The 57671-nt window shown below is 42.0% G+C and carries 55 protein-coding genes, 3 tRNA genes and 1 pseudogene (1 of these 59 running past the window's edge); 27 read left to right on the top strand and 32 right to left on the bottom strand.

Annotation, left to right across the window (positions count from 1 at the left end):
- A protein-coding gene (uvrC, locus tag O3Q51_03030; GenBank protein MCZ4407765.1) for an excinuclease ABC subunit UvrC crosses the window boundary here: on the top strand, nt 1-30 show its final stretch. 1758 nt of this gene lie to the left of the window's left edge; 30 of the gene's 1788 nt are visible here — the last part of the coding sequence; the start codon falls outside the window, past its left edge; its stop codon occupies nt 28-30.
- Here the strand turns inward: uvrC and O3Q51_03025 are convergent.
- Nucleotides 27-1028 carry an NAD(P)H-dependent glycerol-3-phosphate dehydrogenase gene (locus tag O3Q51_03025; protein ID MCZ4407764.1) on the bottom strand — a complete coding sequence of 334 codons (1002 nt, stop codon included), beginning with the start codon at nt 1026-1028 and terminating at the stop codon, nt 27-29. The genes uvrC and O3Q51_03025 overlap by 4 nt on opposite strands.
- Before the next feature lie 64 nt (nt 1029-1092).
- Here O3Q51_03025 and O3Q51_03020 point away from each other — a divergent pair, with 64 nt between their 5' ends.
- Together O3Q51_03020 and O3Q51_03015 are read left to right on the top strand one after the other, a co-directional pair.
- Nucleotides 1093-2988: a peptidylprolyl isomerase gene (locus tag O3Q51_03020; protein ID MCZ4407763.1), complete on the top strand. Its 1896-nt coding sequence runs from the start codon at nt 1093-1095 to the stop codon at nt 2986-2988.
- A gap of 66 nt (nt 2989-3054) precedes the next feature.
- Nucleotides 3055-3294, top strand: a complete 240-nt coding sequence (locus O3Q51_03015) for a hypothetical protein (protein ID MCZ4407762.1) — start codon at nt 3055-3057, stop codon at nt 3292-3294.
- Here O3Q51_03015 and lysS read toward each other — a convergent pair.
- Complete coding sequence (gene lysS, locus O3Q51_03010) at nt 3291-5021, bottom strand: lysine--tRNA ligase (protein ID MCZ4407761.1); 1731 nt, start codon at nt 5019-5021, stop codon at nt 3291-3293. The two genes, O3Q51_03015 and lysS, sit on opposite strands and share 4 nt — an antisense overlap.
- A 96-nt stretch (nt 5022-5117) precedes the next feature.
- Between lysS and O3Q51_03005 the strand changes: the two genes are divergently transcribed.
- The 4 genes from O3Q51_03005 to O3Q51_02990 are packed head-to-tail and all read left to right on the top strand — an operon-like array spanning nt 5118 to nt 7804.
- Complete coding sequence (locus O3Q51_03005; protein MCZ4407760.1) at nt 5118-6128, top strand: bifunctional phosphoglucose/phosphomannose isomerase; 1011 nt, start codon at nt 5118-5120, stop codon at nt 6126-6128.
- Nucleotides 6125-6838, top strand: coding sequence for a lipoyl(octanoyl) transferase LipB (gene lipB, locus O3Q51_03000; GenBank protein ID MCZ4407759.1), 714 nt, complete (start codon nt 6125-6127; stop codon nt 6836-6838). The genes O3Q51_03005 and lipB overlap by 4 nt, the downstream gene beginning before the upstream one ends.
- A gap of 22 nt (nt 6839-6860) precedes the next feature.
- Nucleotides 6861-7268 (top strand): hypothetical protein, encoded by a 408-nt coding sequence (locus O3Q51_02995; GenBank protein MCZ4407758.1) that lies wholly within the window; start codon nt 6861-6863, stop codon nt 7266-7268.
- Complete coding sequence (locus O3Q51_02990) at nt 7265-7804, top strand: CvpA family protein (protein MCZ4407757.1); 540 nt, start codon at nt 7265-7267, stop codon at nt 7802-7804. The genes O3Q51_02995 and O3Q51_02990 overlap by 4 nt, the downstream gene beginning before the upstream one ends.
- Here the strand turns inward: O3Q51_02990 and O3Q51_02985 are convergent.
- The gene (locus O3Q51_02985) at nt 7801-8991 is read right to left on the bottom strand and encodes a phosphoglycerate kinase (GenBank protein ID MCZ4407756.1); all 1191 of its coding nucleotides are present in this window, start codon (nt 8989-8991) and stop codon (nt 7801-7803) included. The genes O3Q51_02990 and O3Q51_02985 overlap by 4 nt on opposite strands.
- A 97-nt stretch (nt 8992-9088) precedes the next feature.
- On the opposite strand from O3Q51_02985, the gene O3Q51_02980 reads away from it, so the two are divergent.
- The 7 genes and pseudogenes from O3Q51_02980 to O3Q51_02950 all read left to right on the top strand — a co-directional run bounded on the left by O3Q51_02980 (nt 9089) and on the right by O3Q51_02950 (nt 16113).
- Entirely contained in the window at nt 9089-10228 is a 1140-nt protein-coding gene (locus O3Q51_02980) for a hypothetical protein (protein ID MCZ4407755.1), read from the top strand.
- A 25-nt stretch (nt 10229-10253) separates the two neighbouring features.
- Nucleotides 10254-11549 carry a regulatory iron-sulfur-containing complex subunit RicT gene (ricT, locus tag O3Q51_02975; GenBank protein MCZ4407754.1) on the top strand — a complete coding sequence of 432 codons (1296 nt, stop codon included), beginning with the start codon at nt 10254-10256 and terminating at the stop codon, nt 11547-11549.
- Nucleotides 11549-12037, top strand: coding sequence for a gliding motility lipoprotein GldH (locus O3Q51_02970; GenBank protein MCZ4407753.1), 489 nt, complete (start codon nt 11549-11551; stop codon nt 12035-12037). The genes ricT and O3Q51_02970 overlap by 1 nt, the downstream gene beginning before the upstream one ends.
- A 54-nt stretch (nt 12038-12091) precedes the next feature.
- Nucleotides 12092-14512: a transglycosylase domain-containing protein gene (locus tag O3Q51_02965; protein MCZ4407752.1), complete on the top strand. Its 2421-nt coding sequence runs from the start codon at nt 12092-12094 to the stop codon at nt 14510-14512.
- Between the two features lie 16 nt (nt 14513-14528).
- Nucleotides 14529-15230, top strand: a complete 702-nt coding sequence (locus O3Q51_02960; protein MCZ4407751.1) for a CoA transferase subunit A — start codon at nt 14529-14531, stop codon at nt 15228-15230.
- A gap of 2 nt (nt 15231-15232) precedes the next feature.
- A complete protein-coding gene (locus tag O3Q51_02955) occupies nt 15233-15889 on the top strand; it encodes a CoA transferase subunit B (GenBank protein ID MCZ4407750.1) in 657 nt (218 codons plus the stop codon).
- 125 nt (nt 15890-16014) lie between these two features.
- Nucleotides 16015-16113, top strand: a pseudogene (locus O3Q51_02950) (glycosyltransferase family 2 protein).
- Here O3Q51_02950 and O3Q51_02945 read toward each other — a convergent pair.
- The 4 genes from O3Q51_02945 to O3Q51_02930 form a co-directional block, all read right to left on the bottom strand.
- Nucleotides 16110-16847: a methyltransferase gene (locus tag O3Q51_02945; protein MCZ4407749.1), complete on the bottom strand. Its 738-nt coding sequence runs from the start codon at nt 16845-16847 to the stop codon at nt 16110-16112. The pseudogene O3Q51_02950 and the gene O3Q51_02945 sit on opposite strands and share 4 nt — an antisense overlap.
- Before the next feature lie 69 nt (nt 16848-16916).
- Nucleotides 16917-18602, bottom strand: a complete 1686-nt coding sequence (locus O3Q51_02940) for an ABC transporter ATP-binding protein (protein MCZ4407748.1) — start codon at nt 18600-18602, stop codon at nt 16917-16919.
- The gene (locus O3Q51_02935) at nt 18589-19116 is read right to left on the bottom strand and encodes a hypothetical protein (GenBank protein MCZ4407747.1); all 528 of its coding nucleotides are present in this window, start codon (nt 19114-19116) and stop codon (nt 18589-18591) included. The genes O3Q51_02940 and O3Q51_02935 overlap by 14 nt, the downstream gene beginning before the upstream one ends.
- Complete coding sequence (locus tag O3Q51_02930) at nt 19094-19813, bottom strand: ribonuclease H-like domain-containing protein (GenBank protein MCZ4407746.1); 720 nt, start codon at nt 19811-19813, stop codon at nt 19094-19096. Before O3Q51_02930 ends, O3Q51_02935 begins: the two co-directional genes overlap by 23 nt.
- Before the next feature lie 54 nt (nt 19814-19867).
- Between O3Q51_02930 and O3Q51_02925 the strand changes: the two genes are divergently transcribed.
- Nucleotides 19868-20230, top strand: coding sequence for a hypothetical protein (locus tag O3Q51_02925; protein ID MCZ4407745.1), 363 nt, complete (start codon nt 19868-19870; stop codon nt 20228-20230).
- On the opposite strand, the gene O3Q51_02920 is transcribed toward O3Q51_02925, so the two are convergent.
- The gene (locus O3Q51_02920) at nt 20205-20594 is read right to left on the bottom strand and encodes a hypothetical protein (GenBank protein MCZ4407744.1); all 390 of its coding nucleotides are present in this window, start codon (nt 20592-20594) and stop codon (nt 20205-20207) included. The genes O3Q51_02925 and O3Q51_02920 overlap by 26 nt on opposite strands.
- A 160-nt stretch (nt 20595-20754) precedes the next feature.
- Between O3Q51_02920 and O3Q51_02915 the strand changes: the two genes are divergently transcribed.
- Nucleotides 20755-21369, top strand: coding sequence for a peptidylprolyl isomerase (locus O3Q51_02915; protein ID MCZ4407743.1), 615 nt, complete (start codon nt 20755-20757; stop codon nt 21367-21369).
- Nucleotides 21360-22379 carry a phenylalanine--tRNA ligase subunit alpha gene (locus O3Q51_02910; GenBank protein MCZ4407742.1) on the top strand — a complete coding sequence of 340 codons (1020 nt, stop codon included), beginning with the start codon at nt 21360-21362 and terminating at the stop codon, nt 22377-22379. Before O3Q51_02915 ends, O3Q51_02910 begins: the two co-directional genes overlap by 10 nt.
- On the opposite strand, the gene pyk is transcribed toward O3Q51_02910, so the two are convergent.
- From pyk to O3Q51_02880, 6 genes are all read right to left on the bottom strand, one after another.
- Nucleotides 22380-23798, bottom strand: coding sequence for a pyruvate kinase (gene pyk, locus O3Q51_02905; GenBank protein ID MCZ4407741.1), 1419 nt, complete (start codon nt 23796-23798; stop codon nt 22380-22382).
- Nucleotides 23795-24214 (bottom strand): IPExxxVDY family protein, encoded by a 420-nt coding sequence (locus O3Q51_02900; protein ID MCZ4407740.1) that lies wholly within the window; start codon nt 24212-24214, stop codon nt 23795-23797. Before O3Q51_02900 ends, pyk begins: the two co-directional genes overlap by 4 nt.
- Before the next feature lie 34 nt (nt 24215-24248).
- Nucleotides 24249-24977 (bottom strand): ribonuclease III, encoded by a 729-nt coding sequence (rnc, locus tag O3Q51_02895; GenBank protein ID MCZ4407739.1) that lies wholly within the window; start codon nt 24975-24977, stop codon nt 24249-24251.
- Nucleotides 24978-24988: 11 nt separating this feature from the next.
- Nucleotides 24989-26242 (bottom strand): beta-ketoacyl-ACP synthase II, encoded by a 1254-nt coding sequence (fabF, locus tag O3Q51_02890; GenBank protein ID MCZ4407738.1) that lies wholly within the window; start codon nt 26240-26242, stop codon nt 24989-24991.
- 15 nt (nt 26243-26257) lie between these two features.
- Complete coding sequence (locus tag O3Q51_02885) at nt 26258-26494, bottom strand: acyl carrier protein (GenBank protein MCZ4407737.1); 237 nt, start codon at nt 26492-26494, stop codon at nt 26258-26260.
- A gap of 68 nt (nt 26495-26562) precedes the next feature.
- The gene (locus O3Q51_02880) at nt 26563-27189 is read right to left on the bottom strand and encodes a nitroreductase family protein (protein MCZ4407736.1); all 627 of its coding nucleotides are present in this window, start codon (nt 27187-27189) and stop codon (nt 26563-26565) included.
- A 104-nt stretch (nt 27190-27293) separates the two neighbouring features.
- On the opposite strand from O3Q51_02880, the gene O3Q51_02875 reads away from it, so the two are divergent.
- Complete coding sequence (locus O3Q51_02875; protein ID MCZ4407735.1) at nt 27294-27872, top strand: phosphoribosylglycinamide formyltransferase; 579 nt, start codon at nt 27294-27296, stop codon at nt 27870-27872.
- Entirely contained in the window at nt 27869-28351 is a 483-nt protein-coding gene (gene rnhA / locus O3Q51_02870) for a ribonuclease HI (protein MCZ4407734.1), read from the top strand. The genes O3Q51_02875 and rnhA overlap by 4 nt, the downstream gene beginning before the upstream one ends.
- On the opposite strand, the gene O3Q51_02865 is transcribed toward rnhA, so the two are convergent.
- Nucleotides 28341-29270, bottom strand: coding sequence for a PfkB family carbohydrate kinase (locus tag O3Q51_02865; protein MCZ4407733.1), 930 nt, complete (start codon nt 29268-29270; stop codon nt 28341-28343). The two genes, rnhA and O3Q51_02865, sit on opposite strands and share 11 nt — an antisense overlap.
- A 130-nt stretch (nt 29271-29400) precedes the next feature.
- Between O3Q51_02865 and O3Q51_02860 the strand changes: the two genes are divergently transcribed.
- Nucleotides 29401-29474 (top strand) — tRNA-Asn (locus O3Q51_02860).
- A gap of 164 nt (nt 29475-29638) precedes the next feature.
- On the top strand, nt 29639-30478 hold the full coding sequence (locus tag O3Q51_02855; protein MCZ4407732.1) for a universal stress protein: 840 nt from the start codon (nt 29639-29641) through the stop codon (nt 30476-30478).
- 9 nt (nt 30479-30487) lie between these two features.
- Here the strand turns inward: O3Q51_02855 and O3Q51_02850 are convergent, their stop codons facing one another.
- The 4 genes from O3Q51_02850 to O3Q51_02835 form a co-directional block, all read right to left on the bottom strand.
- The gene (locus O3Q51_02850; GenBank protein MCZ4407731.1) at nt 30488-32290 is read right to left on the bottom strand and encodes a SpoIIE family protein phosphatase; all 1803 of its coding nucleotides are present in this window, start codon (nt 32288-32290) and stop codon (nt 30488-30490) included.
- 17 nt (nt 32291-32307) lie between these two features.
- Nucleotides 32308-33204: a hypothetical protein gene (locus O3Q51_02845; protein MCZ4407730.1), complete on the bottom strand. Its 897-nt coding sequence runs from the start codon at nt 33202-33204 to the stop codon at nt 32308-32310.
- 5 nt (nt 33205-33209) lie between these two features.
- Nucleotides 33210-33734, bottom strand: a complete 525-nt coding sequence (locus O3Q51_02840) for a YfiR family protein (GenBank protein MCZ4407729.1) — start codon at nt 33732-33734, stop codon at nt 33210-33212.
- A gap of 142 nt (nt 33735-33876) precedes the next feature.
- The gene (locus tag O3Q51_02835; GenBank protein MCZ4407728.1) at nt 33877-34374 is read right to left on the bottom strand and encodes a ferritin; all 498 of its coding nucleotides are present in this window, start codon (nt 34372-34374) and stop codon (nt 33877-33879) included.
- Nucleotides 34375-34477: 103 nt separating this feature from the next.
- Here O3Q51_02835 and rnr point away from each other — a divergent pair, with 103 nt between their 5' ends.
- Nucleotides 34478-36631, top strand: a complete 2154-nt coding sequence (gene rnr / locus O3Q51_02830) for a ribonuclease R (protein ID MCZ4407727.1) — start codon at nt 34478-34480, stop codon at nt 36629-36631.
- Here rnr and O3Q51_02825 read toward each other — a convergent pair.
- From O3Q51_02825 to O3Q51_02815, 3 genes are all read right to left on the bottom strand, one after another.
- Nucleotides 36628-37386 carry a response regulator gene (locus O3Q51_02825; protein MCZ4407726.1) on the bottom strand — a complete coding sequence of 253 codons (759 nt, stop codon included), beginning with the start codon at nt 37384-37386 and terminating at the stop codon, nt 36628-36630. The two genes, rnr and O3Q51_02825, sit on opposite strands and share 4 nt — an antisense overlap.
- 11 nt (nt 37387-37397) lie before the next feature.
- Nucleotides 37398-39854: a PAS domain S-box protein gene (locus tag O3Q51_02820; GenBank protein ID MCZ4407725.1), complete on the bottom strand. Its 2457-nt coding sequence runs from the start codon at nt 39852-39854 to the stop codon at nt 37398-37400.
- Between the two features lie 66 nt (nt 39855-39920).
- Nucleotides 39921-41513 carry a hypothetical protein gene (locus O3Q51_02815; GenBank protein ID MCZ4407724.1) on the bottom strand — a complete coding sequence of 531 codons (1593 nt, stop codon included), beginning with the start codon at nt 41511-41513 and terminating at the stop codon, nt 39921-39923.
- Nucleotides 41514-41934: 421 nt separating this feature from the next.
- Between O3Q51_02815 and rpiB the strand changes: the two genes are divergently transcribed.
- Nucleotides 41935-42366 carry a ribose 5-phosphate isomerase B gene (gene rpiB / locus O3Q51_02810; GenBank protein ID MCZ4407723.1) on the top strand — a complete coding sequence of 144 codons (432 nt, stop codon included), beginning with the start codon at nt 41935-41937 and terminating at the stop codon, nt 42364-42366.
- A 6-nt stretch (nt 42367-42372) separates the two neighbouring features.
- Here the strand turns inward: rpiB and O3Q51_02805 are convergent, their stop codons facing one another.
- The 8 genes from O3Q51_02805 to O3Q51_02770 all read right to left on the bottom strand — a co-directional run bounded on the left by O3Q51_02805 (nt 42373) and on the right by O3Q51_02770 (nt 53324).
- The gene (locus tag O3Q51_02805; GenBank protein ID MCZ4407722.1) at nt 42373-43608 is read right to left on the bottom strand and encodes a TlpA disulfide reductase family protein; all 1236 of its coding nucleotides are present in this window, start codon (nt 43606-43608) and stop codon (nt 42373-42375) included.
- Between the two features lie 65 nt (nt 43609-43673).
- The gene (locus O3Q51_02800) at nt 43674-45221 is read right to left on the bottom strand and encodes an aldehyde dehydrogenase family protein (protein ID MCZ4407721.1); all 1548 of its coding nucleotides are present in this window, start codon (nt 45219-45221) and stop codon (nt 43674-43676) included.
- Between the two features lie 157 nt (nt 45222-45378).
- Entirely contained in the window at nt 45379-46266 is an 888-nt protein-coding gene (locus O3Q51_02795; GenBank protein MCZ4407720.1) for a class I SAM-dependent methyltransferase, read from the bottom strand.
- A 32-nt stretch (nt 46267-46298) separates the two neighbouring features.
- The gene (gene mnmG, locus O3Q51_02790; protein MCZ4407719.1) at nt 46299-48188 is read right to left on the bottom strand and encodes a tRNA uridine-5-carboxymethylaminomethyl(34) synthesis enzyme MnmG; all 1890 of its coding nucleotides are present in this window, start codon (nt 48186-48188) and stop codon (nt 46299-46301) included.
- A gap of 21 nt (nt 48189-48209) precedes the next feature.
- Complete coding sequence (ybeY, locus tag O3Q51_02785; GenBank protein ID MCZ4407718.1) at nt 48210-48632, bottom strand: rRNA maturation RNase YbeY; 423 nt, start codon at nt 48630-48632, stop codon at nt 48210-48212.
- A complete protein-coding gene (locus tag O3Q51_02780) occupies nt 48632-49075 on the bottom strand; it encodes an ATP-binding protein (GenBank protein MCZ4407717.1) in 444 nt (147 codons plus the stop codon). The genes ybeY and O3Q51_02780 overlap by 1 nt, the downstream gene beginning before the upstream one ends.
- Nucleotides 49075-52434 (bottom strand): hypothetical protein, encoded by a 3360-nt coding sequence (locus O3Q51_02775; GenBank protein ID MCZ4407716.1) that lies wholly within the window; start codon nt 52432-52434, stop codon nt 49075-49077. Before O3Q51_02775 ends, O3Q51_02780 begins: the two co-directional genes overlap by 1 nt.
- A 59-nt stretch (nt 52435-52493) precedes the next feature.
- A complete protein-coding gene (locus tag O3Q51_02770) occupies nt 52494-53324 on the bottom strand; it encodes a class I SAM-dependent methyltransferase (GenBank protein ID MCZ4407715.1) in 831 nt (276 codons plus the stop codon).
- A gap of 74 nt (nt 53325-53398) precedes the next feature.
- Here O3Q51_02770 and gltX point away from each other — a divergent pair, with 74 nt between their 5' ends.
- From gltX to O3Q51_02755, 3 genes are all read left to right on the top strand, one after another.
- Nucleotides 53399-54925, top strand: a complete 1527-nt coding sequence (gltX, locus tag O3Q51_02765) for a glutamate--tRNA ligase (protein MCZ4407714.1) — start codon at nt 53399-53401, stop codon at nt 54923-54925.
- Nucleotides 54900-55262, top strand: coding sequence for a dihydroneopterin aldolase (gene folB / locus O3Q51_02760; protein ID MCZ4407713.1), 363 nt, complete (start codon nt 54900-54902; stop codon nt 55260-55262). Before gltX ends, folB begins: the two co-directional genes overlap by 26 nt.
- Nucleotides 55263-55329: 67 nt before the next feature.
- A tRNA-Cys gene (locus tag O3Q51_02755) sits at nt 55330-55400 on the top strand.
- 255 nt (nt 55401-55655) lie between these two features.
- Here the strand turns inward: O3Q51_02755 and O3Q51_02750 are convergent.
- Both O3Q51_02750 and O3Q51_02745 read right to left on the bottom strand, forming a co-directional pair.
- Complete coding sequence (locus O3Q51_02750) at nt 55656-55919, bottom strand: hypothetical protein (GenBank protein MCZ4407712.1); 264 nt, start codon at nt 55917-55919, stop codon at nt 55656-55658.
- Nucleotides 55920-56054: 135 nt separating this feature from the next.
- Nucleotides 56055-56128 (bottom strand) — tRNA-Arg (locus tag O3Q51_02745).
- Nucleotides 56129-56265: 137 nt separating this feature from the next.
- Between O3Q51_02745 and O3Q51_02740 the strand changes: the two genes are divergently transcribed.
- Nucleotides 56266-57671 (top strand): hypothetical protein (locus tag O3Q51_02740; protein MCZ4407711.1); only part of this gene is annotated, 1406 nt, incomplete at its 3' end.

Genomic DNA, 57671 nt, shown 5'->3' with positions numbered 1-57671 from the left:
AAAGCTATAAGAACGTGGTTTGACGCTTAAGGGGCGAGCCGGTCGGCGAGAATTCTTATCTCCACAACGGGAGAAATCTTCTGATAGATGATGTTGTAAACCGCTTCTGCAATGGGCATATCTACTTCCATCTTACGGTTGATCTCGTAGACGCTCTTCGTAGCAAAGTAACCTTCAGCAATCATATCCATCTCAAGTTGCGCAGTCTTTACAGAATATCCCTTTCCAAGCATATAACCGAAAGAACGGTTTCGTGAGAATTTTGAATACCCGGTCACCAAAAGGTCACCGAGGTAAGCCGGTTCTTTCACATCTCGGTGGAATGGATTGATCTTATCAAGAAACCGCTCCATTTCTATGGCTGCGGTAGACATTAAAATGGCTTGAAAATTATCTCCATAACCAAGGCCACCGCACACTCCTGAAGCGATGGCGTAAATATTTTTAAGGACCGCTGCTATCTCGGCACCAAAGAGGTCTTCGCTGATACTGGTTTTCATAACACGTGAAGACAACATTTCGGCCATCATTTTCGCATTTCCCTCATCCATGCACGCCAAGGTCAGATACGAAAGTCTTTCCATCGCCACCTCTTCAGCATGGCAAGGGCCGCAAATCACCCCGATATTGTCATATGGAACTCCGAATTGTTTGTTGAAGTATCTGGCTGGAATAGATTCGATCTCAGGAATAATTCCTTTGATAGCGGAAAAGATCACCTTTCCGTTAAAATCATCCTCATCCAAATCTTTGAGTGAATCGTGCACAAATGCTGAGGGCACAGCAACGATGATCACATCTGATTTGTGAACGATCTCCTTAACATCTGTCGAGAGGTGTAGCTTCTCCACATCAAATTGAACTGCCCTCAAGTAATTCGGATTGTGATTAAACTGCTTTATGTGATTCACAGCTTCCTGATTTCTCATCCACCAATTGAGGTGACTGTTTTTTTCGGATAGCACTTTAGCCAGCGCTGTAGCCCATGAGCCTCCTCCTATTACTCCAATACGTTTCTCGATTGCCATCATTTTTTCGCGATGGATAAAGATAGGAATGTTCTTAGATTCGAATTTTGAAATGAATGTGCTTATGAAAATCTCTAAACTTTTGGCTGCGGCCGCCCTGTCTTTATTCAGTTTTGCCTCTTGCAGCGACCAAATAGAAGATTCTGAAAGGCAGAGCGTTTTTGATGATGCAACTATGGTTAGCCTCTACGACTCGGCTTACAGAGGCGATACAGCAACTCTGTATCAATACGCTGAATCGGAAACAGCCGCTTACCGAATGGCCTACGCCAGACTTATGGGGTCTGTACTTCCCGAAGTAGCACCTGAAGAATTGGAAAATTTATTAATGGACCCTATTCCCTATGTGAGGCTCTATGCTGCTTTTGCAATTGGTCAAATTGGCAATCAAAAATCTCTTGCCGCTTTAGAGAAAGGATTCAAAAAGGCCACAATTCCCGAAATCAAAGCAGAATTCTTAGAAGCCATCGGTAAATGTGCTGATGCCAATGCTATGGAATTTTTAGTGACTCATAACCCGAATACCGCCATTGAAGAATCGGGAAAAGTTTGGGGAGTCTACCGAGGAATGATACACGGACAGCTACAAGAAGAGCATCTGGATATAATCGTAGCCCACCTCAAATCAAATGAGGATGAAACTCGTTTGGCTGCAGCCAATATTTTGTCAAGACAAAAAGAATTTGACCTTTCCGCTTTCGCTGAAGAAATTTATCAAAGGGCTTCAGCAGAAAAAAGTCCCGAAATAAAAGCCACACTGGGATATGCTTTAACTAGGACAGAATTCGCAGAAAAGTTTGCTGAAGAAGTCTTAAGCTCTGATGATAGCCCGCTTCTGCGATCTGTCGGTTTATCGGCCTTACCCAATTCACAAGCGCATATTCAACTCTTAGAAGATGCCCTGATTAGTGAATCGCCGTGGGTCGCAATGACTGCTGCTGGAAAAATTGCTGAAATTGACTCGTTTACCCCCTCAGCATCGACCATTGCAGCAGCTCGAACGAGTGAAATACCAGAGGTAGTGGCGATCGTATCAAAAGGCCTACTCAGTGAAGATTCTGAGCAAGGAAGAGAATTCTATGACCAAGCTTGGAACAGAATGGGGAATGATGTGAAACGCTCTGTGATGCTGAGTATCTGGGCGTATTTTCCACAAGGTTTGGATACTTTGAACAACTACCTTTTTGAAGATGGGCCATTGGGTACTTCAGCGACTATGGCCTACATGGCAGGTTTGAAAAACTATCCCGACTGGAACGAAAATTTTGTGGCATATGCTGATAGAGCTTTAAGCCAAGGCCTTCTCTCACAGAGTTACCTATTCGCGGAAGCCCTCAGAGATCCTGAACGAAAAGAATTGATTTCTTCCGAATTGCTTCTCGATGCGTTGAAAAAGTTTAGCACACCTGAGTTGGTGGAAGGCTATCAGGCCATTGCTGCCACATTGAAAGAAAACTACGGAATTGAAAAAGAGCCACTTTCCATTGAGCATCCTCCAATAGATTGGGATATGGTTAAATCATTGGGGCAAAAACCTGCGCTATCTCTTTACGTCAGCGGAGAGGAATACCTTATCAGTTTGGTTCCTGAAGATGCTCCCTCGAGCGTTTCTCAAATTGCCAATTTGGCCGCGGCGGGATTTTATGACGGCACTTATTTCCATCGCATCGTTCCGGGATTCGTAAGTCAAGGCGGTGGACCAAGAGGCGATGGCTATGGAAGCGATGATCATATTCTTCGCTCTGAGTTTTCGCCGCTAAAATACGGAACGGGCGTGGTCGGTTTAGCCTCCGCAGGAAAAGATACAGAGAGCTGTCAATTCTTCTTCACCCATCTCCCAACACCTCATCTGGATGGGCGCTACACGATTATTGGCGCCAGCCAAAGTGACATTTCAAACATAGAAACCGGAGCGCGGATCGATTCAGTGCGGATTAAGCAGGACAAGGTAGAAATGTAACCTCAACTTAGGGTTTTCCGTTGAACAAACTACCCCTTATCTATCTCATGAATTAAAGATAGATACATGAATATTTCTCAACTTACGAAGCTCTCCCCCTCTGAACTACGCATTGTAAGCAAGAAGAATCTTTACTTTTTTGCCATTATGACTACCATCGATCTGGTTGTATTTTACTACAGCTTATTCATGGACAAATGGCTTACTATGTTCTTATCACTAGGCTTTTTTATTGCCTGCTTAGCACTCTACGACAATTATCAGCTTACTCGCAATTTGTCACTAGGCGCCGAGCCAGCCGATTAAGACTCCACCCAAGCTTTTACCTCTTCCAACTGCAAAGCAGGAATATCCAGCTTATTCTTTTTGCGGAATCCATTCAGCTTTTGATGTAGTACAGTTGATTTCTCTTGAGTGAGTTTATCCACACTGGCATAGCCTGCCTGCATGGCAATTTCCGCCCAGTTAGCTGGTAAACCTACTTTTTCGAAGTCCTCAACAGTATCCACTTTGGCTACTTTCTCTGGTCGCATTTGCGGGAAAAACAGCACTTCCTGTATCGATACATTATCGGTTAGAAGCATCACCAAGCGGTCGATTCCAATCCCTAAACCCGATGTCGGAGGCATTCCGTATTCCAAAGCTCTTAGGAAATCGTTGTCGATAAACATTGCCTCGTCATCTCCCTTTTTAGACAGTTTCAACTGCTCTTCAAATCGTTCGCGTTGATCGATCGGATCGTTCAACTCCGTGTAGGCATTGGCAATTTCCTTTCCGTTTATGATCAGCTCAAATCGCTCCGTTAGCTCGGGATTATCTCGGTGCTTTTTGCAAAGTGGCGACATTTCAATGGGATAATCGATAATGAAAGTCGGCTGTATCAAGTTGCCTTCACATTTCTCCCCAAAAATCTCATCGATCAATTTTCCTTTTCCCATTGAAAGGTCTGTCTCCACACCTATCTCCGCACATACTTTTCTGAGGTCCTCTTCACCCATCCCGGAAATATCCACACCTGTATACTCCTTGATGGCATCAATCATAGTCAGCCTTCGGAAAGGTGCTTTAAATGAAATCGTCTTATCCCCTACCTTCAAGTCGGTCGTTCCATTCACCTCTTGGGCTACTTTCTGGAGCGTATTCTCTGTGAATTCCATCATCCACTTGTAGTCCTTGTAGGCCACATAGATCTCCATGATCGTAAACTCAGGATTGTGCGTTCGATCCATTCCTTCATTTCTGAAGTCTTTGGCAAACTCGTAAACACCTTCAAAGCCACCTACTATCAGTCTCTTCAGATAAAGCTCATTTGCAATCCTTAGGTAGAGGGGAATGTCAAGCGCATTGTGATGGGTAATAAAGGGTCTGGCCGAAGCTCCACCCGGAATGGGCTGCAAGATCGGGGTTTCCACTTCTAAGTAGCCCGCATCGTTAAAAGCACGGCGCATGGTGTCAACAACTTTGGTCCTTTTCACGAAAGTGTCACGAACTTTCGGGTTAAGCGTTAAATCAACATAACGCTGACGGTAGCGCTGCTCAGGATCAGTGAAAGCATCGTATACATTTCCTTTATCATCCGTTTTTGGAATGGGCAATGGTTTAATCGACTTGCTCAGTAATGTGAACTTCTTCACGTGGAGCGAAATTTCACCTACTTGAGTTTTGAACACATGGCCCTCAATTGCAATGTAGTCTCCCCGATCGGTTAGTTTCTTGAAAAGGTCATTGTAGAGTGACTTATCCTCTCCCGGACATATTTCGTCTCTGTTGAAGTATGCTTGAATTCTTCCTGATTGATCTTGGATCTCAGCAAACGATGCCTTTCCGATGATTCGCTTTCCCATCAAGCGACCGGCCAGTTTTACTTCTTGCCAATCCTCACTATTCTCATCAGTAAAATTCTCCTTGATCTCCTTTGCCGAATGGGTAACTTTTACCTCTTGCGGTGGATATGGATCGATCCCCATTTGACGAATCTTATCAAGTGCTTGACGTCGGATTACTTCTTGCTCGTTCAGTTGCTGTGCAGCCATCTCCAAAAAAATTTGGGCAAAGATAATCAATTGACTTACTGCGTAACATTGGTATCTTCGGGCCGTTTAAAGAAAAACAACCCAAAAGGGATTCCAATGACAAAGCAAGAAGCAATTAAAGAAATGGAAAGGTTGATCGATGCCTTTCCTGACAATATGGTCGAGGCGATTGAGATCGGTAAAAAAGCAGTAGAAAACTTTAAGCCTCGTCCTGTAAAGAATGTCTTGGTTTCGGGCTTAGGTGGTTCAGGTATAGGTGGGAAATTTGCCTCTCAACTCGTTTGGGACCAATGCACGGTTCCCATCCACGTAGTAAATGATTACCGCATTCCTGCTTGGGTTGGCGAAGACACCCTGTTTGTAGCCTGCAGCTACAGTGGAAATACGGAAGAAACGTTGAGCACACTGGCAGAAGCCATGACAAAAGGAGCTTCCATCTCTTGTGTGACATCAGGTGGGAAGCTGGAGCTTTTGGCGAGAGAGAATGATTTCAACATGATCAAAATTCCCTCAGGACAGCCACCTCGTACCAGTTTTGGATACAACGCGCTCCAACAACTTTTTATTCTTTCAGCTTATGGCCTGATAGACAAAGACTTTGTGTCAGATTTATCTGCGGCAGCTCAACTGCTAAAAGATGAAAAGGGAATAATAAAAACAGAAGCTGCGGCGATTGCCAATAAGATAGGAAACCGAATTCCTGTGATCTATTCCGAGACTTATTTCGAAGCAGTAGCGGTGCGATTTCGTCAACAGATCAATGAGAACGCAAAGACCCTATGCTGGCACCATGCACTTCCGGAAATGAACCACAATGAGTTGGTTTCATGGGCAGGAGGAAGCAAGGATTATGCGGTCGTGATTATCCGAACACCGGAAGATCATCCCGGAACGGTAAAGCGCATGGAGTTGAGCAAGGAAATCATTTCACGCTACACTGATGTCATTATTGAGCTAAAGCCAAAAGGTGCTACCAGAATTGAGATGGTTTATTACCTCATTCATCTTGCTGACTGGATCTCTTTCTACATGGCTGTAGAAAAGGATGTGGACCCTGTCGAAATTGATGTCATTGATTATTTCAAAGCCGAGCTGGCAAAAGGTTGAAAAAGCAACTACCAAAGGTTCAATTAATTGAAGTCGGACTAAAAGGCTATCAGGATACTTGGGATTATCAAGAAGAGCTTTTTTCGGGTGTTGTTCAGCGCAAGATCGAAATGCGAAAAACAGGCGAATCAGAGCCTGTTCCCGGCAACTACCTGGTTTTTGTTGAGCACCCGCATGTCTATACTCTCGGCAAAAGCGGTAAAGTCGAAAACCTTCTGCTGAGTAAAGAAGAGCTGGCAGAAAAGGGGATTGAGTATTTCAAAATCAATCGCGGTGGCGACATCACCTACCACGGCCCTGGTCAGATCGTAGCTTATCCCATTATCGATTTGGATCAATTCTTTACCGATATCCACAAATACCTGCGCTATCTGGAAGAAGCGGTTATTCTCACTTTGGCCGAATACGGCATTAAGGGAGAACGCTACGAAGGACTTACCGGCGTTTGGCTCAACCCTGATAATCCCGAAAGGGCCAGAAAAATCTGTGCCTTAGGTGTACGTTGCAGTCGCTGGGTTACGATGCACGGGCTCGCCTTCAATGTGAATTCTCAGTTGGAATACTTCAACAATATTATTCCTTGTGGAATCGATGATAAAGCGGTGACTTCAATGGAAAAGGAATTGGGTCGAAAGCTCGATATGGACGAAGTGAAAGAAAAGCTTCGAAACCACCTCACTGAATTATTCGAGTGGGAGCTTATTTCCTAATTTTACGCCCAAATCTGATTTAGTGATAAAAGACATTGACCCGCCGAAAGTAGAAGACATTGCCTTGGCGGCCGTCCCTGAAAGCAATCCAGAGACGGGAGTAGACGAATGGTACATCTACCTCATCAATCTTAAAGAAGTTGAAATTACAAACGTGATTGTAGCTTCAAGAGGATACGGCCTGATAGAAAAGGAGAAGGTTGAGACTTCCCAATTGCGGCATTTGGTGGAAACTATTCCGCCGAAAAGCTACGTAAAGATCGAGCCGATAATGGAAGACCTGTTCAAGTTGAACAACCAATATTGGGTCAGTTTTTACATCGATAGTGAAATATTCGACAAGAAATACGTTTTCTTAGCGGAGACCATCCAGAAAGAGAATACCACTGAAGTTCCATTGATGGGTCGAAAAGGAGTCTTGCTGAAATGATCCTCGATATCTGTATTCTTCTACCCGTTTTATGGGGAATGTTCAAAGGCTTTAAGCGCGGACTAATCATCGAGTTGTGCACGCTGATGGCCTTGATATTGGGCGTATACGGAGCAGCTACCTTCGGTGAAATGGGAAGTGATTACCTGCGTGAAACTTTCAATACTGACCCAAGAGTGAGTGGTGTACTGGGCTTCGCACTACTCTTCATCGTTATCGTAGTCTTGGTTTTCGTGTTCGGAAAAATTCTTGAAGGACTAATCAAACTAGTAGCGCTTGGTCTGGTCAACAAACTCTTTGGACTGCTTTTCGGTGGGTTGAAGTTTTTACTGATTGTGAGCGGCCTCCTTTACTTGATCAATGGCTTTCCCCTCACCGAAGATTTAATTCCAGCAAAAGAAAAAGCCGATTCATATCTCTATGAACCGGCTTCTGAATTACTTCCCTCGATTTATCCGACTTTGGCTCAAGCCAAATGGAAAGAACAACTTGAAGATACCCTCGATGACATTAAAGAGGGTATCGATTTTAACTAGTCTCTGATTGCTGCAATTCCAGGTAGCGTTTTTCCTTCAAGGTATTCCAGCATAGCTCCCCCACCGGTAGATACATAACTCACTTGATCGCTCAGGCCAAACTTGTTGATCGCTGCTACTGAGTCTCCACCACCTACGAGTGTGAATGCTCCATTCTTAGTGGCTGCTGCCAAAGACTTGGCCACTTGCACAGTTCCTTTGGCAAAATTTTCCATCTCAAAAACGCCCATTGGTCCATTCCAAAGAATAACCTTGGAACGCATGATTAACTCATCAAAAGCCTCAATGGTCATCGGCCCGATGTCAAGGCCCATCCAACCATCAGGAATTTCGGTCGTTGGGCAAATATCTGAACTCGCGTCGTTTCGAAATTCATCAGCAATCACCGTATCCGAAGGTATGTGAATGTTCACATTCTTCTCCGCAGCCCTTTTGTACAGGCCTTTAGCTGTTTCTAAAAACTCTTCTTCGTAGAGAGAGTCACCTATCTTTCCTCCTTTTGCTTTGGCCATGGTGTAGGCCATTCCACCACCTATGATGATATCATTCACCTTATCGAGTAGATTCTCTACCACAGTGATTTTGGTACTGATCTTGGCTCCGCCGATGATCGCTAAAACCGGTTTGTTTTCGCTGTAAAGCGCTCGATCCATATTCTCAATCTCACTTTGTAGCAACAGGCCAAACATCTTATCCGTAGGAAAAAACTTGGCCACGGTCGTTGTAGAGGCATGAGCCCTATGCGCTGTACCGAAAGCATCGTTCACATAGCAGTCGCCATGCTCTGCCAATTGACCTGCAAAGAACTCGTCCCATTCGGTTTCTTCTTTGTGAAATCTGAGGTTTTCCAAAATCAATACTTGACCGGGCTTCAGATTCGACGATTGGCTTTTGGCTTCATCGCCTATACAATCAGAAGCGAAATCCACCTCTTTTCCTAACTTTTCTTTCAGGGTTCCGAGAATGTGCTCAAGAGAATACTTTTCGTTGGGCTCACCTTTTGGTCTTCCCAAGTGTGACATAAGCACCACGGAACCACCTCCGTCCAAGACCTTATGAATGGTAGGCAATGCCGCCTCAATTCGGGTAGCATCAGTTACTTCCATCTTTTCATTGAGTGGCACATTAAAGTCCACGCGAATCAAGGCTCTTTTATCTTTAAAATCGTAGTCGTCTATTCGAATCATTTGAATTGGCTTTGACGCAAAATTAAGAATCTTCGCTCCCCAATGCATCGATAAGAGGCATGAATATTTCTACCTTTGATCGCCTTAGAAAATTGAAGTGTATTTTAAAGATATCGTAGGACATTCCGACTTGAAAAATTCCTTGACTCAAATAGTCAAAGATGATCATGTGAGTCATGCTCTCATGTTTGCAGGGCCCGAGGGAAGTGGCAATTTGGCCTTGGCCATTGCCTTTTCTGCTTATTTGCTTTGCAAAAACAGGGGAGCCAACGAGCGCTGCGGAGTATGCCCTAACTGCAAACAGCTCGACCAACTGGGGCATCCCGATCTACATTTTTCTTTTCCCTTTGTAAAAAAGGATAAAATTGAGATTTCAGAAGTTTTTCAGCGCGACTTCAAAATTCAAGTGAAGGAGAACCCCTATCTGTCCTTAAAAGATTGGGAGATTAAAATTGCGGGGGAGAACAAGCAATCGATTATCCCGGTAGATGAAAGCAGTCAAATAGTGAAAAAGCTATCGCTCAAATCATTTGCCGGAGGCTACAAGGTTATGATCATATGGATGCCTGAAAAACTAAATCAGGCGGCTGAAAACAAATTACTGAAAACACTGGAGGAACCCTCGCCGAGAACGCTAATTCTTCTGGTACCTGCTAAACCCGAAGATTTACTTCCAACCATTATTTCGCGAGCACAAATGGTAAGATGTCGTCCTTTGAGAGACGAAGAGATCCGCACCGGTTTGATAGAAAAATTTGGCGTGAATCAAGAGGTGGCTGAAAAAGCTACCCAGATGGCCGAAGGCAATTTCAACATCGCTTTGAAAACCGCAAAAGATCCCGATGCAGAAAATGCGTACTTCGCTCTGTTTCGCGATTGGATGCGAACTTGTGTCGCGCCTAAAAATCACGATATAGTTGAGGTAACTGAAAAGATCGCTGCGTTAAGTAGAGATCAACAAGGTTATTTCTTGGACTATTGCCTCAACTTTCTCCACGAGGCTGTAATCTATGCTTATCTGGGAAAGGATAAGGCCCGATACATGGGAGCCTCGGCTGAATTTGCCGAAAAATTTGCTCCATATATGGCAGGCAAAGATTTAGGGGCATTCCACGATACGCTGAGCAAAGGGCATCGCCTGGTAGAGCGGAATGCAAACCCTCGATTGCTCTATATGAAATTGAGTGCCGAGATGATTCGAATTTTCATGGGTAAAAGGCCTGAACCGATTTCTTAACTTTGAACAAAAGAATAGCACGCTAATGGGATGTGAGAGTTGTACGAACGGAAGTAACGGAACGCCGGCAGGATGCAAGAACAATGGAACTTGTTCCAGCGGTGGGTGCAGTAAGTTAGCCGTATATGATTGGCTGAGCAATATGGAGCTTCCCGGCAATATGAAGCGCTTTGCATATGTGGAGGTAAGATTCAAGAGCAGCCGAAAAGACTTTTTTGAAAACACTTCATCCCTTAGCTTAAATCCCGGAGACTGCATAGTAGTAGAAGGAAGTCCCGGATATGATGTTGGAGTGGTATCTGCCGAAGGAGAGTTAGCTCGACTTCAGATGAACAAGAAAAAGTTGAGCAAAAACACACGCGATATCAAGCGAATTTTGCGCAAAGCTACCGCTGACGACTTGGCCCTTTGGCGAGAAGCAAGATCGCTTGAAGAAGAATCGATGTTTAAGGCTCGGGAGATTTCCTCTTCACTCGGGCTAGAGATGAAAATCTCAGACGTAGAGTATCAAGGAGATAAAACCAAAGCAACATTCTATTATACTGCTGAAGGCAGAGTAGACTTTCGCGAGTTGATTCGAAAGTATGCTGACGCTTTTCGCGTAAGAATTGAAATGAAACAAATCGGCGCGCGACAAGAAGCTGCGCGTCTCGGTGGAATTGGCTCTTGCGGAAGAGAGCTTTGCTGCAGCACATGGCTCACCGATTTCAGATCGGTTTCTACCAGCGCCGCCCGTTACCAGCAGCTTTCGCTGAATACGCAAAAACTGGCTGGCCAATGCGGTAAGTTAAAATGCTGCCTCAACTACGAGTTGGATTCTTACCTCGATGCGATCAAGCATTTGCCAAAAAGCAACACTAAGCTTCGAACGAAAAAGGGGATTGCCTTTCACATAAAGACAGATATTTTCAAAGGTATCATGTGGTATGTCTACGAAGAAGGAACATCGGGCGGTCCGATACCTTTAGCAGCAGAGAGGGTGAAGGAAATCATCGCGATGAATGAGGCGAAGAAGTTTCCGGAAGATCTCAAAGATTTTGCTGAGGTGGAAGCTCCAAAAGAGGAGGCTTACTCCAATGTGGTAGGCCAAGACAGCCTTACTCGATTCGACAATAAAAGATCCAAACGGAAAAAGAAAAGAAAACCCCGTGGAAATAAACCTCCACAAGCCAATGCAAAAAGCGGCGGTAGGCCAAATTCGGGAAACAAGAATCGCTCAAGGAACAAAAGTCGAGGTGGCAATACACCCCAAAACTCGGGAAAACCAAAAAGCGGAAATCGCAGACCTCCTTCTAATAAAGGCAACAGCAATAAGAAGTAATGCAAAAATTTCTCTTCGGATGTTTTCTGGTGAGCTCTTTGATTCTGGTTTCATGTACCGATGAAAATCGAGTATTTGAAGAAAACGTCGAAATCCCTAACGAGAAGTGGACGGTCTCAGAAAAAGCCATTTTGGAAGCTGAAATAAACGACACCATTAGTAGCCACAACTTTTTGATCAATGTGCGCAATACCGAGCGTTACCCATACCGAAATCTGTACGTTTTCGTTAAAACCATCTTCCCTAACGGGAAGTCGAGTAAGGATACGGTAGGCATCGTTTTGGCTGATGCCACGGGACGCTGGCTGGGCAGTGGAGGCGGATATTTGAATAGTAGTAGCCACTTGTCAAACACGATCATGTACCGTTACAACCGTAGATTTCCGCTTACGGGCACCTATCGATTCGAAATAGAACAGGCCATGAGGACTGACACTCTGGTGGGGATAAAAAATATCGGTTTGAGGATCGAGAAGACCGACAAATAAGACCTTTAGGCAAGGTAATGTCTACAACTACGTTTTAATCCCAAATTAAATCTGATGACAGAGACTCATCCGGAAAATGAAAAAGTGCGGAAACGCGCGGTTTTTTTGCTTTGGCTTCTTGGGCTTTCGCCAATAATCATCTTGGCTGCTCTCCTCTATTTTGCGGCGAATAGTGACTTGCCCGACACTACCGCTTTGGCAAATCCCAAGACGAATCTAGCAACCCAAGTTCTTTCTGCAGACGGCGAGATCCTTGGGCGTTTCTATTTAGAAAACCGAACGAATGCAGAATTTGAAGAGCTCACACCCGCTTTGGTCAAAGCCTTGATCGCCACAGAAGATGAGCGATTTTACGAGCATTCGGGTATCGACCTCAAAGGTACCGCCCGAGCGGGTGTCTACCTCGGTTCAAAAGGTGGCGCCAGTACCATTACTCAGCAGCTGGCCAAAATGCTCTTTACCGAAGAACCCGGCAATGGAATCAAACGAGTATTCCAGAAATTTCAGGAATGGATCATAGCTGTAGAACTGGAGAAGCGGTACACGAAACAAGAGATTCTCACACTCTATTTAAACAAGTTCGATTGGATCAACCAAGCTGTTGGTATCCGCTCAGCTGCGAATGTCTATTTCAATAGGACCCCTGATTCGCTTCAAATTGAAGAAGCTGCAATGCTGGTAGGAATGGCAAAAAACCCTGCTCTTTACAATCCACTGCGTCGGCCCGAGTTAACCCTCGACAGAAGAAATGTCGTATTGAGTCAGATGGTTCGAAATGAATTTTTAACCCGTACAGAATACGACTCACTCTCTGCACTTCCCCTTAACCTTGATGTACAGAGTATCGATCACCAAGAAGGTCTCGCACCATACTTCCGTGAAGTTTTGCGAGGAGAGCTAAAAACTCTTCTGTCTGAAAAAGACGATAAAGGAAACTTGATTTATTCCAAAGCGGATGGAACCCCTTACAGCATCTATCGTGACGGATTGAAGATCTATACAACCATCGACTCAAGAATGCAGACCTATGCTGAAGAGGCGGTGGAAAAACACCTTGGAGGAGAGCTTCAGGATGATTTTTGGAATGACATTGCCAAATACCGAAATCCTCCTTTCTCAAATGACCTGACCTCTGACGAAATAGACCGAATTGAGCGAGCGGCCATGAGAAGAACCGAGCGCTATCGCATAATGAGCGGTAAAGAATGTCCGAATTGCCACCGAAGAGTCAATATTGAAGAAACCGAATTTGAAGGTCACGCTCACTATCACTGCACGTCTGCAGACTGTGAAGAGATGTGGAAAGCCGTACCAAAAGACAGTGTTGAAGTAATTTTCAGGAATAAAGAGTTTCCAATGAAGGTATTCTCCTGGCAAGGAGAAATCGACACCGTGATGACCCCTATGGATAGTGTACTTTACTACAAAAGCATTTTGCAGGCGGGATTGGTGAGCATTGATCCAAAGACCGGTTTTGTGAAAGCCTGGGTGGGTGGAAACGACTACAAACACTTCCAATACGATCACGTTAAGCAAGGTAAACGACAGGTGGGCTCTACCTTTAAACCCTTCGTTTACGCCACAGCTATTCGTGAAGGCTACTCCCCGTGTTATGAAATTCCGAAAGTGCCAACGACTTTCCGAAAAGGGACTTTCAACCTCCAAGAAGATTATACCCCGCATGACCCCGGAAGAGATTATGGTTATTTGGTTTCCTTAAAATGGGGTCTGGCCAACTCGGTAAATACCGTTACGGCTTGGGTAATGAAGCAATTCGGGCCGGAAGCAGTCATTAAACTCGCGCGAGACCTGGGAATTGAAAGCGAAATGAAGCCGGTAGTTTCTCAGTGCTTTGGTGTAGCGGATCTTTCATTGATGGAAATCACATCGGCCAATGCCACATTCGCCAATATGGGCGTACATGTAAAACCAATCTACATTATGCGGATTGAAGACAAGAATGGGAAAACCGTATACAGCATGGAGCCAGAAACCAATGAAGCACTGGATGAAAAAACAGCCTATACCATGCTAAGCTTGATGGAAGGAACAGTTGATGGTGTATACAATGAGCACGAAGGAAGGAGCTTAGGTACGGCCGTCCGATTAAAAATGGACTTGCCAGGCAGAGATTATGACGGGCTTGATCGTGATTTAAAAATTGCAGGTAAAACAGGTACCACTCAAAACCAATCTGATGGTTGGTTTATTGGGTTAACTCCAGATTTAGTAACAGGTGTATGGGTCGGTGCTGAAGACCGTAGTGTCCACTTTCGAAGTTTAACTCTGGGAATGGGTACGAATATGGCTTTGCCGATTTGGGGCTTTTATATGAAAGCTGTTTATGCCGATGAAAGTTTGGATATCTCTCAAGGAGACTTTGATAAGCCCGAAGGTATCAGTATAGAACTCGATTGCGAAAAGTATGCGCGAAAGCAGAATATATTCGATTCATCAGAAGGCTTATCTTGGTAGCCAAAATTAAATTTCCATGAATAAAGTGGTTAAAAATGCTGAGGAAGCTATTGAAGGCATTGCCTCAGATATGACTATTATGCTCGGCGGTTTTGGCCTGTGCGGTATTCCCGAAAACTGCATTGGTGCACTCTCTGAGACTTCTATAAATGGCCTCACTTGTATCTCGAATAACGCGGGTGTAGATGACTTCGGTTTGGGGCTCCTTTTAAAGAAAAAGCAGATCAAGAAAATGATCTCTTCTTACGTAGGAGAAAACAAGGAATTTGAAAGGCAAATGCTCAGTGGTGAGCTAGAGGTAGAGTTGATTCCTCAGGGAACCTTGGCTGAAAGATGCCGCGCAACAGGTGCTGGAATTCCGGCATTTTTTACCCCTGCCGGCTACGGGACTGAAGTAGCTGAAGGAAAAGAGGTTCGTGAATTTAACGGCAAGATGCATATTCTCGAGCACAGCTTCGACCCTGACTTTGCCATCGTAAAAGCTTGGAAAGGAGATACCGAAGGAAATCTGATCTTTAAGGCTACAGCTCGCAATTTCAATCCCATGATGGCTATGGCGGGAAAGATCACTATAGCTGAAGTGGAAGAATTGGTGCCTGCCGGCGAATTGGATCCCAATGAAATTCATACTCCGGGAATTTTCGTCCAACGTATCTTCCAAGGGGAGAAATTCGAAAAGCGCATTGAACAAAGAACGGTGACACCAAAATCAAATTAACCATGGCTCTCGATAAAATCGGTATTGCAAAACGAATTGCTCAGGAACTGGAAGATGGATTCTATGTTAACCTTGGAATAGGTATTCCTACTCTCGTTGCAAACTATGTTCCCGATGGAATTTCGGTTGAGTTTCAATCAGAGAACGGCATTCTCGGGATGGGCCCTTTTCCCATCGAGGGAGAAGAAGACGCTGACCTCATCAATGCCGGAAAGCAAACCATCACTGCTCAAAAGGGTGCTTCTTTCTTTGACTCTGCTACCAGCTTTGCGATGATCCGTGGCCAACACGTCCAGCTCACCGTGCTTGGTGCAATGGAAGTTTCTCAAAACGGGGACATCGCCAACTGGAAAATACCGGGCAAAATGGTAAAAGGGATGGGCGGTGCGATGGATTTGGTGGCTTCTGCTGAAAACATCATTGTAGCCATGACTCACACCAATAAAGCTGGTGAAAGTAAACTTCTCAAAAATTGCTCCCTCCCGCTGACAGGTGTAAAGTGCGTAAAACGAATAATGACAGATTTAGCTGTTTTGGACATCGATCCCGATGGTGGCTTTATTTTGCGAGAATTAGCGCCTGGAGTCACAGTAGAAGAGGTCCAAGCAAAAACCGAAGGCAAGCTTATCGTTCCGGAAGACGTAAAGATCATTAGCTAGAGCCGATCATTTTATGAATTTCGGCATCCCTGACTACAACGAAGGCAAGACTATTGAACTGATTTTAGATCAAATAAAATCCTAAAGTCCGTCGCAGAGGGCAGAGCAGTATTAGTATCTGGTTCGCGCTTTATGGCAAAACCTTTGAGGAAGGCATGAAAATAAGCTGGAAAGACGGGATGAGGGCTATCTATTGTATTCTGAAATACAATCTTTTTAGCTAGACTTTCCTACCGACGGCAATGACTGAAAGGCCTATTCGCTTTAGCAGGACTTTATCCAAAACCTTAAAAAGGGGTACGCCTAAGTTGTACAACTTCATTTGGCCGCTGCCAACGGTTCTTTGTTTGGTGATCAACCCTGATATATACCACCCCGGAATTCCCATAAAATTGAAATATTGATTGTGTTCTATATGGAGATTGGCATTCAACATCAGCTCAGTCAGCGATTTTTTATTGTAGCGGCGGTAATGGTCCAAGCCCTTGTCTATACTGTTAAAAAGGGTTTGATATGCAGGAACTAAAATTGTCAGCGTACCACCCTTTTTTAAAAGCTTAGCCGCGTTGATTATAGCTAATTGATCATCTGCAATATGCTCCACCACATTCAGAGAAAATACAGAATCGTACTTACCAATATGTTCTTTGTATACCTCATCAAAGTCCTGTCGCTCGGCGTCCATTTTGACTATTCCACTGAGATTGTCGTACTTCATGAACTTGCCCTCTAAGTAGCCGCAATAGTTTTCGCGGATATCAGACAGAGTGATATCATATCCGCCTTCCAGAAAAAACTCAGATATATTTCCTACGCCGCTGCCGATCTCCATCACCTTTCCTCGGTTGAAAGGCTCGATTTCATGGAACATCCATCTATTAAAGAGCTTGGCTTCTCCTATAGACTTTAATGTCTCTTCGCCTTCTTGGTCAATTTCTTTAAACTCAAATTTGGCCATTGATATCCTTGACTAAATGAATGGATTGATTTTGGTTTTATCGAAGTCCTATTCCGCTTTTTTCGCAATTTACAATTGTGGAATTGATTCAATTAGTGAGCGTGTATAGGCTGACTTTGGATTGGAATATACCAGTTCCGAAACTCCCATTTCTTCAATTTTTCCATGCTTCATGACGATAATCCTATCCGACATATACTTCACCACAGAAAGATCATGGGAGATGAAAATGTAGGTTAAATTCAATTCTTCTTTCAAGTCATTAAGCAGGTTGAGCACCTTTGCTTGCACCGAAACATCTAAAGCTGAGACACTCTCATCGCAGATAATAAACTCAGGCTCCACCATCAGCGTTCGTGCGATACATATGCGTTGCCGCTGACCACCGGAAAATTGGTGCGGGTATTTTTTAGCTGCTGTTGATGGTAAGCCAACTTTGTCAAGAATATCATATATCCTTTTGCTTCGGTCAGATTTTGACTTGACTAAGCCGTGCACCATGAGCGGCTCAGTAAGGGCCTCTTCAACTGTTTTACCAGGGTTGAGTGAGGAGTAAGGATCTTGAAAAATGATTTGAATCTTTCTTCGAAACCTAGAAGGGAACTTTATTCCCCTTCCTGCTATTTGGACTTCCTCATAAATGGCTTCTCCCAAATGCGCCTCTTGCAATCCCACCAAAGTTCTCCCTAGAGTGCTCTTTCCGCAACCTGATTCGCCCACAAGTCCGAGCGTTTCTCCAAGCTTCACCTCAAAGCTGACGTTGTCCACCGCCTTTAAATAGGCGGGGGCATTTTTGCCACTTTGTTTTAAAGGAAAATGAACACCAAGATTGTCGGCTATCAAAATTATTTCATGAGAACTTGTCTGCTGTTTTTGAGGAGTCTCACGTTTGGCGCTATCTCCCAAAAAATCTGAGACCACAGGTAATCGCTTGGGATTATTGCTCAACTTGGGCCGACAAGCCAAAAGCGCTTTGGTGTATGACTCTTTAGGTGAATTTAAAATTGTTTTGACCTCTCCTTCTTCCACTACTTCACCCTGATACATGACCAAAACTCGATCGGCAATCTCACTTACAACGCCCAAGTCATGGGTGATAAAAATCAACCCGCTATTGTTCTCGGAACAGAGCTCCCTGAGCAATTCCAAAATTCGTTTTTGAACGGTTACGTCCAAAGCGGTGGTTGGTTCATCTGCTATGATCAGTTCGGGTTCGCAGGCCACTGCCATGGCTATCATGACACGCTGTTTTTGTCCTCCTGAAATTTGATGTGGGTAGCTATTAAAAATCTCTTCGGGTCGAGGTAACTCTACTCGCTCAAATAGCGCAATAACTGATTGGTGTGCTTCTTTTTTCGAGCAATTTCGATGCAAAAGAATCACTTCAGCCACTTGATCTCCACATCTTTGAACCGGATTGAGAGAGGTCATTGGTTCTTGAAAGATCATCGAAATCCTATTTCCGCGAATCTTTTGAAATTCTTTTTCTGACTTAAGATGGAGTAAGTCTACTCTCTTATTGGGCACTCCGAAAAGAATTTCACCCTTTTGGACTCTTGCATTTGAAGGCAGTAAGCCCATAATGGCTAATGAGGTCAGACTTTTTCCTGAACCTGATTCACCCACAATACCAAGTGTTTCACCCTTTCGAAGAGAAAGATTGATGCCTTTAAGTACGGTATTGAAATTTCGCTCTTCATCAGGGAAGGCCACTTCCAGATTGCGAATATCAAGAAGATTGTCAGTATTCGTCATCCAGTGGCTCGAGATAATTTAAGCTAATAAATTTTCGGTTCTCTCTATTTCGCTCTTGGCTCAACGTGATTTCCACCGTATTGTTGGACTTGCTAAAAGTCGTCCATCGCTTGGAGGAAAGAAGGTTTTCGGCTTCTCCAAATGGTCTGGATAATATCGTTGACCATTGGTCTATTATGTCATCAGATAGGGTGTCATCATCGATAAAAACATCGACTTGTACCTCGAAGAGACCATAAGCATCAAAGGCTAAATAGGATTGCAGTATAACGGTGTCATCCATTATCACCACTTCCTCCTTGTACTCGATGGTGCTATCATTAGAAACCACCGGATTCCATTTTTCATTGGCCTGTAGGCTATCTGTAGTCCAGCCCATTTTATACCCACGAAAGAATCCGGAGCTTTCAATAAGAACTTCTTCACTGTTCTTTTCCATGTTCTCTTCCACCTGAGCGCAAGAAGCTAGGAAGAATAGGGCAATCGAAAGACTAAACCATTTCAATGTAGTCATCGTGAATGATCTCCATATTTCTGAAGCGTTGCATTAAACGGGCAACAGTCACCGTATCTTTTTCGCAATAGACTCTAATTCGCTCGTCGTCGTCCTCTTCCCAAAACACGCGTCCGACGTCAGCGCCGGAAATGTCTCCTTTTGGGGTGGGAACATCAAATAGCTTGGCCAGGAGATTCAATGATGTGAAGTGCTTATAGTCGCCGAACTTCCACAAATCCATCGTATCCAAGTGCTTCACTTCCCATGGCTTTTTACCTGCCAAATCAATTAGTCTCGGCAGCTTTAATCCATTGATCAAAGATCGCCTTGCAATGTACGGTATATCGAATTCCTTAGAATTATGTCCACACAAAAACTTTTCGCCACCACGGTCGAATCTATTTAGCATTTCCAAAAATTCGCTCAAAAGTGCTTTTTCGTCTTTGCCATAAAAGCTCGTCACTCTGAGTTTCTGCTCGCTACCCGATTGATAAAACAAAGCGGTAGAGATGCAAATGATCTTTCCGAATTCGGCATAAATACCTGCTCTTTCGTAAAGTTCGGCTGCGCTTTTGGATTCTCTTTCTTGTAAAAACCTCGTTTTGCCTGACCACAGCTCTTGCCACGATTCATCGAGCTCATTAAAGTTATAGACGGCAGGTACCGTTTCTATATCCAAAAAAAGAATGTTCTCAAGGTCTATTTCAGTTAGCATAAGTCTAATTTAAGACTTTCGTGAAAACCCCGGGTCATTCCCTAACTTTGTTGCATGGATTTTGAATTCGAAAAAAGATGGAGAGAAGTGGTTTCTCAGTTGGAGAATAGCTTTGGTGAGGAAATAGATCTGGAAGCAATTCTATTCTTGATCGGCGTCCAAGAGCTGGGAAAGGGAGTGGAAAAATTCTCGAAGGATGAGAAGCTCAATTTAATGCACATTGCCATTTGTACGGTGCTTGAACCATTTGGCTATTACGAATTTTCGCATCTCGATAAGGAAGGTTGGCCTCACTTTGAAAAGGTTAAAAACCTGCCTTTTCTATCCGACAAGGATCAAAAAGAGCTAATGAGAAGAGCCGTGGTGGAATACTTTGAGAAGGAAGGTTTGTTTATGAACCCAGAACAAACGTTTTAGTCGTAGTCTCTTCCTCAACGACTTTCATAATCCCATTTACAAAAGCAGTACTGTCAGGAGTTTCGAAAGTGATTTCTACATCCAGAATGGCGAATCCACTTTGTCCCGGCTCGTATTGGTCTGTATAATCAAACTCCGCCACTCCATTTGAATTGGTAAACTGAGTCCTGTCAATTGCGATGTCTCCTACCTGATCGTCATCAATGGTTCCTTGTCCAAACATTCTCACCTCAGCTCCCGGTACTCTTGAGCCTTCAGGAGTGACCACAATTATTTCAGCGATGGTGTCCTCTTCGGGGTTGCAAGAGATAGCAGTAAAACCTAAGAGTACAATGGTAAATAAGTAAGTAAGACGGGTTTTCATTTGTTCTTTGTTATTTTCGCAGATTACCACGACAGCCAAATGTATGAATTTTATAAATAGAGATAAGTTTTTTAGCGGTTACCTATTGCCCATTATAGTAATGGCAACCTGCATATTGAGTCTTTCCTTCGTACTTGATAAAAACGCAAAGAAGGAAGAAATGGTTATCATTTCAACCAAATATGGTGACATGATCGTTCGACTTTACGACGATACTCCTCTTCACAAAGAGAATTTTCTGAAACTCGCCCAAGATGGATTCTATGATGGATTATTATTTCACCGAGTGATCCAATCATTCATGATTCAGGGTGGTGATCCCAATTCCCTCGATGCAAAAGATGGCGCCGCTTTGGGAACAGGAGGCCCTGGATATACTATTCCTGCTGAGTTCAATCCGCGTTACATACACAAAAAGGGTGCCCTATCTGCAGCAAGACAGGGAGACGCTGTAAACCCCGAACGAGAATCATCCGGATCACAATTTTACATTGTGCAAGGAAAAACGGTCGACGAAAACACGCTCATGAGAATGGCCGCTCAGAAAAAGCCAAAACCAGGTGAAGATGCTTTTGCTTACAGCGAAGGGCAAAAGAAAGCTTATGCCGAACTTGGCGGTACGCCTCATTTGGATGGGCAATACACCGTATTTGGTGAAGTAATCGAAGGTTTGAATATCATAGATTCGATTGCTGCGGTAAAAACGGATGGCCGCGCCAGACCTGTCGAAAACATTACGATGTCAATGAAAATCACCAAGAGGAAATGGCAGTAGAAACAGAAAAGATTCTCAGTGAGATTTCCGCTTTCTCAGCGACCACTCTTGAAGAAGTTGAGGCATTCCGCATAAAGTATTTGGGAAAGAAAGGGATTATAAAAGACATTTCCTCAAAAATTAAAGACATAGCCCCTGAACACAGAAAGGACTTCGGGCAGTCTTTAAATGAAATAAAAACTGCAGTTGCTGATCGAATTGAAAAGATCAAATCAGCACTGTCTGAAGACTCGGGTGCTGGTTCTTCTCAGGAAGACACGACTCGACCCTCAGGTGGAGAGAATATCGGCTCCAGACACCCCGTGAGTTTGGTGCGAAGGGAAATCGAAGAAATTTTCCAGCGCATTGGCTTCACCATTGCTTCAGGACCCGAAATCGAAGACGATTGGCACAATTTCTCTGCGCTGAATTTCCCCGAAAATCACCCGGCCCGTGATATGCAGGACACGTTTTTCATTGAACAAGATCCTGATATAGCCTTAAGAACACATACGAGCAGTGTGCAAGTAAGAGTGATGGAGAACAATTCACCCCCCATACGAATTATTGCCCCGGGACGAGTATATCGAAATGAGGCCATTTCATCCAGATCGCACTGTATATTTCATCAAGTGGAGGGATTGTATATAGATAAGGGTGTCACCTTTGCCGATATGGTTCAAACCATTAAGTACTTTGCTCAGGCCTTTTTTGGCAAGGCGAAGATTAGGCTTCGGCCGTCCTATTTCCCATTTACCGAGCCAAGTGCAGAGGTAGATGTGTATTGGGGATTGGAAAACGAAACTGATTACCGCATCACAAAAGGCACGGGTTGGCTTGAAATTATGGGCTGCGGTATGGTAGACCCTGATGTACTCAAAGCCTCTGGGATTGATCCTAACGAATATTCAGGTTATGCCTTTGGAATGGGAATAGAGCGCATTGCTATGAACCGCTACCAAATAGGTGATATTCGCATGTTGTTCGAAAACGACGTACGGTTTCTCAATCAGCTTAAAGGGGCTTGGTAATTAAACCTTACCCAATTTCAACATGTTCGTCATCCCTTGTTCATTCATTGGCATACTCGCCAAGTGAATGATTGTTTCGCCAGTGCTTACCAACTTCTTCTTTTTAAGAATATACTTGATATCAGCAATGGTGTGATCGGTGCTCACCATCTTGTCATAATAGAATGATTTGACACCCCAGACCAAACTCATTTGAGTCAGGATATTCTTATTCCCAGTGAACACGAAAATTTCAGCTTTCGGCCTTTGACTCGATATCTTAAATCCTGTGTAACCACTAAAAGTCATAGTGATAATTGCCGATGCCTTTACCCTATTTGAAAGTCTGGTTGCGTTGAAACAGATGGAGTCTGTAATGTAACGATCCTCTCTGCTTTCTACAGGTGGCTCCTCATGGTGGTATATCTCATCAGAAGTCTCCACCTCTCTTACGATAGCTGACATCACCTCGATTACTCTGACCGGGTGCTTACCTACCGAAGTCTCGGCACTTAGCATTACAGCATCAGCGCCATCCAAGACCGCATTAGCCACATCGTTTACCTCAGCTCGTGTAGGAGTATTGTCATTGATCATGCTTTCCATCATTTGGGTAGCAACGATAACGGGCTTACTGCTCTTGAGCGCTTTAGTGACCAACATTTTCTGCACCAGCGGAACGTTTTGAAGGGGAATTTCTACTCCCAAATCTCCACGAGCCACCATCAATGCATCTGTTTCCCGAACAATATCATCAATGTCTTGAATGGCCTCTGGTTTTTCAATCTTCGCTACAACTCGAGCGTGCTTTTCTCTAGAACGAATAATATGCTTGAGTTCTATGATATCTCTGGCAGAACGAACAAAAGAAAGTCCTACCCAGTCAACATCCATATCGAGAACAAAATCCAAGTCCTTAAGATCCTTATCCGTCAGACAAGGCAAAGAAATCTTGGTATTTGGAAGATTAACCCCTTTTCGATTCTTGAGCAAACCTCCGTGTTTTACTTTAGTCACTACCTCATCGCTGCCATTTGTAGAAACAACTTCTAGCTCTAGTTTCCCATCATCTAAAAGTATTCTCTCACCAGCTTTCACATCCTCAGCAAATTGAGGGTAAGTGATGTATATTTTACCCGAGTCTCCTTCCTTAGTAGTAAAAGTAATCTCATCCCCATTGTTGAGCATGAGTCCATCGCCATCAAATTCACCTACCCTGAGCTTCGGGCCTTGAAGGTCTGCTAGTATAGCAGTATGGGTTCCAAGCGCTTGGTCTGCCTTTCGAATATTCTCGATAGTCACAGCGTGGTCCTTATGCGATCCATGCGAAAAATTAATTCGGCATACATCAAGGCCCTGCTTGATCATTTTCTCGATGGTTTCCTGACTATCAGAAGCCGGGCCCATGGTTGCCACGATCTTGGTTCTCTTATTTTTCATGCTGCTAGCAAAATGTTTTGTTTCAATTTCAATGGTTCTAAGTCTATTTCAAAAGCCATAAGGACAGTTCCGGTGGCTCTTAACTTCTCTATAAGGGTGATTCGATCTACCTCTTCTGATAAATCAATCACCAATAAATAGTCCGCATTTTTTACTTCCGGTAAAAAGAGGCTTATCCCCTTCTTATTTTCAATGAGTCTGTACCTGATTTGAAGGTTCTCATAAAAAAAACTAAAAAATGCATGATGCCTGGAGGTTTTATTCTTTGAAAAGATTTCTATGTCTGGGTCTCTTTTCAACTCCAAGTCCAAAGACTTGTTTAACATCCAACATACCCGATGACTTCTCGAGGTAGAAACTATACCGAACGCCATAAAGGCATATTCGTCTTCTATTTCCAGGGTCAGCTTGGCCATAGTTGTTGTCAAATTAACACGAAGCTATGAAATATTAATCAGCTATTTCTGATATCTTGATTAAAGCTTGCTCCGATGCTTTTTGCTCCGCCCTTTTTTTGGAGCTCCCTTTCCCATTGCCCAATTCATCGTTATTCCAAATTACTTTGGATAAAAATTGATGAGCCCCTTTTTCTGAAGTCACGGGAATGGTCTTAAAATACACCTTTGCCCCTAACCGATGAGCTTCCTCGTACAAGCGGCTTTTAAAATCATTCTCCATATTCTGTATTCGCCCCAAGTTTGCATAGCGCTTCAGGACATTAAGAACAGAGATCTTTGCTTTCGCATATCCTCTATCCAAATAGATCGCTCCAACCACCGCTTCAAAGGCATTTCCTGAAATAGACTCTCTTGAATTAGTAGCTTGTAAATCGGTTTCAATAAGTAAATGGATTCCCATTTCAACCGCGGTCTTATTTAAATTGATACGACTTACTATTCTACTTTTCATTTTCGTCATCTCTCCTTCTTCAGCTGAGGGATGTGCGCGGTATAAGTATTCAGCCACAACCGAATCAATAATGGCGTCACCAAGGAACTCAAGTCTCTCATTGCTCAGCTTCCTGTCATTGTGAATGTTTCTCGCAGCGGATTTATGACAAAATGCCTGACAGTAATAAGAAATTTTCTTAGGTCTAACCCCAAAAGAATTGACTAAAAGATGGATTATTTCCTTCTCTCTTGTAGATTTTGAACGAGAAAATATTGATCTGAAATCCACGAGGAAAAGATTTACTCCTCGAACTTTTTGAACACCAAAGAGGCATTGTGACCACCAAATCCGAAGGTGTTGCTCATGGCAATCTTCACATTCCGTTCTTGTGCAACATTAAGGGTAAGATTCAATCTATTATCAATCTCAGGGTCAAACTCTGAGTGATTGATAGTTGGTGGTATTACCCCGTCTCTAATTGCCATAACACAAGCCAAACCTTCAATAGCGCCGGCAGCCCCAAGTAAATGGCCTGTCATTGACTTAGTAGAGGAAATATTCAAGTTGTACGCATGTTCGCCAAAGGTTTTTAGAATTGCCTTCGTTTCAGCTATATCACCCAAAGGAGTTGATGTGCCGTGTACATTCACATAGTCCACATCTTCCGGGTTAATATTGGCATCATTAAGAGCCTTCTGCATCACTTCAATCGCTCCCAATCCATCAGGGTGAGGAGCTGTCATATGGTGTGCATCCGCTGACATCCCTCCGCCAATAATCTCTGCGTAGATTTTTGCCCCGCGCTTTTTAGCGTGATCATAACTTTCCAAAATAAACATCCCCGCTCCTTCACCCATCACAAATCCATCTCGATTAGCATCAAATGGTCTGGACGCAGTTTCGGGGCTGTCATTTCTTTTGGACAGTGCATGAAGCGCATTGAAACCTCCAATTCCTGCTTGATTCATTATTGCCTCCGAACCTCCCGTGATCATGACATCAGCGCGCCCTGTTTGAATGAGCATCATTGCATCTATCAAAGCATTGGTAGATGAGGCGCACGCAGAAACCGTGGAATAATTTGGTCCACGCATACCAAAACGCATGGAAATTAATCCTGGAGCAATATCAATAATAGACTTGGGTATAAAAAAAGGATTGAAGCGCGGTGTGCCATCGCCCTGAGCAAATTCAGTGATCTGCTCCATAGTAGTGTTCATCCCACCGATACCTGACCCCAAGACCACTCCGGCTTTGGTAGGGTCGATAGATGTCGTGTCTAACCCTGAGTGATCAACTGCTTTTTGAGCAGAATACATAGCATATTGCGTAAAGAGATCCATTTTTCGAATCTCTTTACGCTCAATGACTTCTTCAGGATTAAAACCAATCACTTCGCAACCGAAGTGAGTTTTAAATTTTGACGCGTCAAATTTGGTGATGGGACCTGCTCCGCTTTTTCCTTCTTTCAAAGAGCTAAAATACTCTTCAGCCGAATTTCCTATTGGAGTAAGTGCATCAAAACCTGTAATTACAACCCGTCTAAAATCCATAATAGACGAATGGATCTAGTTGGTGTTCTTTTCGATGTACTCAACCGCCTGTCCCACAGTTCCGATCTGCTCTGCTTGATCGTCAGGAATAGCAATGTTAAATTCTTTTTCGAATTCCATGATGAGTTCTACTGTATCCAATGAGTCAGCACCCAAATCATTTGTGAAGCTGGCTTCTGTGGTTACTTCAGACTCGTCAACTCCGAGTTTGTCAACGATTATCTTGGTTACTTTTGACTTAATGTCCGACATTTCAGTGCAGTTTAGTTTAGAATTTTAAGAGTGCAAATAAATGAATAATGATCCTATTGGCAAAATAGTTAAAAATATTCAGTCAACACCTCAGTAGGTTGCTTTCGATAAATCTGTGGTACTTCGGCATTTTTCTTTGGATATCCCACGGGCAGAAGGAGATAAGCCCTTTCATTTTCAGGTCTATTTAATAATTCTTGCAAGAAATTCATGGGGCTTGGCGTATGAGTTAAGGTTGCCAAACCCATATTTTGCAAAGCTGCAATCAAAATACCTGTCGCGATACCGACGCTTTCGTTCACGTAATAGTTAGGAATCTTCTTACCATCCACAATATCATAAGGCTTTTTAAAAATGACAATTAAATAAGGCGCCTCCACAAGAAAAGGCTTATTGTGATCAGTACCCAGTGGCTCCAAATCTTTTAGCCATTGATCGCTCATTCTTTTTTGGTAGCTTTTAAACTCCTCGGCTTCTGCGCTTTTTCTGATCTCGGACTTCATGCTAGGATTACTAACAAGGCAAAAGTGCCAAGGCTGCTTGTTGGCACCTGAGGGTGCTGAGCATGCCGTCATGATCGCATTCTTAATTGCTTCAAGAGAAACATCCTCTGAACTAAAATCACGAATACTTCTGCGCTTTTCTATTAGCGATTTAAAACTCTTGGATCGTTTCGCCATTTCTTCACTCTCCACTTTTTTGTAATCGTACTTTATAAAGTCGTGAGCGTGATTTGATGGATCTACTTTAGGTTCATTTGTCGGCATGGATTAGCTTTGGCAGTTATATTATGAGTCGAATGTTCAAGATAGCCATTTTCGCATCTGGTGGTGGCACGAATGCCGCAAAAATCATTGACTTTTTCAGCAGTCGAGCCGACATTTCAGTGGATTTGGTAATAAGTAATAAATCAGACGCTGGTGTTCTTGAAATCGCCAGAGAAAATTCTATAGACTCTGTGGTTTTCTCACGAGATCAGTTTTTAAATGGTGCGAATAGCATTTTGGAAATTCTTCGCACCAGAAAAATAGATTTCCTTGTATTAGCAGGTTTCCTGCTTAAACTGCCCGAAGTCTTGGTTTCATCTTATGAAGGACGAATACTAAACATACACCCGTCTCTTCTTCCTGATTTTGGCGGTAAAGGTATGTACGGTGACAATGTGCATAAAGCGGTTTTGGAGGCTGGAAAATCGAAAACCGGTATTACCATTCACCAAGTGAACAATGAGTACGATCGAGGTGAAATCGTCTTTCAAGAAGAGGTGACGATAAGTGAAAGTGAAACGTTGGATTCCTTGAAAAAGAAGATTCAGGTATTGGAGCATACGAACTTTCCCCGAGTGATCGAATCAGAAATAAAGAAGCTTGCGAAGTGAAAGTGGTAATCTATACAGACGGATCTTCCAGAGGCAACCCAGGCCCAGGAGGTTATGGCGCAGTGTTACTTTCTGAAAAAGGACACGAGAAGAAACTATCAGAAGGATTTAGAAAAACTACCAATAACAGAATGGAGCTACTGAGCGTGATAAAAGCGCTGGAAGCGCTGAAAAAACCCTGTGAGGTTCTTGTTTTCAGTGATAGCAAATATGTGGTTGACTCTGTAGAAAAAGGGTGGGTCTACTCCTGGCAAAAGAAAGGTTTTGCGAAAAAGAAGAATCCCGATCTATGGAAGAGATATCTGAACATCGCCCGGAATCACCGTGTAAAGTTCGAATGGGTGAAGGGTCATGACGGAAACAAGTACAACGAAATCTGCGATAAGCTCGCTGTGGCTGCAGCGCAAAAACCCAATCTACCACCTGACGAAGGTTACGAAGAGTTAGCTGCTGAAAATGGTATGTTTCCTACTGAGTGAGTAGTATATCAAAATCGACAAGGTCGACGAAACGCTGAATTCTCAGATCAATCTCAGGTTCATCCAAATCCAAGAGTCGTTCCGTTCCAAATTCTTCAACAGTAAAACTAGCCATGGCAGAACCAAGAACAACGGCTCTTTTCATGTTTTCAAAAGATAGATCTCCTGATTGAGCTAAATACCCTATGAAACCACCCGCAAAAGTGTCGCCTGCTCCGGTTGGGTCTTTTACCTCTTCCAAAGGAAGCGCAGGAGAATAGAACATCCCTTCTTCATTTACGAGAAGTGCTCCGTTCTCACCCTTTTTTATAACGAGGTGTTTAGGACCCATTTCGAGGATCTTATGAGCGGCTTTAACCAAAGAATATTCTCCGCTTAGTTGTCTAGCCTCTTCGTCATTAATGGTAAGAACGTCAATTTTAGCTATAACCTCTTTGAGCTTATCCATGGCTATGTCCATCCAAAAATTCATGGTGTCAAGCACGATAAGTTTTGGTCTGTTTGCCAACTGGTCAATTACACTCAGCTGAACTGCAGGGTCAAGATTGCCCAGCATTAAATACTCACAGTCTTGGTAGCTCTCAGGAAGTACAGGCTTAAAATCGGCCAATACATTAAGTTGAGTGTCTAAAGTGTCACGAGAGTTCATGTCGTAGTGATACTTCCCTGACCAAAAGAATGACTTCTCTCCTTTCTTTATTTGCAAGCCTTCTTGGTTTATTCCTCGACCTTCAAGTTTTTTCAAAAACTCCTCTGGAAAATCATCTCCAATTACGGAAACCAAGTTAATATTACTGCGGGTAAGGTACGACGCGGCAAGACTGATATAGGACGCTGCACCTCCCACAATTTTATCAGAATTACCGAATGGTGTTGCAATTTGGTCAAAGGCCACTGTGCCTACTACGATGAGACTCATTTTGTGTTGAAAATTTTGCGCAAAGATATTGGTAATTCACAACTTTTGCTGTAATCTTGCACTCCGATTTTTAAAACTCTCTAAAGTGATAGAGGTTTACTTATAAAAAATCGTAGAAGAAAACATTTATTCCTCCTTAGCTCAGCTGGTTAGAGCATCTGACTGTTAATCAGAGGGTCCTTGGTTCGAGTCCAAGAGGGGGAGCAGAAAGGGGTAGCGAAAGCTGCCCCTTTTTTGTTTGAAGAAAACCGTCATTTCCCTTAGCATCTTTTTCATCAATCGACTTTGAAGGACTAAATCCCAATGCAGGTCTTTTCGAATCCTCTATATTTATGCTCTGAAACTTCACACCATCAACACGATCTCAAATGGAAAATAAACTCTTTCTAGTGCCTACCGATTTTAGTAAAGTGGGTGATTGTGCACTAAATCATGCAGTTAAAGTTGCTGAGAAAACTAAAGCTACCATCACTTTACTACACGTAGTCGGTAAGCAAGAAATGCTTGAAGATGCGCGGATGAAGTTGAAGCTAGCGAAGGAACGGACGCTTAAAGAGTATAATTTTGAAGTAAATACGATTGCAAGGGTAGGATCGATCTATGAGGATATCGGAGATCTGGCGGAAGAGTTGCAGGCTACAATGGTCATTATGGGTACACATGGATTGAGGGGTATGCAGTTTATTACGGGTAGCAGAGCTTTAAAAATCGTCACCAGCGCCCCCACTCCTTTCATAATCGTCCAAGAAAAAGAGATTGAAGAAAACGGTTATGATGACATCGTAGTTCCACTCGACCTTCATAAAGAAACAAAGCAAAAGCTATCTCTGGTGGCAGATATGGCCAAATACTTTGATTCGCGCGTGCATCTTATAGTTCCGGGAGAATCTGACGAGTTTTTGAGAAATCAGATATCTAGAAACCTGAATTATGCTGAAAGTTTCTTCGCTGAAATGGATATTCCATACACTTCCAGAATTGGAACAGGAAAGAAAGACTTCGATGATATGATCATTGGATATGCTAACGAAATTGGTGCTGACTTGATCTCTTTGATGAATCTTCCTGAAATAAGTCTGTCAAATCTAATTGGTGGTAATTACGTCCAAAACATCATTACCAATAAGCATCATATCCCTGTTCTATTGATGAATCCAAGACAGGTTTCAAACATTAGTATTTTCGGAGCTTACACAGGAGCGGGATAAGTTTAACACCTAGATTTTAACCCCCATTACCAGAATGTCATCAATCTGTTCTTGAGGCGTTTTTCCCGCATTAAGCCAAGCATCCAAGGTTTCGTCAAGGACTTTAAATTGGGTGTCGGCATCTTCATTGGCTATGGATAGCAGGAGCTGTCTAAAAGGCTCATACATGAACTTTCTGCCTTGTTCTCCTCCGAACTGATCTACATAACCGTCACTGAAAATGAAGATCATATCATTTTTCTGAAGGTTGATTTTGTATCTGGTGAATTCCTCATTCATGAACTCAGTAGAACCGATACTAATTTTGTCGGCTTTGTAAATTTCGATGTTTTGATCGCGAATTAAATACAGCGGATTATGCGCTCCTGAATATTCTAGTGTGGAGTTCTCGCGATCCAGCACGCAAAGAGCTAAGTCCATTCCGTCCCTCATTCCATATTCGGAATTTTGATCCGAATTAAGGGCTTTAGAAGACAAGCGATTTAGATCTCGGAGAATATCTGCAGGGTTAAGCCCGGGGTTCAACCTAATTGCGCTATTGAGTGCGTTGTGGCCAACCAAGCTCATAAATGCTCCGGGCACTCCGTGGCCTGTGCAATCTACAGAAGCAAACACAACTTTTCCGTTATATTCATTCACGAAGTAGAAGTCTCCTGATACGATATCCTTTGGTTTGAAAAAGATGGTACTCTTCGGAAGCAATGCATTTATTCTACTTTCAGAAGGAAGGATGTTCTCCTGCAGCCTGCGCGCATACTTTATGGAGGCGGTAATACTCTCCAGAAGTTCCTTGCGCTGCTCATTTTGCTCTTCAATCTTATCTTTTTGTTCGCTTATTTCTCTTGTTCTTTCATTAACCTGCCTTTGATAATCTTCATCCCGCTTTTTCAGCTCAGTTCTCATCAGAAGTAAGGCATGGCCTAGGGTATCCTCATTTGATAATGGCTGAAATTCAGTATCATAATGACCCTCTCCCACATTATTAGAAAATTCTGTAGTTCTTTTTAAACCTTGAACCAGTTGCTCCAATGCAAGACTCATTTCACCGATTTCATCTCCCGTATCTACCGTTGCCTTCTCGGGAAATTTTCCTTTTCCGAGAATTAGCAGCGTTTCTCTCAAGCTCCTCACAGGGACAACAATACTTTGAACAGTGAAATACGCGATAACCAATCCTGCAATAAATAAACCGAAACCTAGGATAGTAAGATAGGCCTCGAGTTTAGTAAAGGAGTTGATCATAGTCACACTATCCTTGGTTATGTTGACCCTCTGATCGCTGATTAGCAAACTGAGTTCCTCAATTACTTTTTGAGATTTCTGGTCAATACTTCCACCTTCTTCTACCAGTTCTCCCATGGCAAATCGGGCATAAGGCATATCATAGCTCTCCATATCTACCAGCGTTCTCTGAACTTTGCCATATAGAACAAAAAGTGCATCGAGTTCTGAATAGATTTTCTCCTTCTGTCTTCGCTCGTCCTCGCTCCAGTGAAAGCTTAAGGAATCGATGTTTTGTTTTACTCCCGGAATTTCATCTTGTAGAAGCTTCTTCAACGAAATCTTTTCTTTCGTATCTTCTCTGGACTGAACTCCTGCCCACATAGAGATCAATGTTTTTGACCTGAGAACATCACTTTTGAGCTTCTCTAATGAAGAAACTGAAGGGTTGTATATGTCATTGATATTGTCATTCATTTCCCTTCCTGTAGACAACGTCCGATAGGTGAGAAATACCAAGACAAGAGTGGTGAGGATAAGAATAGCGAAACCAACCCCGATTTTTCGACTAATGGTAAAACGGAAACCCATAAATTTAAAAGCTAGTTCTACTTATCGTTACCGTATTCTTCGATCAACTGTTGAAAGCGATCGCTTTCCTCTTCTTTATTCAAATTAAAAGTAATGATCTTGAGTGCTCTGATCACATCAATCTTGGTGGAGTCAATCTCATAAGCCCTATACATAAAAGGCAAGGCCATCTCAATACTTCTCATACTTTCTGATTGGATCTGATACAAATCATAAATATCGACGTATGGCAATCTTTCAAGATTATACGCACCCCGATTGTAATAAGATACTCCTTTAGAAAACCATGCTTCAAAACTGTTAGGATCCAGATCCAACACTTTGTTCATGTATTCGTTTGACATTTCCCAATGGGCGTCATTTTCGACTCTATCCGATTCATAAATTTTTCTATGCGCAGTGGACATAGCCAAATAATACTCAACATCTTTTTCAACCAAAGATGTATCAGAGTTTAGTTCAAGAATAATATCGCGGTAGTCTTGATAATACTTGTCAGCTAAATCAATCCTCTCTGATGAGTGTTCTTTTATCACATCAGAGGCGTCGTTAAAATAAGACACAGCTAAATACTTAAGTGCTTTTTCATTTTGATCAGTGAGTCTGCCATCCTTGTCGTATTTAATTGAGTTCAAGAATGAGCTAACAGCTTCCGTTCTGTAGTTTGAGCCCTCTACTTCAGAACGATATTTGACAAATAAGTCTTTGTATACGAAGCCACGTACGTGCCAAACGAGTTCGCTCTTTTCACCACCATCAGCCTCAAGAGCCTTATTGATGACGTCCATAGCCTCTTCATGATTTTTGGCTACTTGGAGTTTATAGGCTGTTTGTACCAAGTCATCGACCGACTGACCGAAAGACTGAGCTTGCAGTATAAAAGAAAGGAACAATATTGTGAAAAAACGAATCATAATTATCATTCGACCTTTCTGGCCAGGCTTTTAAGGGTTGAACCAATATAAAGGGATTGTGCATTTGACGTTTTAAGATCAAAGAGCCAATTGTTTTCGTTCCAAATGAATGCTATGGCAGATCCCCTTGCCAATGTAACTTCTCCATCACTCACTATAAGAGTTGGTGTATTCTTGAATTTTTCAGCGATCTCGGGAAGCAAATCTTGGCTCTCTTTACCAACATAAATTATATGGCAATCACTGATTTTAAGTGTTTTTGAAAGTTTTCTTATTTCAATTTGTTGTAGTCCAATCTGTTTAGAGTTGTAATTCTTCACCAACTCTTGATATAGATTATCACCACCCATCACAGAAATTATGAAGTTTCCTGTTTTCTCTTGTTCAGGCCAGTCAATGTATTTTCCAAAATTGTAGAGATAACTCGCCTTTATAGCTGCACCTGCATCCTTCTCGTTCATTTCAGGGAGTTGAGGGTCCTGAATAACGAGAGACATAATGACTGAAAGAAACAGGGTAAATTTCTTCATATTAACTCTTTGCCAAAGAATGGCGAAGTATAGCCTTAAAAATCACGCTTTTTGGAAGGATGTTTAAGGAGTTTTCAAGTATTAAGCGTTTACTACGATTCACTCTACGTAAATCAACTGATTTTGTTCTAATTCAAAAGACTTATTCAACAGGGCTCATAGAATCCAGATCTCGATCAAACAGGTACAACCCACCTTTATCTCCACCAATAAGTCTTAACTTGTCTAGCAAATCTGCTGCCAAAGCTTCTTCTTCTATCTGCTCTGCGACATACCACTGCATAAAATGATGAGTGGTATAATCTTTTTCTGTCAGACACAGTTCCACAACCGCGTTAATCTCGCCAGTAACTTTTACCTCGTGATCAAAGAGGGTTTGAAATATAAAATTGATTGATTCGAAGTCTTCAGGTGGTTTAGACAATTGTGGAACGATAGCCTTTCCACCGCGCTCATTAATGTATTTAATGAGCTTCATCATATGCTGTCTCTCTTCATCGCTGTGCATGTACAAGAACTTAGCAACACCGTTTAAACCGTTCGTCTCTGCCCATGATGCCATGGCTAGATAAAATTGAGAGGATGAAGCTTCTACTTCTACTTGACCGTTCAGTGCTTTTTGGATCTTTTCTGACAACATACTTTTGTACTTTTTAGCAAATATAATCGAATAGTATGCAGTTGATCCATTCGGGTGCTTGCGGAAATGATAAGCTTTAATAATATCTATCTTCACCAACTCAATGGGAAAAAAGAAGAAAAAATTCATACCTAAGAAGGGTCGTTCATTTTCTAAAAGTGAACTAAGGGGAAACATAATGGCCCTCCTCCGTGGGATGCCTGAAAAAAACCTCAACTATAAACAAATCTCTGCCCGACTTGGAATTGAAAATTCCAATGATAGAAGATCTGTCGTACAGCTCTTAGATGAGCTCGTAAAATCAGACCTCCTGATGCAGGTATCTCAAGGAAAGTTCCAAGTTCATCCATCCCAGATGGCTCAGTTAAGAGCTACTCTTGACTTCACTAAATCAGGATCAGCTTATGCCATACCTGAGACAGATGAAAAAGACATTTTTATATCGGAGAAGAATACTGGTAAGGCGCTCCATGGAGACTTAGTAGAAATTGCTATTATCGGCTTAAATCGCGGGCAAGCTGAAGGAAAGGTGATAAATATTTTGCAGCGAAAAGCGGAGAATTATGTAGGTATCATCGAGCTTTCAAAGAATCATGCTTTTTTTGTTCCTACCAATTCCAGAATTCACGTCGATTTCTTTATTGACAAATCAAAAACAAAAAATGCGCGCAATGGTCAAAAGGTCATTGTCCAATTAGTTGATTGGGAAGACGGAGAAAAGTCTCCAAAAGCCGAGGTCATCAGCGTATTGGGAGATCCAGGAGTAAATGAGGTGGAGATGCATGCTATTCTGGTAGAATTCGATCTCCCCTTCGAGTTTCCTGACTCTGTGCTCAATGCCGCCGAAAAGGTAGATGTCACTATCTCCGAAGAAGAAATAAAGAGAAGGCGCGACTTCAGAAAACATACGACTTTTACCATTGATCCTGACGATGCAAAGGATTTTGACGATGCCTTGAGCATCAATTCAAACGAAGACGGCACGTACGAAGTGGGAATTCATATTGCGGATGTCTCTCACTATGTAAAACCCGGATCAGAACTGGAAGAAGAAGCGCTAAAAAGAGCCACTTCCGTGTACTTAGTAGACCGAGTAGTACCAATGCTTCCAGAGGTGTTGTCAAATTATGTTTGCTCCTTGAGACCTAACGAGGAGAAGCTTTGTATGTCGGCTGTTTTTCAGATTTCTGAAGACGGAAAAATCATGGATGAATGGTTTGGAAAAACCATCATCGAAAGTGATCATCGCTTCACTTATGAAGATGCACAAGCGATAATTGAAGGTGCTGATACGACACATCCTCTAAAAGAAGATATCCTTCTTTTTCAAAAATGGGCATCAAGATACCGCAAAGCTCGAATTTCAAGCGGGGCACTTGAATTCAGTGGGGTGGAAGTAAAGTTCCAATTGGATGAATCAGGTAAGCCTGTAGGTGTCTTTGAAAAGAAAATGCGTGAGGCCAATAAGCTCATTGAAGAGTTTATGCTGATGGCTAATAAACGAGTAGCTGCTTTCATAGGTAAACCTGATAAAAACAAATCGGTTAAAACTTTTGTATATCGAGTACATGACACACCCGATCCTGAAAAGCTTTTTAAACTCAAAGAATTTGTTTCAAGGCTTGGTTACAAATTAAAAAGTACCAAGCCTGAAAACGCTTCTTTCGCATTGAACGATCTTTTGCATCAAGTTAAAGATCAACCCGAAGAAGATGCCATCAAAATTATGGCAATTCGCACGATGGCAAAAGCCGTTTACACGACAGAGAATATTGGACACTATGGGTTGGCTTTTGATTATTATACCCATTTTACTTCACCGATTAGACGATATCCTGATGTAATGGTACACCGTCTGCTAGAGGCCTATTCCAATGGTGCAACCTCGGCGAAAAAAGATGATTTGGAAAAAAAATGCAAGCACTCATCTGAGAGAGAAAAGAAAGCGACGGAAGCAGAAAGGGCATCGATCAAATACAAGCAAGTGGAGTTTATGCTTGATAAAATAGGAGAAAACTTTCAAGGCCATATCAGTGGTATAGCCCGATGGGGAATTTATGTGGAACTGGAAGGCACTAAAGTAGAAGGAATGATTCCTCTAAGTTCTATGGATGATGATATCTACCGATTTGACGACAGAAAAAACCAGATAATAGGTCAGCGCTACAAAGAGGTTTTTGAATTTGGTGATAAGGTGAATGTGAAAGTACACGGGGCAGATCTGATTCAGAAACAGCTCGACTTCAGAATGATTTAAACCAAGTTGATCCGTCGTTGCAGCTCATCCTTATATGAGCCACCGATGGGAATTACTTTTTTATCGTTTTCGAGAATCAAATTAGGCTGCTCAATGGCAGCAATCTTATCCATCCTAACGATGAAAGAGCGGTGCACTCTGATGAATTCTTCAGAAGACAATTTCTTTTCTATGTCTTTCATCGTAGAGTGAATGGTGTATCGGCTATTTAATGCATTGATAACAACATAATCTTTCAATGCCTCGACAAAATAAATATCGGCTGTTTTTAACCGTACCAGTCTCGAATTTGATTTTACGAAAATGAAGTCATCCGCATCTTTCTCCTTGTTTTCAACGATTGAATAGAGGAGGTCTCTTTCGTTTCTTAATTCTTTCTCTTTCTGATGCTTGTAGATAGCCATCTCGATAGAGGTGTGGATATCAATCTCTTTGAAAGGCTTAATGATGTAACCGTATGGTTCAGTCACTTTCGCTTTGGCAAGGGTACCTTCGTCTGCGTAAGCTGTTAAGAAAATAACCGGTATGTTGAGTGACTCTTTTATCTTTTCAGCCGCTTCTATTCCGGTAAGCTTTCCTTTCAACATAATATCCATTAAAACCAGATCAGGTTTTAACTCGAGAGCAAGTTCAATGGCCTTTTCTCCGGTAGAAGAAGCACCCAAGACGTTATAGCCCAGCTTCTTTAAGCTATGCTGAATATCTTTGGAAACGATACTTTCATCTTCTACTACAAGAATGTTCGTTTTGGCCATAATGTGTTAATTCAAGACTGTTTATCAAAAGTAATTAAATATTTGGTACCCTTATTTGTAGATACCTGAATAGAAGCATCTAGCTGGTCTTTAAGTGTGTATACAAGCTGCAGACCTAATGAGTCGCTATTCTCGTAATCAAACCCTTCAGGAAGTCCCTTTCCATTGTCAGAAATAATCAGGGTTACTTTCGATCCTTTTTGTGTTGCTGAGACGAATATTTCTCCTTGTTGACCTTTATTAAAAGCATACTTCAGAGAATTTGAAATAAGCTCGTTGGCAATAAGTCCACACGGTATAGCTTGATCGAGAGAGAGATATGTATCATCAAATTCTGTTCTCAAGTTTACCAAACCTACCTCCAAACTGTATGAATGTACTAAGTTATTGGCCAATGAGAGTAAATAACCTCCAAATTCTATCCCTGAAAAATCCTTAGTTTGATACAATGATTCATGGATAAAACTCATAGACTTTATCCTGTTTTGACTCTCTCTAAGAATATTCAAGGTATTCTCATCCTTGACATAAGAAGTCTGAAGGTTTAAGATACTGCTGATTACTTGAAGATTATTCTTTACTCTATGATGAACTTCTTGCAGCAAGATTTCCTTTTCATTTATGGATTCCTGCATTTGATGTTCAATGATCTTCTTATCAGTCACATTGTATGACAAACATGATATTTCCTTGATCTTATTGTCATCCCCGTAAATAGGACTGAAAAAGGTCTCCATCCATACTTTATTTCCATCCTTATCGAAGAGTCTTCCTTCGAATTGCTGTTTTTCACCCTTAAATGATCCCTTGAAATAATCACACAGATCTTCGTAAGCATCTTCTCTTAAATGCTTTTTCAATAACTCTAAGAAGTTACTACCTATACTCACTTCTCTTCCTAGTAGTTTGAAGTGTTGATCAGCGAAAATTTTGTTGTACGATACAATGTGATAATCCTTATCCACCGTCCAAATAAGCATGGCCGTACTGTCAAAAATCGCTTGAATTTTTGCAGCTTGTGCTTTGAGCCTTTTTTCAGCTGCCTTTTTATAAGTTACTACTTGAGATATTCCGGCTACTTCAATTATATGTCCCTCATCGTCAAAAATAGGATTGAGGGATATCTCTGCAGTCTGCTCATTTCCCGCAGTATTAGTGTACTCTGTTTCAAACCTTATTTGCTCTCCTTTAAAAGCTCTTTTGTAGCGATCTATCCATAACTCACGGGTTTCCGAATCAACTTGTTCTCCCAACTCATATACCTTATGACCCAACTCAATCTTCGTTTCAAAACGCTTATTGACTTGTTTATTGTAAAATTCGTTGAAGTATGTTAATTCGTATGAATCGTTCACTGACCATATCATATGATTAGCTGCATTAAAGATTGTATTAATCTTTTTTGATTGCTCATAATTCTTCTTCGTGGTTAGCTTTTGATCAGTTACATCCATTGCTAATCCTGCAACTTCTCTTATTTTTCCTTGAGAAATGATTGGATTCAGATAAATATCCCTGTAAAAATACTTACCACCTTTATCACTTGTTTTTGTTAGAAAATTGATTCCCTCACCGCTGTTAAATACCTGTTCGTATTTTTTATCCCAAAAGGAATGATAGTCATCGGAGGCAAACTTTTTCTTTGGTAAATCTAAATCAGGATTGACTTCAGGTGTTATTCCGTAATGCTTCTGAATCGTTTTTGAATAGGCTTCATTAAATGACGTTAAGGCCTTATTTTTATTTACACTCCAGAAGAGAATATTCCTGGTTTGGAAAATAGCCTTAATACGTGCCGATTGATCATTCACTTGCTGCAGGTTAGATACATCATGAGTAACGTCTCGCATAACGCAAACAAGTGCAGTTTTCCCATTAACAATTTTTATCTGACTCTTGGACTCTACAAATATGTTGTCGCCTGATTCTGTTTTAAAACCCAATACTTTTGGCTCATTTGAATCAGACTTATCTTTATTCGCGAGATAAGAAGCGTATGAATCTTTGTATTCAAGAAGTAATATGTCCCTGATATTTATTTTCTGAGATTCATACCCGAACTTCTCCTTCCATTTGCCATTTTTAAATATTATATATCCTTCTCTATCAATTATGTGAACCAAATCAGAGCTATGATCTGATAAAAAACCTGATTGATCTTTATCAAATTCTGACTGGATAAGGATATAGTTATCCTCTCGCCTTCCCATGAAGGTGAGTTTTATGAAATTTCCTTTTTTACCTGTGAAATAAGACTCTAAACCAATTTCTTCGCTGTTTTTCAGATGGTTAAAAAACTCTTTAAATACACTTGGATCATCTGTATCTAAAACGAATTCACCTCTTTTTCCTTTGCACTTGCAATTCTTACCTAAACATTGCTGTACAATACCATCCTTATTCAATTCCAGAACACTCTGAAAAATCACCAAATCATTATCTGCATTTGTAGTGAGTATTCTATCCAAGGTTGAAAGTTATAAAGAAGAAAGTAGTTCAAACAATGAACTCCTTCAAATGTCGTTATATAAAGATCAATTTGAAAGTTCTTCTTCACTTTCGAGTGAAGACTCATTAAAGACATTTCGGCCATTGATTTTTACTTCTTGGCCATTTTTGTACTTCACAATTAATTCCGTTAGTCCATCCTCATCATAGGTCTTCCATGTACCTACTCTCACACCACTGGAATACTTACCTTCTTTTTTAAGTTGTCCGTTTGGATAGTACCATTTATGTTTTCCAATGGGAAGGCCAACAGCGTACTCTCCTTCATAATTGAGCTCACCCTCGGGATATTCGTATATCCACTCTCCATTGCGCTCTCCATCCAGGTATGAGCCTTTTTCCGTATGATCTCCCACATGGTAAAACCACTCACCCTCTTTGTATCCACTGACATATTCTCCCCTGGAAATTTCATTCCCTTCAATGTCGTACTCGATAGACTCTCCATCTTCTTTTCCTCGTCTGTAATACTCCTCACGACGTAGATTCCCATTCTCAAAATACCAAGTCCATCTGCCCTGTGGCAGACCTTCTAGATACTTTGCCCGATGCTGGATTTCACTATTCTTATGGTAAAAAGTCCACTCTCCTATTCGATCACTGTTTTCAAACTCTCCCTCCGCTTTAAGCTCTCCCGTTTCATAATAGAGCTTCCATATTCCTTGGTAATCGCCTTTTTCATCAATTATCCCCTCAGCTGTCTTTTCGCCACGGCTATATATTTCAGCTCCTTCAATATTTCCTTCATTGTCATAGTACCGATGGGTACCTTCTTTCATCCCATCTACATAGCCTCCGGTAGATTTGATCGTTCCATCGGGATAATAACTATTTCGCAAATCGAGAATAACAGATTCTTCCGAGTCGACTACCAATCGGTCGTCACGGTATTTTTCCAGAGTGAGCAAATCTCCGCGTTTATCAAATGTTTTAAAAATGCCGTTCTTCTTGTCGTTCATGTAAGTACCTTCTACATGAATTCCTCCATTCGGATGAAAGGTAATCCACTTTCCACGACGCTTACCTTTATTGTCAAATCGATTGATTCTTTCCGCTGTTTTTAAATATCCTTCCCTGTACTTCAAAAGTGTAATCACTCGTCCATCTCTGGCATATTCAAAGCCTTCTCCTTCTTCGAGGTCATTTTCGTACGGAATTCGCTTCTGAATTTCTCCTGTGGGAAAGTAAATTTCGGCAACTTCTACCCTTTTTTCATTTTTCAGGAAAGCACGTTCATACAAAACACCGTTTTGATACGTCAAGACCTCACCATTCTTAATACCTTGATCGTAAGTGATTTTAGACGAAAGTTCTCCCTCTTCATTGTAAAATACCCAAATGCTATCGAGTTGAAAGTTCGCTCTGTTTCCCTCACTTTTGACTTGTCCTGACGGATAGTAAGTGGTCCAATATCCATTTGGTTTCCCATCCAACAAATGGCCCTCTGAGGAAACGCTTCCATCGTCGTAGTAGTACGTAGTATATTCGCCATCTTGAGCACTAAGGTCTGAAATTTGAACCATTGTCAAAATCAGACTCCATACTATTACTATTGTTTTATTAATTGAAAAGAAAGCATATGTATTATAGCTGTTAGTCTTGTTGAAATTGAATTTCATATTTAGTAGGATAAGTAACTTTTCCAAAGTTAATAACAGCTGGTTAACGTTTTTAATAACGGAATATGTTTGAATAGAAGGCATTACATATTAATTAACAATTTGCTCGCTGTATTCCCTCTTCATACTTCACACTGTTGATCATTGATTTTAGTGTTGATGAGTTCACCTTCCGGTAGTGAAATTCTCTTGCATCTTTTTCTTGGATATGAGAATAACAATCTGCATTAGTCAAATTGAATTACGAAGTCAAAAAACTTACTGAAATCTATTCACATCATATGAGCTCTATTCACAGCTCCACCGGTGAAAAGTGATTTTATAGAAGTCAGTATTTACTAGTGAATGTATAATCATAAATTCTTCATTGTTGAAAAACGAACCACGCTTCCGATGATTATCTTTGAGCAAAACTACATTAATGAATATTGCAATCGGTGGTGATCATGCAGGATATGATCTGAAAAAGGTCTTGATTTCGCATTTAGAAAATCAGGATCATAAAGTCGAGGATATGGGTCCTTACAGCGACGAGAGCACGGATTATCCCCCGTTTGCTCACGCAGTGTCTGATGCTGTATCTGAACGCATTGTTGAACTGGGAATACTAATATGTGGAAGTGCAAATGGTGTAGCAATGACAGCGAATAAGCACAGTGATATAAGGTGCGCTATTTGTTGGGATACTGAATTGGCAGAATTAGCCAGAGCTCATAACGACGCTAATATAGTAGCCTTACCAGCTCGATTTATTTCTGATGAAAAAGGGCTCGAAATAGTTGATGCTTTTTTAAGTACAGAATTCGAAGGAGGCCGCCACAAAAGGAGAGTAGACCAAATTCCTTGTACTTAACAAGAATTATTTGTTGTTCACTAATGTCTGAAGGAGATCTTGCTTACTCTCTATGAAATCGGTGTAGTAGTCTCCTGTTCCCGGTCCATAAAAGCCTGTATATACTTGGGCTACGTGTCTATCTCTTCCTATGAAAACCAAAGTAGGAAAGGAGCTAATTGAATTTAGCATAGGAAACTTTTCGTTCGCAATTTTTTTGCTGGCTCGACCTCCAAAAAGAAATTTTTCAGGAATATTTAGTTCTTCAGAGTATTTTGAAAACGCATTTTTTGCTTTCGCTAAATCGTCTTGGTATTCGAATAAGACGGGAAGAACAACCAAATCATCTTCAGAATATGGCTTAGATAATTCTTTTAAAGCCCTCGATGCATCCATACAATTAGGGCACCAGGTACCCATAATATCTAGAACCACCACTTTTCCGTTTAGGTGTGACTTATCCCAGTTTACTATTTCACCGTCCTGATTGGGTAGTTCGAAATCGAATAGTTGATCCTCTATAACAAAAGATATTTCGTCAGGATTCTTCAACTCGGAAGCTGAATCAGCAACAGCCTCCCAATTGGTTTGATAATGTCTACCTGACTTAAAAAGGCCGTTAATGAGTGAATCTCCGCTGATATCTGCTCTGAAATAGAATGCATGACTCCCATCGAAAGTGCTTAAATGAATTGACCCATTCATTACATTTCCTTCCAAGTAACGATAGTCGCCGGTTTCAGTTAGAAAAGTTCCGGTCAAGTTTCCTCTATTATTCTCTAAAATAAGAATGGCGGGATATTCTGTCTCAGTGCCTAATTCGAATCTAGCGAAATACTTTGATGGCACGTTTCGGTCAGACCCTGTTGGAGTAAATCTGAAATTCTGTCCTTCTTCGGCATTCAGCGGAATATGGTAATTCTCTTTATCATTATTGGTCCATACGCCAGATAGCATATATGGAGATTCAATACTCAATTTCATCTCTGTATTAAAGAATGGCAATGGAACGATAACTGAATCATTTTGAAGTTGAACATCATCAATAACTATTTCTTCATCCGCATTAATAAGAGTCAACGTTGCTGAATAATCCTTTATATCAGAAAAGGTACCATTGAATGGGAGTAAATCTCCATTCAGATCCAATGTAAATCGCCATGATGTTGCAGGGAGGTTTATTCGATTTTTAGCAACATTAGGATGTTTCTTTCCGCAGGAAAGAAAGAATAGTATTAGTCCGAGTGTTAGAATTTTTTTCATTCGAGCTAAAGATAAAAAAGGCTCCACTTAGGAGCCTTTTAACTTAAATTTAATTCAATCTGTTTTTAAAAATCGAATTTGATGCCTTGAGCTAAAGGTAGACTATCACTGTAGTTGATGGTGTTGGTTTGACGACGCATATAAACTTTCCAAGCATCACTGCCTGACTCGCGTCCACCGCCTGTTTCCTTTTCACCACCAAATGCTCCACCTATTTCAGCCCCGGAGGTTCCAATGTTCACATTGGCAATTCCACAGTCAGAACCTTCATGAGAAAGGAAGGCTTCCATTTCTCTCATATTTGTAGTCATTATAGCGGATGATAGTCCTTGTACAACACCATTTTGTAGGGCTATTGCCTCTTCTATAGTACTGTATTTCATAATGTAAAGTATAGGAGCAAATGTTTCGTGCTGAACGATTTCAAAGTGATTTTCGACCTCTGCTATTGCTGGTTTTACGTAGCAATCACTTCCTAAATCATCAAGAATTCCTCCTTCAACAATAACGTTTCCGCCCTCTTCTTTAACCTTAGCCAGAGCTTCTTCATAAGCATTAACCGCATCTGAATCGATTAGTGGGCCCATATGATTTTTTTCATCCAAGGGATTACCAATTTTGACTTGTTCGTAGGCTTTTACCAATGTATTCTTTAGCTTATCATACATTGATTCATGGATGATTAACCTTCGAGTACTGGTGCATCTCTGACCGGCTGTTCCTACTGCACCGAATACGATACCGGGGATGGCGATTTTTAGATCTGCATTTGGAGTAATGATCATGGCGTTATTTCCACCTAGTTCAAGAAGTGATTTACCTAAGCGTGCAGCTACTGCCTGTGCAACGATTTTCCCCATTCTAATAGAACCGGTTGCTGAGACAAGAGGAACGTTTTTGTCAGCTGTCATGTATTCCCCAACCTTATAGTCCCCATTGATTATACAACTCAAACCTTCAGGAAGGTCGTTTTCACTGGCTACCTCAGCAAATATATTTTGGCAAGCAATAGAACATAGTGGAGTTTTTTCAGATGGTTTCCAAATGCAGACATCTCCACAAACCCAAGCTAGTGCAGAATTCCAGCACCATACAGCAACGGGGAAGTTGAATGCAGAAATAACTCCTACGATTCCCAGAGGATGATATTGTTCGTACATCCGGTGTTTAAATCGCTCGCTATGCATGGTAAGTCCATGGAGTTGACGTGAGAGACCAACAGCGAAATCACATATATCGATCATTTCTTGGACTTCTCCCAAGCCTTCTTGAAGTGATTTTCCCATTTCATATGAGACCAAAGTTCCAAGTTCTTGCTTATACTCTCTGAGCTTGTTTCCATATTGCCGAACTATCTCACCACGAAGGGGGGCAGGCTTCATACGCCATTCGCTAAATGCGGCTTTGGCTGTGTTCACTACTTCGTGGTAATCTTCATTGGTACCTGAAGTAGTTTGGCCAATGAGTTGTCCGTCGACTGGAGAGATTGAATTAATCGTAGGTCCTGAACCAAAACTATTTCGTCCGGTAGAACATCCATGATTGGTTTCTTCGACTCCGAGCGTTTTTAATATGTCTTTAATATTGGTGTCAGTAAGTGTTGTAGATGACATGATGTTTGTTTTTTGCAAAGGTAGTGAGTCTTGTCGAAATTAAATACTTTTTAAAGTATTGAATATCAATGAGATATATTTATCTCTTAATAGAGAGATGATTTAGATTTCTGAAGGGTAAGAGACTACCTGGAGGTGATAAATGAAAATTGGCTGTTTAAACGCCTTTCTTCCTCAAAATATAAATTTGACTGGAGTATGGAGTGGATTTTCTCATCGCAGAGACATTAGACTTCATACCGTTTAAAATTCCTGATAGTCTATTTCCGTTTTGGTATTTTTCACTTAGAAGAGAAACGTATGTGCTATCGAAGATCATCCCTTTCGTATTAATTAATTCAAGATCGAATGATTCAGCAAGGTTCTCAATATCTGTTTTAGTGAAGTGCCATAGATGTCTTGGTACGTCATAACCTGCCCATCGGGTCTTGTAGATTTTTGCGTCCAGTGATTGATAGTTTGGAAGAGCAAGAACGAGTATGCCGCGGGGAATTATCAATTTGGAAAGGTCTTGAATTACTTCCATGAAATTTGGAATATGCTCCAAAACATGCCATAAAGTAATGCAAGCTATGCTCTCGTTAATCACCTCATGAACGTATGAGGTGTCGTGCAGTTTTACGGAATTAGATAGAGCATTATCGCGAGCTGTTTGACTTGGTTCAAGTCCTTCAATAGCGAGACCTTTGTTTTCAATATACTTAACGAAATCCCCCGCCCCGGCTCCATAATCTAACCATGTTCCACGTGGAGCATTTGGGAATACTGCTTTATATTTAAGATGCAAATTGAGCTGTTGAACTCGGCGATACCAGAAGTTTATGAATCCCTTAGTAGTCCTGCTATGGGAAACGTAGTCTTCGCTTTCATAATATTTCCAAAGACTTTCTTTATCAGGTTGGGGATTTGTAAATAGAAACTTGCATGCTCCGCACTGGTATAATTGAAAGCTTTCGTGTGATATGGAATGATCAACAATCGTCTCTTTTTCCGAAAGCTTATCGCTTCTACAAATCGGACAAGTGGTTAAAAGAGTTTGAGACATTTTTAGTTTGAAGTGTTTTGTTCCACGTGGAACTAGCGGCCCAAATGAATCATGATGACAGAGATATCACTGGGTGATACCCCACTAATTCTTGAGGCTTGACCTATTGTTTCAGGTTTTATTTTCGCGAGTTTCTCTTTGGCTTCAGCCGAGAGTGAATTGATAGAAGAATAATCAAAGTCCGCATAAAGATGGATGTCTTCAAGGCGATTCATTCGGTTTGCCATCTCTTCTTCTTTAGCAATATATCCTTCGTACTTAACGGCAATTTCCAGACTTTCTTTTACCTCATTCCAGATCGAAACTCCCACCTCACCTATTCTTTTCTCTTCATGCTTTCTCAGTTCTTCTGACATGAGTAAAAGATGTGAAAGAGTAATATTTGGACGAGACAAGAGCGACTTGATTTTAACCTTCTGCTTTAAACCGGCAGAATTGTTTTCTACTAAAATCTTGTTTGCCTGTTGAGGTGAAATGCTTGTTTTCTCCATCAACTTCGAGAAAGTGTGGTATTCTGTCTGCTTCTTTTCGAGTTCGTTCATGCGCTCTGCAGAAGCTAATCCGAGCTCATGAGATTTTGGGGTTAAACGCATGTCGGCATTATCCTGTCTTAAAAGTATGCGGTATTCCGCTCGACTAGTAAACATACGATAGGGCTCTTTAGTACCTTTGGTGATAAGGTCGTCAATGAGCACTCCGATATACGCCTCACTCCTATTTAGAATGAAAGGATTTTTTTCCTGTACGTTTTGATGCGCATTTATACCTGCCATTAATCCTTGACAAGCCGCTTCTTCGTAACCAGTTGTTCCGTTTATTTGACCAGCGAAGAAAAGGTTCTTCACAAGCTTAGTTTCCAGTGTATGCTTAAGCTGCGTAGGTGGAAAGTAGTCGTATTCGATCGCATATCCAGGTCGGAAAATCTTAGCATTCTCCAATCCCGGTATTTTATGCAGTGCATTTAGCTGGACCTCCTCTGGCAGACTTGAGCTGAATCCGTTCAAATAGATCTCTACAGTATCCCAACCTTCGGGCTCGACAAAAAGCTGATGCCTGTCGCGCTCTGCAAACCGGTCTATCTTGTCTTCAATCGAAGGACAATATCGAGGTCCAACAGCTGTTATTCGACCATTGAACATGGGTGATTTATCAAACCCTGATCGTAATATATCGTGAACTTCAGGATTCGTGTAAGTAATATGGCAGGGTCGCTGAGTTGTTATCGGCTTTGTATTGCTAAAAGAAAACTTACCAGGAATATCATCCCCTGGCTGAAGCTCCATTTTGGAATAATCCAGGCTCCTACCGTCGAGTCTTGGGGGGGTGCCCGTTTTCATTCTTCCGTGCTCAAAACCTAATTTCACTAATTGCTCTGTTATTCCAAAAGAGGCTTTCTCTCCTGCTCTACCTCCACCGAAATTTTTGTCGCCTATATGAATCAACCCATTCAAGAAGGTACCACTTGTAAGGATCACTGACTTCCCTTCTATTTCAATTCCTAAGCCTGTCCTTACACCTTTGATGTTCCCATTTTCGTCGATTAAGACTTCCTGGACCATATCTTGGAAGAAATCTACGTTAGGAGTTTGTTCGAGCATTTGCCGCCATTCTGAAGCGAAAAGCATGCGGTCATTTTGAGTCCGCGGGCTCCACATGGCCGGACCTTTGGAAAGATTCAGCATTCGAAATTGGATAGCGCTTCTGTCACTCACAATTCCTGAGTAACCGCCAAGAGCATCAATCTCACGTATGATCTGGCCCTTTGCAATTCCACCCATGGCAGGGTTGCAACTCATCTGCCCAATGGTGTTCATATTCATCGTCACCATCAGGACCTTGGATCCTAAATTGGCTGCTGCCGCGGCTGCTTCGTTTCCTGCATGTCCTGCGCCCACGACAATTACATCGTATTTCTGAAGCATAAGTTGGTAGAAATCAAAAAATTAAAAGGAGCGCAAAGATAAGTAATAATCCTCTTTATTGCGCATTATGGCTTGCTCTTGCTCGGTCTTATCGTGGTATCCGCAAAGATGTAAAACTCCATGAATCATCACTCGGCAGAGCTCATCAAACGAATCCGTATTTAAGTCCGAGGAGTTATCCTTAACTCGATCAATACTGATGAAAATATCACCTGCTATCAGCTCTCCTTCCGAATAAGGAAAAGTAATAACATCAGTTAAGTAATTGTGATTCAGGTGCTTGTTGTTAATCTCCAAGAGGTCGTCATCTGTACAGAAAATAAAATCGAGTTGTTCGATTTGAACATTTTCCTTGCTACAGGACAAACGAATCCATTCGCTTATGTCGTCTTGGCGATCAAAATGGTAATCAGGGTGTTCAGCATGGAAATGGACGGGTGCCATTAAGCATCTATCGAAACAGGCTTTGAAAGGGATTTAAAATCCATTTTTACAATGCGCCCGTCATCGTCGAAACTAATGTCATCAGAGAGGTGGCGCATAAGAAAGACTCCTCGGCCATTTGGCTTTTCGATGTTTTCAGGTGAAGTTGGATCAGGAACGTTTTCAAAATCAAATCCAGGCCCCTCATCTTCGATGATAAAACTGAATTGATCTTCGTCAGCTCTGTATTTCACAACTACCTTTTTATCGGGATCTTGCTTATTCCCATGATAAATGGCATTATTGACTGCCTCTGTGAGGGCGATCAATATGTTTCCATAGTGTTCTTCCTGAATATGGTATTTCTCACACAAGTCATCGACTAGGCGCTCGATTATGGTGATATTCTCACCTTTTGAAACAAACTCTATGGTTTCCATTTTAGCTGATTCGGTAGTAGTCATCAATTGTCAATCTCAAAATTAAGAAAATAATCATTCACCTTGTCTCGGTAATATGGCTTCAAATCTGCCGGAACCGTTCGCAGTAGTTCAACCTCACGTGATTTCTGCCTCTTATACTCTAAATACTTCTCGGGGTTACTAGGTTCGTATGCACCCGGAGTGTTGCTTTCTCGCTTATCGTCGTATTCCCTTTCCCTCATGGCTTTTTCTGATTCTAAAAGTCGGGTCATTATATCCTCTTGACGCTTGAGAGACTCCCGTGTAAGCTCTTGATTAACCAAGTCTTTCTCGAGTTCTTCCATCTCCTGAGCAATATCTTGAAGACCTTTTCCTTCTCCCGTTCCTTTTTGGTTAAGTTCTTGGGCCATACGCTCTACTTCTCTTCTTATGGCTGCTTGTTCTGCAGCCATTTTTGCAATTTCCTTGCTCATTCCTTGATTTCCCATGCCTGGTTTAGCTCCTGGTTTTTGCCCACCCTTCTGTTGGCCTTTCTCCATTTGCTTCATCATCTCCTCCAATTTCTTGCCCATTTCGTCTTGCATCTTACCCATTTTTCCTGGTGAAGGAGTTTTTCCTTTTCCTCCGGGGTTTTCGCAATTTCCTTTTCCAGGCATTTGATTGGCCATAGCCATCTGCATTTGTTTCAATGCCTCGTCGAGTAGAAGAGCCAGATTATTGTAGGAAGTCATTACATATTGCTGACGACTGGTAGCATTTGCGGTTCTCCTCTCACCAATATCTTCCAGAGCCTTGCCGATATTTTGATTGATCGAAGAAATTTCTTCATTTACTATTGATTCTATTTGAGGCACCCTTTTGCTCAAGGCAAATAAGGAATCCTCTACCATCTGGCTATCATCTTTTATCTTTCGTTGCTTTCTTCCTGCTTCAACATAAGCGGGATCATCTCTTTCGAGAACTTTGAGATTTTCCATAACGCTTTCCTGATCAAAACTCAATTGAATCACGTTTTCCAGAAGTGCACGAAGATCTTCCATGTTTTCTTGAGCCGACTGAGCCTGAGCTGACTGCATGGCGCCCTCCATTTGATTCGCTAAATCTTCCATCTCCTCAGAAGCCCCCTCTTGAGATTCCGAAGCTTTGTTCTTTTTCCCTTCATTTAGCTTTTCAGAGGCTTCCTCCATCTTTTCTTCTATACTCTCTTCCTGACTGTCCGTATCAGGTAGCTCAAATGGCTGCTCTAGTTCTTCGTTCTTTTCTTTGAGCTCTTCCAAGTCGTTTTGTAGCTCGTCAAATTCCTCGTTAAGTTTTTCTTGTTCTTCTTTTAGCTTTTCGCTGTCCTCGTTTTTATCCTTCGATTTTTCACTTAAATCCTTTTGCTTTTCAGCTAAATCCTTGAGTTTTTCCATGGAACGTTCAAACTCTTGTTCCACTTCGAGTTGCTTGAAAATTTCCAAATTTCTATCCAGTTCCTTCTCCAACTCTTCTGCGCTCATCTCCATGTTTTCAAGCTGTTCCATCAATTTTTCTTGATCGAGCTCTTGCATCATCTCCTCCATCTTCTTGTACATCTCCTTCATCTCCTCGCTCATTAGTTCGTCAAACATCTTCTCCAGCTGCCGCTGCTTTTCCAATATTTGTTCGTTGGTCTCAAGGTAATTCTCCTGTTTCTGCTGCATTTGTTTGCGCTCGTTGCGCATAGACTCGATATTGTTTTCGAGCTTTTTCTGTTTATCGAGCAAATCCTCTATTCGTTTCTTGTCCTGCCAATCAAGCTCCTTGTCTTTGAGTAGCTCTTTGTTCAGTTCCTCCAATTCATCTTGGAGTTCAGAAGCCATCTCTATATTTTTTTCCAGCTGTTCTTTGACACTTTCAGAACTCTTCTTGCGAGCATCATCAAGCTCATTCTCAGTCGGGGCTTGATATGTTTTTTTGGTTGTACGGCTTGATTTACTTCCGTTAACGCCATCATTGTCCCAGACTTCAAAATAGTACTCAACCGACTCCCCTGCTGCTTTGATAGACTCGCTAAAATCCTTGTAATGGAAGAATTCTTGTGTTTCAGAAGCATTGATTTGTAGCGCCTCTTGATGAGATTTTCGCTCCCCTTCAGCCGAAATCACTTGATAGTGGAATAACAAACGTTTGATCCCATGATCATCTGAAACAGACCCTCCGAAGAAAATTCGGCGTTCATCTGTGGAATCTACCGTCTCATCAACATTAATTTTCGGGAAGGCATCTTTTACGACATCGAGTCTATAAGTCACGGTATCTGCAGACCCTGCTTTCGCGTTGTACGCACTGATGGCATAGGGTTCAGATCGAAACATTCGATCTGAAAAGATGAAAACACCCTCTTCACCAACCTGTGGAGTCATTGCTGAATCGCCAATGGAAAAGTAGAGTTTTTCAGTATTCTCAGTATTGAACTTCCAAGCAACTTGACTTCCTTCGGGGACTTGGATATTTCCGCGATTCGTGAAGGTTTCATCTTCTGTTTTGAGGTAATCCGGATAGCTCACCTCAATCTTCATCTGTCGAACCACAGGAGGTGGTAGCACCGAAATCAAATAATCAGAGGAATAAAAACCATCGGCGAAAAATCGAAATGGGACATCGTTTCGCACATTTCTGAACGTGTATGAAAAACGACCGCCACCTTCGTGATTCAGCCGAAAGGCTTTTCCACCCAATTCTATTTTTACGGTTTGAGGTATGTAGTCTCCGTCCACTGTAGCTTCGAGGGTGAAATCCTTATTTCCCGGAACAGCAAGAGACTCATTCAGCACGCTAAATTCAAATGGCGCCTTTGGAGCATAATCTTGATTGTAAGTGACGATTCGCTGTGTTCCTTCGGTCAGAATGGCTGGCGAAATCACCAGAAGAATGATGGCCAATCCAACAGGGGGAAGGACATATTTCAAATATTTTTTATTGTCCGATAAGTTGATAGCCGACTGAAACGAAACGGGCTTTAACTCTGAGGTTTTTTGCTCAATACCAGCTATTAACAGTGAATTATCAATTCCTGACTTTTCAGCTTGTCGGTGAAGTTGAAGTGTATTGAGCAATTTATCCTTGACTTCAGGAAAGTGCTTTCCAATGATTGAAGACGCTTGTTCATGTGTAATGATGGAACCAAGTCGAAATAGCTTAAGCCCTGGAATAATCAGGTTTCGAACGAGTAATATCAGAAAACCCGTCAGCAGTGTAAAGAAAAGCACTGCGCGAACGGCGCCTGAAAACCGGCCAAAATACTCGAGCGCTGATGCCACAAGAACAGCGCTAATACCAATTGCTAGAAAGTACAATCCACCGCGAATCATCTCGTTCAGGTAGTACCTGCGAATAAACGCGTCCAACTTCTCTATCAAACTCTTGTATGAATCTGCCATGATTATTACAATAAACGCTTTGAACTATCCAAAGTGATAATCGAGCAAGTTAAGGATTGTTAAGCAGAAGCGCACATCACAAAACGGCTAAGATTGAGCTTTCGTGTTCGTGTTGAAACGGAAAGCCACCCTTTCCTAATTACCCTTAATTTAGAATCACTCACAAGTTTAACCATATCGTCAATTTCGATTTTTGGTGAGTAGGTATTCAGAATCAAAATTCCTTTTCTCGAAAGAAGCATCGAAGCAGTATTTACCAAATCAGGCAATAAATCTTCCAGCTTCCAATGCTCCCCTTTTTTACCTCTTCCATAAACGGGAGGGTCCATGATGATAAAGTCGTATTTGTTTCCGCGTTTCACTTCTTTTTTGGCGAAAGCCAGCGCATCTTCAACTACCCAATGAATTCCACCGATATCGCTCGCACCGGCATTTTCAGCCGCTTTGTTGACGATTGACTTGGAAGAGTCTACGTGAAATACGTTGCCACCGGCTGAAGCAGCGCATAGACTGGCGGCTCCCGTATAACCAAAGAGATTCAACACGCGATTTCCGGGTATTATACTGTTCATTAAATACTTCCAATGCTCCGCCTGTTCTGGAAATAAACCAATGTGCTTGAAGGGGCTTAATCCCAACAAGGCCTTCCATGATTTTTTTCCATTCTTAAATGAGAACTCCCAAGAATCGGGAACGGAGCCTTGCTTTATCCATTTCCCTTTTGTTTTTGTGGTCTCTGCGAATTTGGCGGAAGCCAACTCTTGCCATTGACTTGAATTTAGGACAGGCGAACCCGTAGCTTGGATTTCCGGCCTATCCAGAATTATGGCGCCAAAACGCTCGAGTTTTCGGCCGTTTCCAAAATCGATTAATTCGTAGTCTGAAGTCATGAAGGCAACAAAGGTAGTTTCAATTCCAATCCGGTCAATTGGCCTATCTTTGCGGCCAAATTAAGAAACCACGCATGAAAGTTCGCGTTCGATTTGCGCCTAGCCCTACCGGCCCATTACACATGGGGGGTGTTCGCACGGCCTTGTACAATTATCTTTTCGCCAAGAAAAATGGTGGAAGCTTTATTCTTCGAATTGAAGACACAGACCAAAACCGATACGTTGCAGGTGCTGAAAACTATATCAAAGAAGCCTTGGCTTGGTGCGGGATGACTCCCGATGAAGGTCCTGGATTTGGTGGTGATTTTGGCCCTTATCGTCAGAGTGAGCGAAAAGCCATGTATCGCGAATACGCAGACCAATTGTTAAAATCAGGCAATGCATATTATGCTTTTGATACGCCTGATGAGTTGGATGCAATGCGCGAAAGGCTGAAAAAAGCGAAAGTCGCTTCTCCTCAATACAATGCCATTACCAGAGAATCGATGCGCAACTCTCTCACCTTGAGTGAGGAAGACGTGGCGAAGCTTTTGGAAGAAGGACATCCGTATGTAATTCGGTTCAAGATGCCGCGAAAAGAAGATGTGCGCGTCAACGACCTTATTCGTGGATGGGTGGTAGTAAATACCACACAACTGGATGACAAAGTGCTTTTCAAGAGTGATGGAATGCCTACATATCATTTGGCCAACATTGTGGATGACCATAAGATGGAAATTACACACGTGATTCGTGGTGAAGAGTGGCTTCCTTCGGCTCCGCTTCATGTGTTACTATATGATGCATTTGGTTGGGAAGCACCGCAGTTTGCCCACTTACCGTTGCTTTTACGACCTGATGGAAATGGAAAACTCAGCAAACGCGATGGGGATCGATTAGGATTCCCGGTCTTTCCACTGAAGTGGACTGATCCCAAAACGGGTGAGAAGGCGAGCGGGTACAAACAAAATGGATACTTCTCAGAGTCATTTGTGAATATGCTTGCGATGCTTGGTTGGAATCCGGGGACCCCTCAAGAAATTTTCTCCATGAACGAATTGATCGAAGCCTTCAGCTTAGAACGAGTGGGAAAAGCAGGAGCCAAATTTGATCCAAACAAAACGAAATGGTTCAATCAGCAATACCTACGGGCGAAAAGCGACGAGGAGCTTGGTGAGTTAATAGCGCCACTGGCGAAAGAGAAGGGATACGATGTGGACCTGAAATATCTCTCGGAAGTGAGTCGATTGATGAAGGAGAGAGCCTCTTTTTTACCGGAAATAGTAGAAAATGGAAGCTATCTTTTTGAAGCCCCAGCTGAATATGACGAGAAAACGGCTAGAAAAAAGTGGAAAGAGGATACACCTGAAGTGATGGCGAATTTGATGGCAGATTTCAGTGCTATTAGCGACTGGAACGCTGAAAATTGCGAGGCTGCTTTTAAAAATTACTTGGAAAAAACTGAACTAGGAATGGGACGTGTGTTGCCAAACCTTCGTTTAGCGATTACAGGGCAAGGAATGGGCCCATCCATGTTTGACATTATGGCGCTTTTGGGAAAAGAGGAGTGTTTGAACCGAATCAAAAAAGGAATCAGTGAGTTGGGATCTGCAGCGAATTGAGGTTCGTGAAATAAAAGTGTACGGATACCACGGCTGCTTGGCTGAGGAAGAAAGAATAGGGGGGAACTACATTGTCGATCTCTTTGTTGATGCCGATGTATCCGGTTCTTTCGAAACTGATCATTTGGTTGATACGGTTGATTACGTTCTTTTGAATCGAATTGTGAAAGAGGAGATGGCTGTTCGCTCAAAGTTGATTGAGCAGGTAGCTCACCGCATTCACACCAGAATAAAGGAATCGGATTCCAGGATAAAAAAAGCGGGGGTATGCGTCCGTAAAATTGCCCCGCCAATCAACGGAGATGTGGCGGAAGTTACCTTCCGAATAGAAGGTTGACGAAAAGAGCAACCTCTTCTTGGTAATTGGCGTATGAAATGCATACTTTTGGCAACCCATTAAAAATGGTCGCGTGGCCGAGCGGTTAGGCAGAGGTCTGCAAAACCTCGTACAGCGGTTCAAATCCGCTCGCGACCTCTGAAACCCTGTTGAGCATCAGCAGGGTTTTCTTTTTGCCGTATTTTTCGTTCACCGCGTATTTGTGAGCGAACGTATGAGAACCTGTTCGAACCGACGACCGGTAGGGAGGAACTCACGAATTTCCGCTGAAAGCCAATACGAAAATGAGTAATCCGCTCACAAACTCAAAAAACCCAAAGATCATTTCTTAGCGAGCTTTTTTCGTAAATGTCATAATCAACTCAAAAAGAGGACATAATAAACTTCTCCTGCTTAGTAATTCGCAGCATCAAAAACTCCTGAGGCAAGCATGGCTGCTCCGAAAATCGTGAAGAAAATCGTAGAAATTGCGATTCCGATCAATACCCAAATCAATCGTGCTTTAGCCCAATTCTTCTTACTCAAAGGAGTCTCAGAATCAAAGGCCCAAATAAGTAGCATTATAATATTGACCAATGGAATATAAGTGATTAATAGGGTAATAACCCAGTCTGTAACGGACTGAGGATTCTCAGTTTTTTCAGGTTGATCTATCATAGTATTAGATTTTAAGCCCCAAAATAGAGAACTAAATGCAGGAGGCACGTTGAATTGTGATAATCGGCAATCACCTTATTGAAAAAAGCTTGGGATAAAAAAACCCCTCTGAAATATTCAGAGAGGTTTTGCTTGTGACCCGGAAGGGATTCGAACCCCCAACCATCAGAGCCGAAATCTGATATTCTATCCAGTTGAACTACCGGGCCGTTGCAAATTTAATGGGTTTACTGAACTTGGCGCATCTTGAGTCCAACAATTAATGAATAACAAGCCTTTTCTGTGTATGATTTTGATAATTTTCACGTTTAGTTGACTCAACCGGTTTTTGATGAATGTTTATTTGATGCTTCCCCGATTAGGATTATCCCTTTTGATTTCAATTATTTCCCTCACCGCTGTTGCCCAAATAGGTACATGGAGAGACCACCTGAACTACAATAATGCCCTTCATATCGACCTCTTAGGCAATGAGGTATTCGTCGGGTGTGATAACGCGGTTTTCGTGTATAACAAAGTCAACAATGATATTACCCGCATAAGCAAGGTCAATGGCTTATCTGATATAGGTATCACGGCGGTTAAAGCCGATGAGGAGAGAGGTTTAGTGATAGTGGGTTATGAAAATGGCAATTTGGACATCATCCAAAACAAAACGATCACTAATTTTCCTGCAGTTAAGAATAGTTCCGTAATAGGGGATAAGTCCATTCGACACATCTACTTTTTTGGAAGTCAAGCGTACATTTCAACAGGAGTGGGAATCATTTCTTTTAACCTCGATCGACTTGAGGTGAGTGATACCTATCAGCTTCTTGCTACGGGGACTCCTTCGATAAATGAAGTGACCGTGCTCAATGACTCCATGTTTGCTGCCACGGATGATGGTCTTTTCAGGGGCTCGCTAAATACAGACTTAACCGTTTTCGCCAATTGGATCCAAGATCTTTCTATCCCGGTTCCTTTTGGTCCGGTTAAGAACGTTTCTGCAGTTGCAGACTTATTGTACATCAATATCCGTGAAGGTGAGGAGCAAGGAGTTTATGCGCGTCAAGAAGAAGGTTGGATGAACATTAATCCTATCGACGATATTGTTGAGCTCACCGAATCTCCTGCAGGATTGACCCTCAATACAAGTTATTTTATCGATGTAAAAAATCCGGATGGGTCTATATTGTATCGAATTAGCAATTACGGAGACGATGTGTCAATGTTTGCGTCTCAAGCTATTTATGATGAGATGGGAGATCTCTGGATTGCAGATTCGCGTTCAGGACTTATCAGGTACAATCAGGATAGCGGCTTTGAATTTATCAGAGTATCCGGCCCCGGAACCAATAGTGCATTTAAACTCGAATTAGCTGATGGAAGACTTTGGGTGGCGAGTGGCTTCCCTCAGCATCCCGGAAACTGGAACAACACTTTTCTTCAGGCAGGGTTCTATAAATTTTATAACGGAGAATGGGAGAACTACATGCCGAAAGATTTTCCTGTTTTTTCAGAAGAAAGAATCTCTGATGTCACCGTGGCCTATCCGGATCCTGATAATCCTGATCTGGCCTATGTTGGAAGTTGGCTGGGTGGAATGCTTACCGCAGAAGGAGGAGAAATTCTAACCGTTTACGACGAAAACAACAGTAGTCTTGAGGTTCGAGAAGAATTCACTCTTCCCGAAGGCGAAGGTTTCGTTGGCGTTGCGGATGTCGTAAAAGACGATGACAATAACCTGTGGATGACCAACGGATATGCCGA

The organism is Cryomorphaceae bacterium 1068, assembly GCA_027214385.1.
Taxonomy (GTDB): domain Bacteria; phylum Bacteroidota; class Bacteroidia; order Flavobacteriales_D; family Cryomorphaceae; genus JAKVAV01.
The sequence above is the reverse complement of the archived record's forward strand: the minus strand, read 5'-3'. Positions and strand labels throughout refer to the sequence as shown.

Excerpts from the sequence above, each read along its gene's own strand:
- O3Q51_03025 (MCZ4407764.1), bottom strand. The coding sequence starts at position 1,028 with ATGGCAATCGAGAAACGTATTGGAGTAATAGGAGGAGGCTCATGGGCT.
- O3Q51_03020 (MCZ4407763.1), top strand. The coding sequence starts at position 1,093 with ATGAAAATCTCTAAACTTTTGGCTGCGGCCGCCCTGTCTTTATTCAGT.
- O3Q51_03015 (MCZ4407762.1), top strand. The coding sequence starts at position 3,055 with ATGAATATTTCTCAACTTACGAAGCTCTCCCCCTCTGAACTACGCATT.
- lysS (MCZ4407761.1), bottom strand. The coding sequence starts at position 5,021 with ATGGCTGCACAGCAACTGAACGAGCAAGAAGTAATCCGACGTCAAGCA.
- O3Q51_03005 (MCZ4407760.1), top strand. The coding sequence starts at position 5,118 with ATGACAAAGCAAGAAGCAATTAAAGAAATGGAAAGGTTGATCGATGCC.
- O3Q51_02990 (MCZ4407757.1), top strand. The coding sequence starts at position 7,265 with ATGATCCTCGATATCTGTATTCTTCTACCCGTTTTATGGGGAATGTTC.
- O3Q51_02985 (MCZ4407756.1), bottom strand. The coding sequence starts at position 8,991 with ATGATTCGAATAGACGACTACGATTTTAAAGATAAAAGAGCCTTGATT.
- ricT (MCZ4407754.1), top strand. The coding sequence starts at position 10,254 with ATGGGATGTGAGAGTTGTACGAACGGAAGTAACGGAACGCCGGCAGGA.
- O3Q51_02970 (MCZ4407753.1), top strand. The coding sequence starts at position 11,549 with ATGCAAAAATTTCTCTTCGGATGTTTTCTGGTGAGCTCTTTGATTCTG.
- O3Q51_02965 (MCZ4407752.1), top strand. The coding sequence starts at position 12,092 with ATGACAGAGACTCATCCGGAAAATGAAAAAGTGCGGAAACGCGCGGTT.
- O3Q51_02960 (MCZ4407751.1), top strand. The coding sequence starts at position 14,529 with ATGAATAAAGTGGTTAAAAATGCTGAGGAAGCTATTGAAGGCATTGCC.
- O3Q51_02955 (MCZ4407750.1), top strand. The coding sequence starts at position 15,233 with ATGGCTCTCGATAAAATCGGTATTGCAAAACGAATTGCTCAGGAACTG.
- O3Q51_02945 (MCZ4407749.1), bottom strand. The coding sequence starts at position 16,847 with ATGGCCAAATTTGAGTTTAAAGAAATTGACCAAGAAGGCGAAGAGACA.
- O3Q51_02940 (MCZ4407748.1), bottom strand. The coding sequence starts at position 18,602 with ATGACGAATACTGACAATCTTCTTGATATTCGCAATCTGGAAGTGGCC.
- O3Q51_02935 (MCZ4407747.1), bottom strand. The coding sequence starts at position 19,116 with ATGACTACATTGAAATGGTTTAGTCTTTCGATTGCCCTATTCTTCCTA.
- O3Q51_02930 (MCZ4407746.1), bottom strand. The coding sequence starts at position 19,813 with ATGCTAACTGAAATAGACCTTGAGAACATTCTTTTTTTGGATATAGAA.
- O3Q51_02925 (MCZ4407745.1), top strand. The coding sequence starts at position 19,868 with ATGGATTTTGAATTCGAAAAAAGATGGAGAGAAGTGGTTTCTCAGTTG.
- O3Q51_02920 (MCZ4407744.1), bottom strand. The coding sequence starts at position 20,594 with ATGAAAACCCGTCTTACTTACTTATTTACCATTGTACTCTTAGGTTTT.
- O3Q51_02915 (MCZ4407743.1), top strand. The coding sequence starts at position 20,755 with ATGGTTATCATTTCAACCAAATATGGTGACATGATCGTTCGACTTTAC.
- O3Q51_02910 (MCZ4407742.1), top strand. The coding sequence starts at position 21,360 with ATGGCAGTAGAAACAGAAAAGATTCTCAGTGAGATTTCCGCTTTCTCA.
- pyk (MCZ4407741.1), bottom strand. The coding sequence starts at position 23,798 with ATGAAAAATAAGAGAACCAAGATCGTGGCAACCATGGGCCCGGCTTCT.
- O3Q51_02900 (MCZ4407740.1), bottom strand. The coding sequence starts at position 24,214 with ATGGCCAAGCTGACCCTGGAAATAGAAGACGAATATGCCTTTATGGCG.
- fabF (MCZ4407738.1), bottom strand. The coding sequence starts at position 26,242 with ATGGATTTTAGACGGGTTGTAATTACAGGTTTTGATGCACTTACTCCA.
- O3Q51_02885 (MCZ4407737.1), bottom strand. The coding sequence starts at position 26,494 with ATGTCGGACATTAAGTCAAAAGTAACCAAGATAATCGTTGACAAACTC.
- O3Q51_02875 (MCZ4407735.1), top strand. The coding sequence starts at position 27,294 with ATGTTCAAGATAGCCATTTTCGCATCTGGTGGTGGCACGAATGCCGCA.
- O3Q51_02865 (MCZ4407733.1), bottom strand. The coding sequence starts at position 29,270 with ATGAGTCTCATCGTAGTAGGCACAGTGGCCTTTGACCAAATTGCAACA.
- O3Q51_02855 (MCZ4407732.1), top strand. The coding sequence starts at position 29,639 with ATGGAAAATAAACTCTTTCTAGTGCCTACCGATTTTAGTAAAGTGGGT.
- O3Q51_02850 (MCZ4407731.1), bottom strand. The coding sequence starts at position 32,290 with ATGGGTTTCCGTTTTACCATTAGTCGAAAAATCGGGGTTGGTTTCGCT.
- O3Q51_02845 (MCZ4407730.1), bottom strand. The coding sequence starts at position 33,204 with ATGATTCGTTTTTTCACAATATTGTTCCTTTCTTTTATACTGCAAGCT.
- O3Q51_02840 (MCZ4407729.1), bottom strand. The coding sequence starts at position 33,734 with ATGAAGAAATTTACCCTGTTTCTTTCAGTCATTATGTCTCTCGTTATT.
- O3Q51_02835 (MCZ4407728.1), bottom strand. The coding sequence starts at position 34,374 with ATGTTGTCAGAAAAGATCCAAAAAGCACTGAACGGTCAAGTAGAAGTA.
- rnr (MCZ4407727.1), top strand. The coding sequence starts at position 34,478 with ATGGGAAAAAAGAAGAAAAAATTCATACCTAAGAAGGGTCGTTCATTT.
- O3Q51_02825 (MCZ4407726.1), bottom strand. The coding sequence starts at position 37,386 with ATGGCCAAAACGAACATTCTTGTAGTAGAAGATGAAAGTATCGTTTCC.
- O3Q51_02815 (MCZ4407724.1), bottom strand. The coding sequence starts at position 41,513 with ATGAAATTCAATTTCAACAAGACTAACAGCTATAATACATATGCTTTC.
- rpiB (MCZ4407723.1), top strand. The coding sequence starts at position 41,935 with ATGAATATTGCAATCGGTGGTGATCATGCAGGATATGATCTGAAAAAG.
- O3Q51_02805 (MCZ4407722.1), bottom strand. The coding sequence starts at position 43,608 with ATGAAAAAAATTCTAACACTCGGACTAATACTATTCTTTCTTTCCTGC.
- O3Q51_02800 (MCZ4407721.1), bottom strand. The coding sequence starts at position 45,221 with ATGTCATCTACAACACTTACTGACACCAATATTAAAGACATATTAAAA.
- O3Q51_02795 (MCZ4407720.1), bottom strand. The coding sequence starts at position 46,266 with ATGTCTCAAACTCTTTTAACCACTTGTCCGATTTGTAGAAGCGATAAG.
- mnmG (MCZ4407719.1), bottom strand. The coding sequence starts at position 48,188 with ATGCTTCAGAAATACGATGTAATTGTCGTGGGCGCAGGACATGCAGGA.
- ybeY (MCZ4407718.1), bottom strand. The coding sequence starts at position 48,632 with ATGGCACCCGTCCATTTCCATGCTGAACACCCTGATTACCATTTTGAT.
- O3Q51_02780 (MCZ4407717.1), bottom strand. The coding sequence starts at position 49,075 with ATGACTACTACCGAATCAGCTAAAATGGAAACCATAGAGTTTGTTTCA.
- O3Q51_02775 (MCZ4407716.1), bottom strand. The coding sequence starts at position 52,434 with ATGGCAGATTCATACAAGAGTTTGATAGAGAAGTTGGACGCGTTTATT.
- O3Q51_02770 (MCZ4407715.1), bottom strand. The coding sequence starts at position 53,324 with ATGACTTCAGACTACGAATTAATCGATTTTGGAAACGGCCGAAAACTC.
- gltX (MCZ4407714.1), top strand. The coding sequence starts at position 53,399 with ATGAAAGTTCGCGTTCGATTTGCGCCTAGCCCTACCGGCCCATTACAC.
- O3Q51_02750 (MCZ4407712.1), bottom strand. The coding sequence starts at position 55,919 with ATGATAGATCAACCTGAAAAAACTGAGAATCCTCAGTCCGTTACAGAC.